Consider the following 52,931-nt stretch of genomic DNA (forward strand, 5'->3'; position numbering starts at 1 on the left):
GCACAGCAGAAGATCCCGAAGAAATTCCTCGAGCAGATCCTTCTCGACCTCAAGCACCAGGGCATCGTCGTCAGCCGCCGCGGCAAGGCAGGCGGCTATCTGCTGCTGAAGCCCGCCGACATGATCACCTTCGGCGAGATCCTGCGCATCATCGACGGCCCCATCGCGCCGCTTCCCTGCCTGTCGATCACCGCCTACCGCAAATGCGATGACTGCGACGGCGAACAGAACTGCGAAATCCGCCACGTCTTCGCCAAGGTCGCCGACGCCACCCGCAAGGTGCTGTTCTCGACGACGATCGCCGACGCCGTCGCCCCCGCCAAGGGCGCTGTCGTGACGCGGATGCTGGCCTAGCCTGCCACTTCTTCCTTCTCGATCGCCCGCCGCGCCCGGATGGCTGCGGCGATGAAGACGCGCGACAGGCCGTGATAGAGCGGCTCGCGCGACAGGATGCGCGACGTCACGTAGCCGATCATCGAGACGGCCATGATCGGGATGACGGCCTGGTGGTCTCCGGTCATTTCCAGAATGATGACGAAGGCGGTCATCGGCGCCTGCACCACGCCGGAGAAATAACCGGCCATGCCGAGGATGGCGGCGAGCGCGGCACTGGTGCCGAGCAGCGAGCCGACCGTGCTGCCGAACCCGGCACCGACGGCAAGCGATGGCGCGAAGATGCCGCCCGGAATGCCTGAAATCATCGACAGGAAGCTGGCGGCCAGTTTTTCGACGAAGAACATGAGCGGCAGTGCGTGACCTTCCACGGCGCCGCGCGCCTGCTCATAGCCGGTGCCGAAGGTCGTGCCGCCGGAGAGGATGCCGATCACGGCTATGGCGAGACCGCAGATGCCGGCGAGCGCCAGCATGCGCCTCAGCGGCTGCGGTTGGGCCCAGCGGCGGATCTTCTGGCCGAAATGCAGGGCAAAGCCGCTGAAGGCAGCGCCGAGCGCCCCGCCGCCGATGCCGCAGACGAGAACGAGGCCCCAGTCTCGCAATTGCGTCGGGGCCGCGGCGGCTTCGCCGAAATAGTTGTAGCTTCCCGCAAGCCCGAGCGCCGCAAGGCCGGAGAGGATGACGGCGGTGAGCACCAGCCCGTTCGCCCGTGACTCATAGGTGCGGCTCATCTCCTCGATGGCAAAGACGATACCGGCGAGCGGCGTGTTGAAGGCCGCCGCGATACCCGCTGCCGATCCCGCCAGGATCAGACCGCGCGCCTGCGCCATACCGCCGAAGCGGGCGACCGCCAGCATGATCGACGCGCCGACCTGCACCGTCGGCCCCTCGCGGCCGATCGAGGCGCCGGAAAACAGCCCGAGCACCGTCAGCACGATCTTGCCGAAGGCGATCCGGAGCGACAGAAGCCGCGTCCGGTCCTCCTCATCGCGCAGATGCCGGGCAGCGATCGCCTGCGGAATGCCGCTGCCCTGCGAATTCGGAAACAGCGTCGCTGCCAGATAGGCCGACAGCATGAAGACGAAGGGTGTCAGGACGAGCGGCAGCAGGAAGGCCCATTCGCCAGAGGATGTCAGTCCGGTAAAGGCCTTCTGCGCCAGATCGGCGAGCTTGGCAAAGCCGACGCTGATCACCCCGATCGCCAGCGCCCCGCACCAGAAGACCAGCCGCGGCCGCCAGAGCGAGAAGGAGCCCCAGATGACGCGGGAACGGCGGAGCAGCTTGGAATTGCGATAGGAGGAGAGCATGGAGAACTCTGGCACGTGATGGGGGCATCCCCTTCTAGTCCCAATCGCCGGCAAAGATCACCCCTTGTTTCAACATTTGGTGAAATACCTTCCCAAGCATGCCCACCGCGCCACTTGCCCCTTGCCGGAACAGGGTAGGGAGGCATGACATGCGCATATCCATGATCAGGAAATCGATCGCCGCCGCAGCACTCGCCGCAGTCTTCGCAACAGGCGCCGCAGCCCATCACGGCTGGTCTTGGGCGGAGGCCGAGCAGATGGAGCTGACGGGCACGATCCAGCAGATTTCGATGGGCGGCCCGCATCCGTCGCTCGACGTTGCCGCGGCCGATGGCGTCTGGCGGGTCGAGCTCGGCAATCCGCGCCAGACGGAACGCTCGGGCTTCATCGAGGGCTCGGCGAAGAATGGTGACGCCATCGTCGCCCTCGGCAACCGCTCGCAGGACGCTGGCGAGAAGCGCATGAAGGCCGTGCGCATCACCGTCTCAGGCAAGCGTTACGACATATATCCCGAACGCATCCAGACGAACTGACGGATGACCGCAGACCTCTTCGAATGGATCGCCGCCGCGCCGCCGGCCGTCGCCCTCCGGCGCTCGGCGCTTCTCTACATTTTCGTCAACGCCGCCCACATCCTGTCGATCGGCCTGCTGATCGGCGCCATCCTGCCGCTCGATCTCAGGCTCATGGGCTGGTTCCAGTCCGTCCCGCTCGCCGTCATCGGCCCCTTCCTCTCCACCGCCGCCGCCACCGGCCTCGTCCTCGCCATCCTTACCGGCGCACTCCTCTTCAGCGTCCGCCCGGCCGAATATGCGGAGAACCCTGCCTTCCTCGCCAAACTCTCCCTCATCGCCCTCGGCATCTTGAACGCCATCCTCGTTCACGCAGGAAAGGGCTGGCGCCACACGCTTGCCAACGAACTCGCGCCACCCCGCATCCGATACGCCGCCGGTATCTCCTTCTGCGCCTGGATTGCGAGTCTCTTGGCGGGACGATGGATTGGTTTCCTCTAGTTGATTCTGAACTTGAAGTTCGGCATGGAATTTTCCGTATCGGCGGAGTATGATATACATATCTGATATCATCAGGGTCCGAGTATGCGCGCATTGATCGATATCGGCGAGGCCGAGCTTAAGGCACTGGATGAGATCGCCCGGGAAGAGAAAGTCTCGCGTGCATCGCTGATCCGCGAGGCCGTCGATGATTTCCTGAAACGCCGCGACCGGCTGAAGGATGAGGAAGCCTTCGGCCTTTGGGGCGATCAGGCCGTAGATGGCCTGGCCTATCAGGAAAAGCTCCGCAGCGAATGGTGAAGGCGCTCTTCGACACCAATATCCTGATCGACTATCTGAACGCCGTGCCCGAGGCGCGCGATGAACTGCTGCGCTACGAGCGGCGCTCGATCAGCATCATCACCTGGATGGAAGTGCTGATCGGCGCCAGACCGGAGCACGCCGCCGCCACCCGCGGCTTCCTCAACGGCTTCGATGTCATCGCGCTCGACGGCAGTATCGCCGAAAGCGCCTTACGTCTCAGGCAGGAACATCGCATCAAGCTGCCCGACGCGATCATCTGGGCCTCCGCCGAGGTTCACGCAATGCTGCTCGTCACCCGCAACACCAAGGATTTTCCGGCGGGGGATCCCGGCATACGGATACCCTATCGGCGCTAGCGCCGGACTTGCCAGGGAATCACTTTGAGAGCATCATGCATCGCAATTGCAACGCATGGAGCGCCCCATGAAAACCGCAACCCTGCCGTCCCTCCGTGTCGATCCCGAATTGCGCGCTGCCGCCGAAAGTGTGCTGAAGGAAGGGGAGACCCTGTCGGCGCTGATGGAAGACTCGCTGCGGCGTCAGGTTCACTATCGCAAGACGCAGGCGGAATTTATCGCGCGGGGGCTGGCGTCGCTGGCGGAAGCCGAGCGGACGGGTGTCTATCACAGTGCTGAAGACGTGATGGCCATGTTGAAGGCCAAGCTTGATGCCGCCAAGGCAAAGCGTGCGGCCGGGCAGGAATGAGCTATCAGCTTCGCTTCACCGACGAGGCACTGGAAGACCTCGACCGCCTCTACGATTATCTCATTGCCTACGACCTCGACCTCGCAGACCGCGCCTATGATGCCATCATGAAGGCGCTGGTCGTGCTTGAGGAATTCCCATTCTCATGCCGCAAGGCGAGCGCCGAGAATACGCTGATGCGCGAATTGCTGGTGCCCTTTGGCTCCTCGGGATATGTGGTTCTCTTTCACATCGACGGAAGCCAGGCCGTCACCATTGCCGCCATCCGCCACCAACGCGAAGACGACTACCACTAGCCCCTTTACCGGTCGCTCACCGCCCAGCGCGGGTTCACCCACGGCTCCTGGTTCGACCGCGGCAGCGGCTGCTTGCCGAGGATATGATCCGCAGCCTTCTCCCCGGTCATGATCGACGGGCCGTTGAGGTTGCCGTAGGTCACATGCGGGAAGATCGAGCTATCGGCGACGCGCAGGTTGTCGATGCCGATGACGCGGGTTTCCGGGTCGACGACGGCCATCGGGTCGTTGCTAGCGCCCATCTTGCAGGTGCCGCAGGGGTGGTAGGCGCTTTCCAGGTGCTCGCGCAGGAAGGCGTCGATCTCGTCGTCGCTCTGCACCTTCTCGCCCGGCTGGATCTCCGGTCCGCGATACTGGTCGAAGGCCTGCTGGCCGAAGATCTCGCGGGTGAGCCGCACGCAATGGCGGAACTTCTCCCAATCCTCCGGATGGCTCATATAGTTGAAGCGGATGACCGGATCGGCCTTCGGGTCGGACGAGCGCAGCGTGACATTGCCGCGCGACTTCGAGAGATTGTAGCCGACATGCACTTGGAAGCCATGGCTCTTGGCCGCCGCCTTGCCGTCATAGCTGATGGCGACCGGCAGGAAGTGATACTGGATATCCGGCTGCTTGATCCCAGGCGCCGAGCGCAGGAAGGCGCAGGCCTCGAACTGGTTCGAGGTGCCCAGGCCCGACTTGGTGAACATCCACTGCGCACCGGCGACCCCCTGCCAGAACCACGGCAGCCAGGAATAGAGCGATACCGGCTTGGTCGAGACCTGCTGGAAATAGAATTCCATATGGTCCTGCAGGTTGGCGCCGACGCCTGGCCGGTCGGCCTTTACCTCGATGCCCATCTCCTGCAGATGCGCGCCCGGGCCGATGCCCGAGAGCATCAAGAGCTTCGGCGAATTGAAGGAGGATGCAGAGACGATCACCTCGCGGTTCGCCTTGATGACCTCGACGCTGTTGCCGCGCTCGATCTCGACGCCAATGGCCCGGCCGTTCTCGATGACCACCTTGCGGGCGAGGCCATAGACGATCGAGACATTCGGCCGCTTCAGCGCCGGCTTCAGATAGGCCGATGCCGCAGACCAGCGGCGGCCGCCGAAGATCGTCTGCTCCATCAGCCCGAAACCTTCCTGCTTCGAGCCGTTGTAATCCTCCGTCGTCTCGAAGCCAGCCTGCTTGCCGGCCTCGACGAAGGCCTGGAACAGCGGGTTGCGGAAGACGCCACGCTGCACATGCAGCGGCCCGTCGGTGCCGCGCCAGCCCTCTTCGCCGCCATGGCTGTGTTCCATGCGCTTGAAATAGGGCAACACGTCGGAATAGGCCCAGCCCTGCGCGCCGAGCTCTTCCCAGCGGTTATAGTCTTCGGCATGGCCGCGCACATAGACCATGCCGTTGATCGACGACGATCCGCCGATCACCTTGCCGCGCGGCGCGGTGATCTGCCGGTTGTTGAGATTGGGCTCGGGCTCGGAGAGATAGCCCCAGTTATAGCGCTTCATGCTCATCGGCCAGGCAAGTGCTGCCGGCATCTGGATAAACGGCCCGAAATCCGATCCACCGGCCTCGATGACGATGACGGTATTCTTGCCGTCTTCGGAGAGACGGTAGGCAAGGGCGGAGCCCGCCGAGCCGGAGCCGATGATGACGAAATCTGCTTGCTGCATGGTGGATCTCGATGGGTTTCAGCGTGTGGTTTCAAGACCCCGCCCCAAACCCCTCCCCACAAGGGGGAGGGGCTTAATTCGCTGCGCTGTTTCAGCCCGCTTCAGGGCAGACCGGTTGCTGCAAGCTAGCCCCTCCCCCTTGTGGGGAGGGGTTGGGGAGGGGTCTCTTTTAATTTCAGCGTCTCAATAAGGCGCCTGCACCGGCCCCATGCCGACATAGACGGTCTTCAGTTCGGAATAGTGCTCCAGCGCCGCTGCCGAGTTTTCGCGGCCGAAGCCGGATTGCTTGGAGCCGCCGAAGGGGATTTCGACCGGGCAGAGATTGTAGGTGTTGATCCACAACGTGCCGGCTTCCAGCAGATCGACGACGCGGTGGGCGCGGGTCATGTCGGCGGTGAACACGCCGCCCGAGAGCCCGAATTCGGTGGCGTTGGCCCGGCCGATAACCTCGGCCTCGTCGTCGAAATCGAGCACGCACATGACAGGACCGAAGATCTCTTCGCGGGCGATGGTCATCTCGTCGGTCACATCGGCAAACACGGTCGGCTGCACGTAGTAGCCTTCACCCGCCACATTGTTCGGAATGCCGCCGCCGGTCAGCAGCGTCGCGCCCTCGGCCTTGCCCTTCTCGATATACTCGAGAACCTTCTGGCGCTGCGCCCAGGAAACCATCGGGCCGATCTGCGTTGCCTCGTCCATCGGATCGCCGATCACCATCGCCTCGGTGCGACTCTTCAGCCGCTTCAGGAATTCGCCCTTGATCTTCTTCTGCACGAAGACGCGCGTGCCGTTCGAGCAGACTTGTCCCGTCGAGTAGAAATTGCCGAGCATCGCGCCGCCGATGGCGCTGTCGATGTCGGCGTCGTCGAAGACGATCAGCGGCGACTTGCCGCCGAGCTCCATCGTCACATGCTTCAGGTGGCTGGCGGCCGCAGCCGCAACGCGGCGGCCCGTCGGCACCGATCCCGTCAGCGAAACCTTGGCGACGTCAGGATGATTGACGAGCAGCGGCCCGGTCTCGCGATCGCCCTGGATGACGTTGTAGAGCCCCTTCGGCAGGCCGGCCTCATGCAGGATCTCGGCGATGGCAAGCGCGCCGAGCGGCGTGTTTTCAGACGGTTTGAAGACCATGGCGTTGCCGGCGATCAGCGCAGGTGCGCCCTTCCAGCAGGCGATCTGCTGCGGATAGTTCCAGGCGCCGATGCCGACGCAGACGCCGAGCGGCACCCGCTTGGTATAGGCAAAGTCGCCGCCGAGCGGGATGTAGGAGCCGTTCAGCGCCGTCGCCGCGATGCCGCCGAAGAATTCGAAGCTGTCGGCGCCCGAGGTCGGGTCGGCGACGATGGTCTCCTGGATCGGCTTGCCGGTATCCAGCGTCTCGAGTTCGGAGAGTTCGCGGTTGCGCTCGCGCATGATTTCGGCCGCCCGCTTGAGGATGCGGCCGCGCGCCGTCGGGCTCATCGCCGCCCATTCCGGCTGGGCGCGCTTGGCCGCCGCGATCGCCCTCTCGACGATCGCGGGCGTTGCCGCATGCAGCCGGGCGATCACTTCGCCGGTTGCCGGATAGATGCTCTCGATCACGCTGCCCGCGTCATCCTCGACATACTCGCCGTCGATGAAATGCGATGCTTTCGGCTGGGCTTTCATGGTCAATTATCCTTGGATGGCTTGTGTTCGTCGTCCCTTCTCCCCTCGGGAAGAAGGTGGCCCATAGGGCCGGATGAGGGGGCGGCACGGGTGGCGGTCGCCAGAAGCGCGTTCACATAATCCTCCGTCAGCCCGATCGAAGCCTCGATGCTGATCGGTGCCGATTTCAGACTTTGGCGGATATAGAGCCCGTCGATCATCGCCGCAGCGCCCTCGGCGATGCGTTCTGCGGCATCGGCGGGGCAAAGCGCTTTCAGGTTGGCGAGCAGGTTGGAGCGCAGGCGGCGTGCGTAGATGACGAGGAAGCGGCGGGTCTCTTCCGAGCTCTGCGCCTCAGCATAAAACGCCAGCCAGGCGGCGATCGTCTCGGGCGCGAACTGGTCGGCCTGGAAGCTGACGCGGATGACGGCCGAAAGCTTTTCGCGCGGCGTAGGCGCCGCCTTCAGCGCTGTCACCGCGTCGTCGCGCAACTGGCGTAGAAGCGAGCGTACAGTCTCGATCAGCAGCTGTTCCTTGCTGCCGAAATAGTGGTGCGCGAGCGCGGGGGACACACCGGCCTTGCGGGCAATTTCGGACATGGTGACAGTCAGCGAGCCGTGATCGCCGATCACCCGCAGCGCAGCATCCACAAGCGCCTTGCGGCGCACCGGCTCCATTCCGACCTTCGGCATGACGTTCAACTTTCTCGAAGTTGAGGTCACCTTATTTTTGATTGACTGACCAATCAATAAAAATCTTGCGAAGGCTTGATAAAGGTCAAGTCTTTCCGGATGGGGATCGTGCAACATATCTCCCGCTCACAGGAGGTGTGTCATGGCAAGCGTCTTGGGAATGCCGTCTTCGTCCCTGCATTCGAAATGGATCTGGTTCGCCGGTCTCGGCGTGCTGCTGATGATCTGCGGCGTCATCGCCTTCGCAAACATCTTCGTCGCCACCGTCGCGTCGGTCTATTATGTCGGCATGCTGATGCTGGCGGGCGGCATCGTCTATCTCGCCCATGCCTTTCAGGTGCGGGGCTGGGATCACATCCTCTTCTGGGTGCTGAGCGGCCTTCTCTATGTCTTGGCTGGGCTCTTCGCCTTCATGAACCCGATCCTGGCGTCCGCGGCGCTGACGCTGTTTCTCGCCGTGGCGCTCGTCATCGCCGGCGTCTTCCGCGTCTGGGTCGGCCGGCGCATGAAGCCGGCCAGGGGCTGGGGCTGGATCGTCGCGAGTGGCGTGGTCACCGCGCTCGCAGGTTTCGTCATCGCGCTCGGCTGGCCGGTCAACAGCCTCTGGATCCTCGGGCTCTTCCTCGCCGCAGACCTCCTGCTGCAGGGGTCCACCATGCTCGCTTTCGGCCTCGCGCTACGCCGCAGTTTATGACCGTAATCCACAGGCCCGATCACGGATTATTTCTTTTTTTGACAAGCATATGACGTGAGACTAAAATTCAGCAATACCAAGGCACCGGCGATGGACCGCCGGACAAAACGCCAAGAATGGTCATGCGTCCCCCGTTGGGCAGGTTCTGCCCGGCAAAACGAAGGGAGGAATTTCATGCCGATGGTCACAGTCTCGATCTCACCGGTACAAGCAGCAGGCATTCGCGATGCCGTCGATAGCGGCGGTTATGCATCGAGCAGCGAAGTGGTCCGCGAGGCGCTCCGCCTCTGGGATGCCGCCCGCAAGCTCGGCGAATACAAGGACGACATTCTCGATGGCGAAAGCCATGCCAGGAGCGGCCGCTGCGTGGCCGACATGTTCGCCGATCATGAAGCGGTGCGCCGCCGCTCGGCCTAGTCAAGCGCTTGATAAAATAAGAAAAATCTGAATTGCCCTGCGGGCGCCAGAAGCGCCTGCAGCTTTCACAAAAGTTTCACATTGGGGAAAGGGTTCGTTGACCCTTCTCCTCCATCTTCGCTGCGAAATAGAAGACTTCACAGTGGAGAATGGCATGTCTCTGACTGCCGCCGTCGCGCCCGGCGTCGTTCGTCGCTATGCCAGCGATCAGATCGTGACGCTTGCTAAGCTCGTCGTAGAAAACGCCTTCCAGCCAATCGTCGAGGCCGGAACCGGAACGGTATTCGGCTATGAATCGCTCATGCGCGGGCAGGAGCGGATCGGCTTCGATTCCCCGGTCGAAATCCTCGACGAGGCCTATCGCTCCAACCAGCTTCTGCCGCTCGAGCAGATGGTTGCCAGCCGCGCGCTGGCCAAGTTCGCGACGCTCGGCAATTACGCGACATCGACGCTCTTCCTCAATCTCGACGTTCGCCTGATCCCGCATGGCGACCGGCTGATCGAAAACCTGCTGCAGCAGCTGAAGGCCGCCAACCTGCCGCCGTCCTCGGTCTGCTTCGAATTCTCCGAGCGCTTCGATAACACCAGCGTGCCGGAATTCGAGGCGCTGGTCTCCAAGCTTCGCCGCACCGGCTTCAAGCTGGCGATCGATGATTTCGGCGTCGGCCATGGCGAGATGAAGCTGCTCTGCGACTATGCGGTCGACTATCTGAAGATCGACCGGCACTTCGTCGCCGATATCGATACCAAGCCGCGCAAGCGCCATCTGCTGAAGAACATCGTCAACATCGCCCATGTTCTCGGCACCCGTGTCATCGCCGAGGGCATCGAGACCGAGGCCGAGTTCCTGGCCTGCCGCGAATATGGCGTCGATCTCGTCCAGGGCTGGTTCATTGCCCGCCCGACCACGCATATCTCCGAGCTCGTCCCGGCCTTTCCGCATCTGCAGGAACTCGGGCAGAACAAGCGCAACACCCAGTCGCTGGACGAAATCCTGATCCGCAAGCAGATCGAGCTGCTGCCGACGGTGTTCGAGAACGACAGCATCGATACGGTGTTCGAGCTCTTCCGCCGCAATCCGCGCCAGGGCTTCTTCCCGGTGCTGAACGCCAATGGCGAACCGCGTGGCATCATCCACGAACATCATCTGAAGCAGTACATCTACCACCCCTTCGGTCGCGATCTGCTGAAGAACAAGATCTACGAGCGGCCGATCTCCGAATTCGTCGAGATCGCCCCGATCGTCAGCCTCGACAGCGATGCCGAGCGGTTGATGTCGATCTTCGCCAATATGGAAGGCAGCAACTGCCTGATCCTGACGGATAACATGCGCTATGCTGGCGTCGTCTCCGCCGCAGCGCTGATCAAGGTCATCAACGAAAAGCAGCTGAAGATCGCCCAGGACCAGAACCCGCTGACGGGCCTGCCGGGCAATCACGCGATCCGCGATTTCATGCGCCAGTCCGGCCGCGACGGCGATGGCGTGCGCCACTTCTGCTATTGCGACTTCGACAATTTCAAGCCGTTTAACGATGCCTATGGCTTCCATCTCGGCGACCATGCAATCTCGCTGTTTGCCGCGCTGATGCGCCGCTATTTCTTCGCCGAGCGGCATTTCCTCGGCCATGTCGGCGGTGACGATTTCTTCATCGGCGTCGTCGGGTGGACGCAGGCGGAACTGCGCGAGATCCTCGACCGGCTGATCAGCGATTTCCACGAGGATGTGCTCGATCTCTATTCCGAGCACGACCGCGCCAAGGGCAGTATCCGCGGCCATGACCGTTCCGGCGCCGAAGCGCTGTTCCCGCTGATGCGCTGCTCGATCGGCGTTCTGGAACTGCCGGATGGCCTCGTCATCGACGACATCAACCGCGTCGGCGCCGAGATCGCCCAGGTCAAGGCGCATGCCAAGGAAAGCGCCGACGGCCTGGTGTTCAACGCGCTGGGCGAGACGAATTGACGCCTCTGCCACTTCTCGCCTTTTCAAGCATCGGGTGCTGAATTATCTCCTGTGCTTTCGGAATGAGGAGACCGGATATGCCCCTGCCGTCGACCATGCGTTTCGTCGATCTGCCACGCTTCGGCGCGCCCGATGCGATGACGATCGCCAGCGGACCGCTGCCGGTTCCGGGCGAGGGGCAGATCCTGGTGAAGACCGAGGCCGTCGGCGTCAACCGCCCCGACGTCGCGCAGCGCCAGGGCGCCTATCCGCCGCCGAAGGACGCCAGCCCCATTCTCGGCCTCGAACTCTCCGGCGAAGTCGTCGCGATCGGCCCCGGCGTCACCGGCTACGCGATCGGTGACAAGGTCTGCGGCCTCGCCAATGGCGGCGCCTATGCCGAATATTGCCTGCTGCCGGCAGGCCAGGCGCTGCCTTTCCCGAAGGGCTACGATGCCGTCAAGGCTGCCGCGCTGCCGGAAACCTTCTTCACTGTCTGGGCCAATCTCTTCCAGATGGCCGGATTGACCGAAGGCGAAAGCGTGCTGATCCACGGCGGCTCCAGCGGCATCGGCACCACGGCGATCCAGCTCGCCAAGGCTTTTGGCGCTACCGTTTACGCGACCGCCGGTTCGGCCGACAAATGCGACGCCTGCGTCAAGCTCGGCGCGGCGAAAGCGATCAACTACAGGACGGAGGACTTCGCCGAGGTCATCAAGGCGGAAACCGCGGGGCAGGGCGTCGATGTCGTGCTCGACATGATCGGTGCGGCCTATTTCGAGAAGAACATCGCCTCGCTCGCCAAGGACGGCTGCCTGTCGATCATCGCCTTCCTCGGCGGCTCGATGGCCGAAAAGGTCAATCTGACGCCGATCATGGTCAAGCGGCTGACGGTGACCGGCTCGACCATGCGCCCGCGCACCGCCGAAGAAAAGCGCGCCATCCGCGACGATCTCCTCTCGCAGGTCTGGCCGCTGCTTGAGGCGGGAAGCGTCTCACCCGTCATCGACAAGGTCTACGCCTTCGAAGACGTCGTCGAAGCCCACCGCCGCATGGAAACCAGTGCCCATATCGGCAAGATCATGCTGAAGCTCTAGGCTTCACCCACTCACCCACCGCCGTCATGCTCGGGCCTGTCCCGAGCATCTGCAACGGTCGACGTTGGGGCTTCAAACCCTCTTGTCCCTCAGCGACAGCGCCGCAACCACCGTGACGATCCCCGGCAGGGCCATGGCCGCATAGAGCCAGTGCGCCGCCGAAATGTTGCCATCGACCCCGCCCGGATGCACCAGTCCGGTGCTGTTGGCGATGACGCCGGCGATTGCCGCGCCGAAGGCGCTGCCGAGCGACTGCACGGTGGAGATCGCCGCGGACGCCTTGTCCTGCTCGGAATTCTGCACCAGCTGCAGCACCTTGGTGACGAGATGCGCCCATCCGAGCCCGACGCCGAAGCCCATCATCAGCATGGCGAAGGCCGCCGGTGCGAGGATCAGGATATCGGCCGTATGGTTTTCCCGCGCCAGAAGCAGTGCGAGCGCCGCCGTCGACAGCGCCTCGATCACGCATCCGGCGACGATCGCCTTGATGGCCGCAGGTCCGCGCAGGTTGCCGCTGAAGAAGGCGGCGAAGGTCCAGCCGAGCGCCACCAGCGCCGTCAAGTAACCGGAGATCAGTGGCGTCACGCCATGCAGGACCTGCAGGAAATAGGGAATGTAGATATCGCTGGTCAGCACCACGAGCAGCGTGAACATGGTGAGATAGACGCGGGCGACCGGCTTGACGAGCGTCACCGCCCCCGTCGGCAGCAGCCGCGTTCTGCCCTGCCGCTCGATCATCAGCATCAGCGCGATCGCAATCACCGAGAGTGCCACGAGCAGCGCCTTGGCGCCCGTCTGCTCCAGCGTTCCGGCGATGCTGACGAGAAGCACCGCGCCGATCAGCAGCATGATCTGCAGGAAGGGGATTTTGCTCTCCGCCCGGTCATCCAGGGCCTTCGGCAGCAGCCAGGGCGCAAGCACGGCCATCAGCACGCCGAGCGGCACGAGAATGATGAAGGCATGGCGCCAGTTGCTGCCATCGGCAAACAGCCCGCCGGCGCTGGGGCCAAGCAGCGTCGCAATCCCCCAGATCGCCGCATAGAGCGTCGAGGCTTTCGGCCAGAGATGTTCGGGAAAGGCAAAGCGCACGAAGGCATAGGCCAGCGCCGCCAGAATGCCGGCGCCGAAACCCTGCACGGCGCGTCCCGCAAGCACCACTTCCATGGCGGGCGCCGCCGCGCAGATCAGGCTGCCGCCGCCGAAGAGCACGGCGCCGAACACATAGGCGATCCGAAGACCCATGCCCCGCGGCCGCATCGCAACCGAGATCGAACCGAGAACCGCAGCCGCCACATAGAGCGTCGTCACCCAGGAGAGCAGCGGCAATCCGCCGATATCGCGCACGATCGACGGCGCGATCGTCGCCATGATGTAGCTCTCGACGGCATAGAGCGTCACGCCGCCGCCGAGCATCAGCGTTGCCGGAAGCAGGCCTGGAGTGAAGAGCTGGAAGACGGAGGATTTCGGGGCGGCGCCCTGGTCGATGCTGGTCATGCCTGTATGCCTTGATGTTTTCCCTGGCGGACATTATTTTCCAATTTATAATTTGGAAAATTGCATGCTTGTGTTATTAAAACAAGTGTGAACTTGGAAAAATAAATGCGCCAATCGCCTGCCAACCGTATCCTGCTTCTGCTGAAGACCGAAGGCCCGCAACTGGGCGCCGATGTCGGCGGCCATCTCGGCATCTCTGCGGAGGCTGCCCGCCAGCAGCTGACGAAGCTCGCCGAAGAGGGGCTTGCCGAACCGGTAACGGAGCAGGGCGCCGGCCGCGGCCGCCCGAAGCAGCTCTGGCAACTGACCGCCGCCGGCCACCAGACCTTCCCCGACGGCCATGCTGAACTCACAGCCGGTCTACTCTCGATCATCACCGCCGAGCTCGGCCCCGCCGCCCTCGACGCCGTCATCTCCGCCCGCGAGACGGAAACCCTTGCCCGCTACCGGCAGGACGTCTCGGCCTCCACCCTTTCCGAACGCGTCAGACAGCTCGCCGCCATCAGAAGCAGCGAGGGCTATATGGCCGATTGCTGGCAGGAGGAGGACGGCTCCTTCATGCTCGTCGAAAACCATTGCCCGATCTGCGCCGCCGCCAGCGTCTGCGCCGGCTTTTGCCGCTCGGAGATCGAGACCTTCCGCAGCGTGCTCGGCGCTGATGTCGAGCGCTCTGAACACATCCTGCTCGGCGCCCGCCGCTGCGCCTACCGGATCAGCGCCTAAGCCGCGCTCAGCTGCCGCTTGCTGCTTTCGAGGAACAGCAGGAAGCCGATTGCGCCCAGACCGGCGAAGGCTGCGATCTGCGCCGTTCCCGAATAATCCGTCAGCGTCGTACCGATCGCAAAGATCGTCGCCGCCACGCCGTTGCTGATGAAGACGCTGACCGAGATCAGCGAACTGCCGAGCCCCGGCCGGTCGGCGATCAGGTCCTGCAGATAGGTGATGGGAACGCTGAGGATCGCCGCCGCCCCGCAGGCATTGATCCCCACCAGCGCATAGATGTGCCAGGGCGCCGAGGCAAAGCCCGCAAGCGTCAGGTAGAGGCAATAGATCAGGCTGCCCGCGGCGAGGATATGCACATTGCGGAAGCGCTTCTGCAGCGTCCCCCACATCATCATGAACGGCATTTCCAGAAAGGCCGTCAGCCCGGCCATGAAGCCGACATCGACGACGGTGCCTCCTGCCGGATGGGTGATGATCAGCGGTGACAGCATGGTGTTCAGCCGCTGCAATCCCAGCAGCAGCGACATGGCGATGATGCGCTTCAGGATATAGGGCTGCAGGATGCGCTTCAGCGACGGCAGGAAACCCGGCGCATCCGAGAGCGGCCCGGAAAATTTCGGCGTTTTCCCGGCAAAGAAGAAGTAGAGAAGGAAGCAGGTGAGGCTCGCCGCCCCGGCAATCCCGTAGGCCGGCGTCATCGACTGCGCGGTCGCGAGATAAAGCCCGATCACCCCCGGCGCCAGCGCCCAGGATCCCGAATACAGCGCCCGCACCGTTGACGAGATCGACCCCGCCAAACCCCGGTCCATCCGGTTGGTTGTGGCGCGGATGCTGGCAAACAGGATCGAGTAGGTCGAGTTGCTCATCGGGATCAGCAGGAGCACGCAGAGAACGAAGACCGGCGCCGTGTGAAAGATGAAGACCGAGCCGAAGCCCACCATGCCGCAGACCGAGAGCATCAGCACCAGCGGCCGCCTGTCGGCCATCCGGTCCGACCAGATCCCCAGCGTCAGGCTGGTCGCCACATTCGCAAGCGCCGAGAAGAACACCAGCGCCGAATAGGCACCGTCGCTCATGCCGAGCTCGTTGATGCCGATGATCGACTGATAGGGCAGCGTCGAGGCATAGGTGAAGGCGAGCGCAACCAGCGTGATCGCCGGAATGCGGATTTTCGGTTCGCGGATGATGACGGAGAAGGCAGATGGCATGGATGTGATTCCCGATGCGCTACCTGTAGTCCCGCGAGGCGCGATCGGAAAACGATAGTTTGTGATGGGGATGTCAATTCGTGTGATGCAGTGCGACGGCGCGTGATTGCATCCGGTCATTCGAAAAAGATCAAATAATTGAATGACAGCGATCTGCATGGTGCGATTGGCCGGGCCGCAACGCTCTGATAGGACGCGTGCATGTCCAGCATATCGAAAACCCCCGCGCTCTTTGCCCTGATCGCCAGCGGTACCGTCCTCGGTATTGCCGGTACGGACCTGGTTCTGCCTGCTGTGCCCAGCCTGCCGGTGGCGCTCGGCGGGACGGTCGAGCTCGCTCAGCTTGTGCTTGCGGCCTATGCTTTCGGTACCTTGATCGGCCTTCTGACCTTCGGCGAGCTCGGCGCGAGGCATGATCCGCGTCTTCTGCTGATGATATCGCTCGCGCTGTTCGGCCTGGCCTCCCTTGCTGCCGCCGCCGCACCTGATATCGAGTGGCTGATCCTGTTGCGCTTCGCGCAAGGCGCTTTCGGGTCAGGACCTGCCGTCTTTGCGCCGGGCTTCATCCAGGGGCTCTATTCGAAGGACAAGGCGCCCGCCGCCATGGGCAGGCTCGGTTCGGTGGAATCTCTGGCTCCCGCCCTGGCGCCGATTGCCGGCGCCTATCTTCTGCAGCTCGGCGGTTGGAAACTGTCCTTCCTGCTGTTGGCGTTGCTCTCGGTGCTTGTCGGCGCCACCACCTTCGCGCTGCGGGCCGGGCTGCCGCGCCAGGAAAAGCTGCCGCATGAGCACAGCAGCTATCTGGCGATCCTCCGGAATTTCGAATTCCTCTGCTACGCGTCCAGTCAGGCGCTTTCGCTCGGCGCCCTGCTGGTTTTCGTCTTCGGCGCGCCGGCTGTCCTGACCGGGCCGCTCGGCAAGGGGATCGAGTATTTCGTGGCGCTGCAGGTCTGCGGCATCGCGGCCTTCATCGTCGCCGCCAATTCATCGGCGTGGCTTGCCGTAAGGTTCGGTACCGGCAGGGTCATTCGCACCGGCACGGCGATCATGCCGGTCGCCTTTCTGGCCATTCTTGCATATGCGCTTGCCGGCGGCACCAGCCTCTATGTGATCATCCCGCTCAGCATCGTCATGAACCTCGGCTTCGGCATCCGCGGGCCGATAGGATTTCATCGGGCCATCACCACTGCGCGTGGCGATCACTCGCGGGGAGCAGCGATCGTCGTGGCGGCGATCCTGGGGATCGCGGCGCTCGGGACGACGGCGGTCGCACCCTATATTTCGATAGGCCTGTGGCCGCTCGCGCTGGCTGGAGCCGTGCTCTCGGCATTGGCTCTCGCGGCCCTGGCGCCGCTCCGGGCCGCAGCCTAGACAATCGCCTCGTGCAGAACCCAGCCGTGACGCTGCACTGAGATCAAATCCCCACCCGCCCGAATGCCGGGATCTTCACGCCCGGATTGGCGATATCCACGCCCGCGACCAGCCCCATGAAATGCACCTCGAAGCCGCTGCGCGCCCCCGCCGCAAAGCCGATCAGGCCGTAGAGCGTCGCATGCATGTCGCGTCCATCGGGGTCGATCTCGAAGAAGCGGCCATCGGTGAGGAAATCGCGCCCGACGGCATCGGGCGGCAGCACGGCGCCGACTTCAGGGACGGTTCGCAGCACATGGGCGACGAAGCTGTTGGAGTTCGGTCCCGGATAGATGCGGTAGTCACCCGTCGCCGCATAGGGATAGGACTGGATCGCCGCCTCGACCCTGGGGATCAGCGCCTGCGCCTCCAGGCCCTTCAGCGCCCGCACGATATGCGGCGTATTCGAATACCAGTAGGCATCCGGCTGATAGTTGTTGCGGCGGATCGGCGAGCCCCAGCCGACCTTGTCATAGCGGTTATAGGCAGTGTCTCCCGCACCCTTGGTAACGATCCAGGAATGGCTGGCAACCGCGCCTTTCATGCCGCCCGTCGAGGCGGAGAGAATGTAGATCGCCGCCTCGCCATCGGCATCCGGCTTCGGCAAAACACCCGCCGATGTCCACTTCGCCTCACGCCAGCTCTGCGGCCGCTCCTTCAGCGCCCACCACCCCGCAGCCGCGATCGCCGGCAGCAGATAGATGACCGCGATTGCCAGAAACAGCCTCTTGAAAAACCGCATGAACGACAAAGCCCCTCAACCAGCGCCGATAGGATGATATTCCCGACCATGATGGCGCAATTGCGCCGGAGGCGGGGCCGAAAGTCGTTGCTTTCTCGGCCAGCGGCGCTATGGCTTTGACCATCTCATCCAACATTCCGGATTTTCCCCATGTCCAATCCCGTCACCGTCGAAGTCACCCGTGGTTCGCTCGTCGAAAGCCGTCATCGCGGCATGGTGGTCGCCGTCGATGGGGACGGCAAGGTGGTCTTTTCGCTGGGTGATGCCGATGCGGCGGTGTTTCCGCGCTCGGCCTGCAAGGCGATGCAGGCGCTGCCGCTGGTGGAGAGCGGCGCGGCCGATGCCTATGGCTTCGGCAACAGCGAATTGTCGCTCGCCTGCTCCTCGCATTACGGCGAGGATGCGCATGTCGAGCTCGCCGCCTCGATGCTGGCGCGCGCCGGGCGTGACGAGAGCGCGCTCGAATGCGGCACGCACTGGTCGGGAAACCAGGCAGTGCTGATCCATCAGGCCCGCACCATCGACAAGCCGAACGCGCTTCACAACAATTGCTCCGGCAAGCATTCCGGCTTCGTCTGCACCTGCGTCCATCAGGGCATCGATACCAAGGGCTATGTCGGCTACGACCATCCGCTGCAGCGCGAAATCCGCGGCACGATGGAAAGCCTGACGGGCGCCGTTCTCGCCCATGACAATTGCGGGGTCGACGGCTGCGCCATCCCGACCTATGCCGTACCGCTGAAGCGCCTGGCGCATGGCTTTGCCAGGATGACGACCGGCAAAGGCCTCGAGCCACTGCGCGCCCGCGCCTCAAAGCGGTTGATGGAAGCCTGTATGGCCGAGCCCTTCTATGTCTCCGGCACCGGCGGCACCTGCACGGCGCTGATGCAGATCGCCCCCGGCAAGATCTTTGCCAAGACCGGTGCCGAAGGCGTCTTCTGCGCCACGCTTCCGGAGCAGGGGATTGCCGTCGCACTGAAATGCGAAGACGGCACGACGCGCGCCGCCGAAGCCATGGTTGCCGCCACGCTCGCCCGCTTTTTCGAAAGGGGCGGCGAAACGCATGCGGCATTGATGGCGCTCGCCACCCGTCCGATCCACAATCGCAATGGCGCAGTGGTGGGCGAGGTGCGCGCCACGGCTGCGTTTTCCTAACGACCCGTGCCGTTGCGGCACATAAGCTTTACAAAAATCAGCAAACACTAATATGGATTAAACCAATTCCGGCGGCTGCGCGTGCGGCCGCCGGAATTTGTCCTACAATGGCGCGAGGTTCCACTCCTTCCATGCCATGAGGGCAGGATATGTTTGCAGGCCGCTATCTCTGGTGGATGCTGATCGCAGTCGCGGTCTTCCTGTTCTTTTCGATGTGTTTCGATTACGTCACCTGGGCGATCGTCGCCATGTCCGGCTGCGCCGAAGTGGCCGGGTCCTGCGGGCCGATCGTGCTCACCATGTCGGGCGCGATGAAGCCGGCCGGCATGGGGCTCGCGAGCCTGATCATGGTGGTCTGCACCGTGGCGCGGCTGCGCTATCTCAAGGCCGGATGGGCCTGGGCTGCGGTGGCGCTGCTCTGGTTCTATGCCTCGGCGGGTTTCCCGGGCATCCTCGCGGCCGGCTGGACCGGCATGTTGCGGCCGGAAATGGTCGCCGAAAGTCTGCCTGCGGCGTTCCTGTTCATCAATGTCCTCTGCGCCTATCTGGCAATCCCGTTCGAGGAAGGGCGCACCGTGCCTTTCGGCGAATGGCTCTGGCTCAAGGGGCTGCTCTGGTTCTGCGCCGCCTATGGCGCGCTGACGGCGCTGGCGCAAACGCCGGGCTTCGCCGCCGCACCCGCCCGCCTGATCGGCATGCCCTGGATCGCATCCTCGATCGCCGGACTGCAGGCACCGCTGGAAAATGCCCTCGATCTCGGAACCGGCAGCATGATGCCCGCCTATGCGGTGCTCGGCCTCTTCGCCGCCGGCCTGGCCGCAACGCTGCTGCCGCAGGATCTGGCGCTGCTGCGGGAACGGCTGCTCGAACCCTTCATGCCACGAGGATCGCGCCGTTGAGCACCCGGTAGGGAGAAAGCCGCGCCTCCGCAATCCCCTCCGGCACGATCAGCCCGGAAACCTCACTGACGCCGAGAACCGGGCAGGGCGAGGCGAGATCGAGCTTCTCCTCCGTTAGCAGCACATAGGTCTCGACCGAACAGCGGGCGATATGCCGCTTGATCGCCGCCTCCTCGAAATCCCCCGTCGACAACCCGTGAACCGGGTGCGCGGCGGTGACGCCGAGGAAGAAGATGTCGGGCCTCAGCTGCGAGATCGCGCCCATCGCGGCCGCACCCGTCGCCACCATCGAATGCTTGTATAGCCGCCCGCCGGTCAGGATCACCTCGGCGGTCGGATGATGCTCCAGTTCGGCCGCGATCGTCGGGCTGTGGGTGGCGACGGTGAAAGCGATGTCGCGCGGCAGCCGCCGGGCAATCTCGGCCGTCGTCGTGCCGCCGTCGAGAAAGATCAGCTGCCCCGCCTTCACCATCCCGGCCGCCAGCGCGCCCAGCCGCTGCTTGGCATCTGATGCGACGGTGCGCCGCGCGGAAAAATCCGGCAGATCCGGCGAGAGCGGAAGCGCCCCGCCATGCACACGCTTCAGCAAGCCCTCGGCCGCCATCTCCCGAAGGTCGCGGCGGATCGTATCCTCCGACAGCGAGAAATCCTCGGCAACGCGCTTGGCCACCACCTGGCCGTCGCGGCGCAGGATGTCGAGGATCAGGGATTTGCGTTGTGTGGTCAGCATGGTCCTGCACGGAAATTTACGATGCTTCACGATATTGCCCGAAATGACTCGACAAGCAAGTAATTTCGCGCATTATCGTGAAATCCCGTGCATGAGGCCGGGAGTTGTGGAGTTTTGATCATGTTGATTTTGATTGCCGGTCCCTACCGGTCTGGCACGGGTGACGACCCGGCAAAGATGGCTGCCAACCTGAAGCGGCTGGAAGAGCCGTCCTACACGCTGTTCCGGGCAGGCCATGTGCCGATGATCGGCGAATGGGTGGCGCTGCCGGTCTGGAATGCCGCGGGCGGTGAGACGATCGGCGACGCCCTGCACGAGGAAATCTTCTACCCCGTCGCCCACCGCCTGCTGGAACTCTGCGAGGGCGTGCTGCGCCTGCCCGGCGACTCCAAGGGCGCCGACAACGACGTCCGCATCGCCCGTGAACGCGGCATCCCGGTCTGGCACCGGCTTGAGGATGTGCCGGGGTGTGCGGTGGCGGCGTAAGGGCTCGGCAGCTCCCTCATCTCTGTGCCCTTAGGGCTATGCCCACGGGATGTTACAAAGATGAGGGAGGGTCGGGGCTGCGTCCGATTTCCTCATGGCAGCCGCTCCGCCGCCACGCTATACATCTCCCCAAAACAGGGAGACGATCATGCTGACATTGTATTTCGCCCAGGGAACATGCGCGCTCGCGAGCCTGATCGCGCTGGAGGAAGCGGGTCTCGCCTATGAGCCGAAGAAGCTCAGCATCAAGGACAACGAGCAGCGTGCGGCCGACTATCTGGCGATCAATCCGAAGGGCCGCGTCCCGGCGCTGGTCACCGATCGCGGTGTGCTGACGGAAACGATCGCCATCCTCGCCTATATCGCACAGACCGTGCCGCAGGCAAAGCTCGCGCCGCTCGACGATCCCTTCGAATTCGCCCGCCTGCAGGCCTTCAACAGCTACCTCTCCTCCACCGTCCATGTGAACCACGCCCATAGCCGCCGCGGCGCCCGCTGGGCCAATGATCCCGCCGCGATCGCCGACATGAGCGCCAAGGTGCCGCAGACCATGGGCGAGAGTTTTGAGATGATCGAGAACAAGATGTTCGCCGGCCCCTGGGCCATGGGTGAGCAGTATACCGTGGCTGACGGCTACCTCTTCACCATGACCAAGTGGCTCCCCGGCGACGGCGTCGACATGGCCCGCTTCCCGAAGGTTTCCGCCCACTACGCCCGCATGCTGGAACGCCCGGCCGTCAATGCGGCATTGGCCAAAGACCAGGCCTAAGCCCGATAGGTCGCCGCCAGCTTTTTCGGCGCCCGGAACAGCCAGGCATTGACGAGCCGCCCGCGCAGCTCGTCATCGCCGATCGCCGCCGCCCTGACCGGCAGCGACGGCCAGCCCTTGTAGTGGTCCGTCTGGAAATAGATCTCCGGCGCCATCTCGATCAGATGCTCCTTGTCGGGAATGGCGATCGACAGCACCAGCGTCTCGTTGTTCTTCACCGAAACAAACGCCTTGCCGCCGACCTTCAGCGCCGGATTGCCATAGGTCGTGCTCTGCTCGACGCCGGGCAGCCCGGCTTCCTCGGCAAGCCGGATCAGGCGGGTGAAGATGCTGTCCATTGTTTCGGGCATGGCGTTGTTCTCCCTCATTTCGGCGTGGGAGAGTCTATCACGGTGAATGCATCTCGCGGACCGATAACTTGGCGACCGCGGCCCCCTCATCCGACCCTTCGGGCCACCTTCTCCCCACTGGGGAGAAGGGAACTCGAGAGCGCCGCTCGCGCCAACATCCCTCTCCCCCGCGCGGGGGGGCCGAAGGACGGGTCGAGACCGTCGGCTCGACCCCGGTGGGTAGGGCGAGGGGGCTCCGGGCGATGTGCTCAATAATGTAGTCTCACGCGCACCGCGCCAGCCGCGCCACCTCGAACCGCGTCGGCTTCGGCTTCGGAAAACCCAGCGGCAAATCGGCGATCTCCCGTTGCGACATCGCCGCGATCTCGCAATGCGCCAGCGGATCATCAGGCACCACGGGAGCCGAAACCAGTTCATTCCAGAAAAACTTCAGAAGCGACATGGCAATCCTCGCTTTCCTCGCAAAACGGAACGGCAGCGCGGCAACGTTCAAAGCTGCGCATAAAGTTGGTTCCGATCGATTTTGATGCCTGAAATATCGCGCTCCCCACACTCGTTTTCAATTGAGATTACGCGGCGCCCACTATAGAAAACCTATATGCGAAACCTGAACTCCGTCCATCTGAACGGCCTGCGGGCGCTGGAAGCGGTTGGCCGTCTCGGCTCGCTGCAGCTGGCGGCCGATGAGCTCGGTGTCTCGGTCGGCGCCGTCAGCCAGCAGGTCATAAAGGCCGAGGCGCAGCTGGAGCGGGCGATCTTCGAGCGTACGCCGAAGGGCATGGTGGTCACCGAAGCCGGGGCGGCGGTTCTGGCGACGCTGAGCGAGGGCATGGCGCGTCTCTCGGAAGCCGTGTCTATGGCGCAGAAGAAGGACGAGACGACGCTGACGATTTCGGTGGCGCCGGTCTTTGCGGCGCGCTGGCTGGTCTACCGGCTCGATCGCTTTGCCGAGCATTTCCCCGATATCAATCTGCGCATCGATGCGACGACAAGGCTCGTCAATCCGGCGGCCTCCGATGTCGATCTCGGCATCCGCGTCGGCAGCGGCCAGTGGCCGGGCGTCAGGGCGGAGCTGCTGTTGCAGCAGGAGGTCTTTCCGGTCTGCGCGCCGCGCGTCGCCGAAGGTCTCCGGGAGCCGCGCGATATCCTCAAACTCCCCGCCATCATCGATGGCAAGGCGATGTTCTCATGGGAAGTCTGGATGCGCGAGGCCGGTCTCTCCGGCTCGACGCTGACGACGCGGCATGTGTTCAACGACGCCTCGCTCTGCCTCGATGCGGCGATCGCCGGGCAGGGGGTGATGCTCGCCTGGCAGACGCTTGCGGGTTATTCGCTGCAGGCCGGCCAGCTCGTGGCGCCCTTCGGCATCCGCGCCAGAACCGGCTTCGGCCATTATTTCATCACCGCGGAAGGCACGCGCGAGCCGAAGAAGGTCCGCGCGTTCAAGGAGTGGATCCGTTTCGAGATGAAGGAAACGGAAGCGCTGTTTGCCTGATCAGCTGGGCTCGGCGGCGCGGCCGGCTTGCATCTTCAGGTAAGCCGGGCGCGACTGGCAGCGCTTGATCCAGGCGTCGATATGCGGCCGTGCCGTAAACAGCGCTTCTTCCGTTTGCGCGTAACGCAGCACTTCCGCGATGTTGAGGTCGGCGGCGGTGAAGCGGTCGGTGGCAACCCATTCATTCCTGGACAGATGCTGCTCCAGCACGTCGAGCGGCCGCTTCAGCTGGCGGGTGGCAACAGCGATCACCGACTTGCCGCCCTCGGTATTCTCAAGCCCATTGTCATAGGTCTTGACGATCTGGATCGTCTGCACCTCGACTTCCGATGTCGCCCAGACCGACCACATGCTGATCAGCGCTTCTTCCTGCAGCGTCCTCGGCGCCAGCGCCCCGCCATGCTTTTTGGCGAGATACTGGGTGATCGCCAGCGACTCATGCATGACGAAGCCGTCGTCTTCGATGCTCGGGATCATCGCCATCGGATTGACGTCGAGGAACTCGGGCGAGCGCGTGTGGAGCGGCGTGCCGGCCGCAGCCGGATCGGCGATCCGGAAGACCTGCAGAACCGGGACATATTCGAACGGAATGCCGAGCTCCTCGGCCATCCAGTAGACGCGCGAGGCGCGGGAGCGGTAAACGCCGTAGATCTTCAGCATGTCGGTATCCCCTCTGGTTTCGCGCGGACCCTATAAACGCCGCTGCCTGCGGAAAAGTGGCTGTGGCTGATGGACCGATGAAAGCTTTTGATATGTCGTCAGATGATGCGGTTTCGCTCGATCTGCAGATGCGGAAAGGCCTCGGCGCCCGCCTTCGCGAGATCGCTTGTCTGCCTCTTCTCCCAAGCATAGCCGAAGACCGCGCCGTCCTTCATCGCCTCGAAGACATTGTCTGCAATGATCGCCGTTCCCGCCCCGTCGGCAACCGAAACGGCGCAGCCGACGGCCGATTGCCGGATGACGTTTCCTGTCACCACCAGATTGCGGAGATAGGGACCCCAGCCGAGCTGCAGCGCCCAGTAAGGCGCGCCTTCTATGACATTGCCGGAGATCACCGTATCGGCTTCCGCGGCAATGCCGGTGCCGAAGGCGACGTCGGGCTTGTAGGGGCCGTCGAGCTTCAGATTGCGCACGACATTGCCGGTGATGCTGACGAGACGGCCGCCCTCGTTGAAATTGGCGATCGAGATGCCGTTGGCCGCGCCATCGACGAGATTGCCCGACACCACAGCGCCCTGAAACGCAAATTCGACATAGATCGCCGTCTCGCCGGAGCGCAGGCATTGATTGGCGCTGATCTGCACGTTGTCGCCGGAATTGGCGCGGATGGCGGTGAAGGCGCAGTCCGAAATGTGGTTGTTGGCAACCATCACGCCGCCGGCGCGGAACACGTTGATGCCATTGCCATTTTCGCCGGTCCCGCCGTCATCGGCGCGAATGCGGGTGATGCGGTTTCCGATGACGACGCTGTTGTCCTCGCCCTTGTCCCAGCGGTGGATCAGGATGCCGCCATTGCCGCAGTCGCTCACGGTGTTGCCGTCGATCGTCAGCCCCGCCGAATTGACGGCGAAGATGCCCGCCTGGCCTGAGCCGGAAAAGCGCGAGCGCTCCACCCGCCCGGCGCAGCGTTCCAGCCGCAGGCCATGCTTAGTGCCGCCGCGGATTTCGCAATTGTCGATCGAGAGTGCGCCGATCCCCGTCAGTTGCAGAAGCCCGCCGTTCAGATCCTCCGCCGTGCCGCCGCCACTTTCGATCGTGATGCCAGAAAGCTCGATCCGCCGTGCCCCTTCGGCGGAATTCAGCGGCCCGGTATGGACGATGCGCGACGCGCCGGGAACGCCGGTGATCCTGATACGGTCGGGCAGCACGAGATTGGTCGCCTTGTAGGTTCCGGGCGGCAGGTAAAGCGGCGTATCGCTGCCGGCCGCCGTGTCGATCATCGCCTGCAGGTCGCTCTTCTTCATGCTGGAGGCATCGAGCGCGCCGCGCAGCGCCGGCGGCTTGCTGGCAGAATGGGCAGGGCGCGCAAAGGGGAGTGCCGCCGCCGTAGCAAGCAGTGCAAGTATAGCCCGGCGTTCAACCATGCGGCATCCTCTGGTTGCTATGGAACACATAGCTATTTCGGAACAAATGGATGTTTGTTTTTGGCACGAAAACCTTGCCTGTCAGTAACCGCAGGGCGCAAACGCAAACTCTTGTAGATGATTATTTGGCACCCTTTCACCTTTCCATTTAAGCAAGCCGAAGGGAATGCGCATTAGCCTATTCACAATTTCTATTGTCACTTTTACAGCGTACGGCCTGGGCCGGTTGGGAGCGTCGTCATGAACGAAATGAGTGCCAAACAATGGCAGTCTGACGGCGATCTTGCAGAAGAAACCAAGCGTCTCGTTGTCGCCACCGAAGCGATGATGGCCGCCAACGCCCATCAGTCCGACGGCATCGAGAACGTCCGCCTCAAGGCGATCGTGCACGAACTTCCCGATTTCCTCTACGTCAAGGATCGTGACAGCCGCTTCGTCTTCGCCAATGCCGTCGTCGCCCGCAGCCACAATTTCGAGAATGCCGCCGATATTGCCGGCAAGCGCGATTTCGATCTCTTCGAATTCGAGATGGCGCGGCGCTATTTCGATATCGAGCAGGAGATCATGTCGACGGGCGTTCCGGCGCTCGACATGGAAGAGATTATCCCGGTGCCCGGCCGCAAGCCGATGTGCCGGCTGACCTCGAAGATCCCGCTGCGCAACGATCGCGGCGAGGTGGTCGGCCTCATCGGCGTCTCCAGAGACATTACCGAGCGCAAGCGCCAGGAAGACCTGCGCCGCGGCCAGTCGGCCCTCCTCGAAATGATCGCCCGCAACGAGCCGCTGGAAATGATCCTCGAGGCGCTCGTTCTGCTCATCGAGGCCGAGCTCGATGGCGTCACCGGTTCCGTCCTGCTGCTCGACCGCGACGGCACCCGCCTTCATCATGGCGCGGCCCCGAACATGCCGAGCGCCTATAGCCGCATGATCGATGGCATCCCGATCGGCCCCAAGGTCGGCTCATGCGGCACCGCCGCCTGGCGCGGCAAGACCGTCATCGTCTCGGATGTGCTCTCCGACCCGCTCTGGGAAGATTTCCGCGGCGTCGCCGCCGAATTCGGCTTCCGCTCCTGCTGGTCGGCGCCGGTCCTGACCTCGCAGAACAACGTGCTCGGCACCTTCGCGCTCTATTCCGATACGGTGCGCGAACCCAGTGAGCACGAGCGCGAAATGGTCGCCGTCGCCACCCATATCGCCGGCATCGCCATCGAGCGCAAACGCGTCGATGACCGCATCTATTTCATGGCCCATCACGACGACCTGACGGGCCTGCCGAACCGCGCCTTCCTGAAGGAGCGCATGGCAAAAACCCTGTTTCAGGCAGGCCGCAACAACCGCAAGGTCACCGTCGCCTATATCGACCTCGACAATTTCAAGGACATCAACGACAGCCACGGCCATGCCGCGGGCGACGAGGTCCTGAAGGAGATCGCCGCGCGCATGGTCAATTGCGTGCGCGCTTCCGACATGGTCGTCCGTCTCGGCGGCGATGAGTTCCTCGTCGTCCTCGTCCATCAGTCCAGCCACGATGCCGGCATCCAGCGCCGCCTTCGCGAGCTGCAGAAGGCGCTGACCCGGCCGGTTATCCTCGATGGGACGGAATTCCCGGTCACCAGCAGCATCGGCGTTGCCGCCTTCCCCGCGGGCGGCAACACGCCGGAAGAGCTGATCGCCAATGCCGATCAGGCCATGTACCGGGCCAAGGAACTCGGCCGCAACAGGCTGCAATATCACAATCGCCAGCGCGACTACTGCGTCGATATCCCGCTGACCGAGGAAGAGGAACTGCGCCAGGCGATCGTCGCCGATCACCTCTGCCTGCATTACCAGCCGCAGGTCGCCGTCGTCTCCGGCCGCCTGACCGGCCTGGAGGCGCTGGTGCGCTGGAACCATCCGCAACGCGGCATGGTCCCGCCTAGCAATTTCATCCCGCTTGCGGAGGAAAGTGGCCTCATCATCCCGCTCGGTCTCTGGGTGCTGAACGAAGCCTGCCGCCAGGCGCGCGAATGGCAGGATCGCGGCCTGAAGCCCGTGACCGTCGCCGTCAATGTGTCCGCCAAGCAATTCGCCGACCCGGATTTCGCCGGCCACGTCCACGAAGCGCTGGAACGCCACCGCCTCGATCCGCGCTGGCTGGAGCTGGAGCTCACCGAAAGCACCGTCATGCAGGACGTCGACAAGGCGATCGGCATCATGGGCCGCCTGCACCGGCTCGGCGTGCGCCTGTCGATCGACGATTTCGGCGCCGGCTATTCCAGCCTCGCGGCGCTGAAGACCTTCCCCTTCGACCGGCTGAAGATGGACCGCTCGCTGGTCGAGGCGCTCCCCGGCGACAAGACCGCCGTCGCCATCGCCTCGGCCGTCATCTCGCTCGCCCAGACCCTGCAGCTGACCGTCGTCGCCGAAGGCGTCGAGAGCGACGCCCAGCTGGAATTCCTGCGCTGGGCAAAATGCGAGGAGGCCCAGGGCTTCCGCTTTGCCAAGCCGCTGCCACCGGGCGACGTGGTGCGCATGTTCAAGTAGCCGGGCGGCGCAATTTCCGCCCGCTACTGGCGCTTCGCAGCGATGCCGCTATCTTCCCTCGGATGATGCGACCCGACGCCCTGCTTTATCCTGCCCCCGAAGGGCTTTTCTGCCCGGAGGGCGGGTTCTATATCGATCCTGTCAGGCCGGTCGACCGGGCGCTCGTCACCCACGGACATTCCGATCATGCGCGCCCCGGCCATCGCCATGTGCTGGCAACGCGCCAGACGCTCGACATCATGCGGCTGCGCTACGGCGCGGATTTTGCCGGCAGCGAACAGGCCGCCGCCTTCGGCGAGGAAATCTCCGTCAACGGCGTCAAGGTGAGCTTCCATCCAGCCGGCCACGTCCTCGGCTCGGCACAGATCGCGGTCGAGAAGAACGGCACCCGCATCGTCGCTTCCGGCGATTACAAGCGGCGGCGGGACCCGACATGCGCTGCCTACGAGCCCGTCCCCTGCGACGTCTTCATCACCGAGGCGACCTTCGGTTTGCCGGTCTTCCATCACCCGGACCCGATGGACGAGATCGGCAAGGTCTTCGCGTCGCTGCGCCAGTTTCCCGAGCGCACCCACCTGATCGGCGCCTATGCGCTCGGCAAGGCCCAGCGCGTCATCCGCCTGCTGCGCGATGCCGGTTACGACGAGCCGATCTATATCCACGGCGCCATGGAGCGGCTCTGCGATTACTATCAGGGGCAGGGGATCGATCTCGGAGAGTTGCTGCCCGCCACTGTCGAAGGCCGCGACAAATCCGTCTTCAAGGGCGCCATCGTCGTCGGCCCGTCATCCGCCTTTGCCGACCGCTGGGCGCGCCGCTTCAACGAACCGCTCCCCGCCTTCGCCTCCGGCTGGATGATGGTGCGCCAGCGCGCCAAACAGAACGGCGTCGAACTGCCGCTCGTCATTTCCGACCATTGCGACTGGCCGGAACTGACCGAAACGATCACCGAACTGCACCCGGCGGAAGTCTGGGTCACCCACGGCCGCGAGGAGGCGCTGGTGCGCTGGTGCGAGCTGCAGGGCGTGAAGGCCAGGCCGCTGCATCTCGTGGGCTATGAGGATGAGGGGGATTGATGGAGCTCATGTCCGTCGGCCATCGTGCCCCGCCAGCCCCCCTCTGCCCTGCCGGGCATCTCCCCCACAGGTGGGGAGATTGGCTGGGCGCACCCGCTCGCTCCAACTTTAGTTGTTTGGCGATGTCATGGCCGCGAGTCGATCTCCCCCCTTGTGGGGGAGATGTCCGGCAGGACAGAGGGGGGTACCCCACCCAGAGTTCCGGCGGCCCCCACCCATGAAGCCCTTCGCCGACCTCCTCGACCGTCTCGTCCTCACCCCCTCGCGAAACGGCAAGCTTAAGCTCCTCACCGACTATTTCCGCGACACGCCGGATCCCGACCGCGGCTACGGCCTTGCCGCCATCGCCGGAACGCTCGAAGTCCGCAACGTCAAGCCCGCCATGCTGCGCGAGCTGGTGCTGGAGCGCATGGACGAGGTGCTGTTCCGCTATTCCTACGACTATGTCGGCGATCTCGCCGAGACCATCTCGCTGGTATGGGACAACGAGAAGGACATCGAGCGCTCCGCACTCGCGCAGCCCCGCCTCGGCGAAGTCGTCACCCGCATGAATGCGCTGGGGCGCACCGAAGTTCGCAGCTATGTCCGCGATCTCCTCGACCGGCTCGATGCCTCCGGTCGCTTCGCGTTCATCAAGCTCGCCACCGGGGCACTGCGCATCGGCGTCTCGGCCCGCCTCGCCAAGCAGGCGCTCGCCGATCTCGGGGCGAAGGATGTCACCGAGATCGAGACGCTCTGGCACGGTCTCGAGCCGCCCTACGAATCGCTGTTCGAATGGCTGGAAGGAAAGGGCGGCAAGCCGGTGCTGGCGACGCCGGCGATCTTCCACTCCGTCATGCTCGCCAATCCCGTCGAGGAGGGCGACCTCACCAATCTCGACCCGAAAGACTATGCCGCCGAGTGGAAATGGGACGGCATCCGCGTCCAGCTCTCCCTCTCCGGCGACACGCGAAAGATCTATTCCCGCTCCGGCGACGACATCTCCGGCGCTTTCCCCGATGTCCTCGATGCCATCAGCTTCAACGGCGTCGTCGACGGCGAGCTGCTGGTCGGCGGCACTGCCCGCTCCAACAGCCCGACCCGCACCTTCTCCGACCTGCAACAGCGCCTGAACCGAAAGACGGTGACCGGCAAGATGCTGGAGGAATACCCCGCCTTCATCCGCGCCTACGACCTGCTCTTCGACGGTGAGGAGGATGTGCGTGGCACTGTCTACACCGAGCGCCGCGACCGCCTCTCGGAGATCATCGAACAGGCGCCGCACGACCGCTTCGACCTCTCGCCGCTCGTCGATTTCTCCACCTGGGAAGAGCTCGACGGGCTGCGCTCCACGCCCCCCGATCCGGTCATCGAAGGCGTGATGATCAAGCGGAAAGACAGCGTCTACCAGGCGGGCCGCATGAAGGGGCCGTGGTTCAAGTGGAAGCGTAACCCCTATAATGTCGATGCCGTGCTGATGTATGCGCAGCGCGGCCACGGCAAGCGCTCCAGCTACTATTCCGATTTCACCTTCGGCGTCTGGGCCGAGATGCCGGATGGTGAGCAGCTGGTACCCGTCGGCAAGGCCTATTTCGGCTTCACCGATCAGGAGCTCGAAGTGCTCGACAAGTTCGTGCGCAACAACACCACCGAGCGTTTCGGCCCGGTCCGCGCCGTCAGGGCGGACAAGGAGTTCGGCTTCGTCGTCGAGGTTGCCTTCGAGGGGATCAACCGCTCGACCCGGCATAAATCCGGGGTGGCGATGCGCTTCCCGCGCATCTCGCGTCTCAGGCCCGACAAGCCGAGCTACGAGGCCGACCGGCTGGAAACGCTGGTCGCCATGATCGACGCCAGGGCGGCGGAATGACGCGCCTGCGCAAAATGCCGCAGGGTCACATTTTCAACACAAAGTGTATTGGTTGTCATTGCATTTGCAGGCACATTTTAGCGGCCGGGTACATAGAGTGCTGAACAATGACCGATGACCAGAATGCCTTCTTCCGTCAGCGCCGCTCGGTTCTTGCGGGCATTGCCGGAAGCCTGCTGCTGCCGGGCATGGCCCGCGCTTTCGACGTTCCCGCAAAGCCCAAGCTGATCTCCCACGACTACGCCAAGGTCCGCAGCCATTTCCGCACCAAGCTGCTGCAGAAAGGCCCGGCGCCGGACAAGTACGAAACCCTCGTGGCACCCGCCGATGGCGACCAGATCTTCTACCGCTCGGGGGCGGGGAGCGAGCTGGAACTGCGCGCCTGGGTCAGCAAATATACCCGCACCCGCCAGCCCAAACCCGCCGTCCTCTTCCTGCATGGCGGCAATGCCATGGGCATGGGCCATTGGGTGCTGATGAAGCCCTATATGGATGCCGGTTTCGTGGTGATGATGCCGTCGCTGCGCGGCGAAAACGGCCAGATGGGCAATTTCTCCGGCTTCTACGACGAAGTCGACGACGTGCTCTCCGCCGCCGACCGCATGGCGCATCTGCCTGGTGTCGACCAGAATCGCCTGTTCATCGCCGGCCACAGCATCGGCGGCACGCTGACCATGCTGGCGGCGATGTCGACCCACAAGTTCCGCGCCGCCGCCCCGATCTCCGGCAATCCGGACGCCTTCCGCTTCTTCAACCGCTACCCGCAGGATATCCGCTTCGACGACAGCAACGAGCGGGAATTCGAGGTCCGTACCGCGCTTTGCTACGCCGAAAGCTTCAAATGCCCGGTCCGAGTCGTCCACGGTACGGAAGAGGAGCATTTCAACGACCGCGCCGACCTGCTCGCGCGCCGCGCGCGGCGCGCCAACATCCGCATCGAAACCGATACGGTCGCGGGCAACCACACCTCGGCACTCCCCGCCGAGATCGCCCAGAGCATCCACTTCTTCCAGGGCGTGGCGGCGTAAAAACCGCCCCCGACACCAGCTTCACGCCAGCCGCAAATGCCATCCTTCCGGCAGATATGTTTCTCTGCCGATTTCGATAAGGGTGGATCTATGACTTTCTTGCGCCGGGTGCTGCCTCTTGCCGGGCTTGCTGTTGCTGCCTTGTCTCTTGCCGGCTGCAACGTGCTGATCCCCGATACCGGCGCCACCGATCCCGCCCGTTTCGTGCAGGAGACTGCGCCGGTCTTCTATCAGCCGGGCACCAATCCCAATCGTGTCCGCCCGATCGATGCGCCGGTGCCGCAGCGGCCCGGCGTTCCGGCGACGATCTACAATCAGAGCTACGGCATTCCCGGCCGCACCTTGGGCGCCACCGATCCGGGTGTCACCTACGGCATCCCGAGTGCGGCATCCAGCCGGACCTACGGCCTGCCGGTCAGCAATCCGGTCAGTGTCGCCATGTATGCCGAAAAGCAGGATGGCGATTTCCGGCTGCCGGCCATTCCCGTCAGCCGCGTCAGTTCCGAGTACCTGCGCCAGGAAGTCGACTATCCGAGCAACGAAAAGCCCGGCACGATCGTTGTGGATACCCGGACCAAACACCTCTATCTCATCGAGCCCAATGGCAAGGCGATGCGCTACGGCGTCGGTCTCGGCCGCGAGGGCTATGCCTGGTCGGGCCGTGGCGTGATCCAGTGGAAGCAGAAATGGCCGCGCTGGACGCCGCCCGACGAAATGGTCCAGCGCCAGCCCGACGTGCGCTCCTTCTCCGCCGAGAACGGCGGCATGAATCCTGGCCTCGGCAATCCGCTCGGCGCCCGCGCCATGTATATTTTCCATGACGGCAAGGACACGCTCTACCGCATCCACGGCACGCCCGAATGGCAGTCGATCGGCAAGGCGACCTCGTCCGGCTGTGTACGCATGCTGAACCAGGATGTCGTCGATCTCTACGACCGGGTTTCCGCCAAGGCTGAGATCGTGGTGATGTAGCGGCGCAACAGCGCCGCCGATATCGTGCGCTCACTGCTGGACAAGACTTCGTGAAGCTATGGTTTATTTAGCTGGGGCCGATAGATTTCAAAGAGACGTTCATTGCGTCGAATGAATCAAACGGGGACCGGCCTGCCGTTACGGGCCGGTTCCGCGTCAGAAGGAAGTCCCTCCCAGGCCATGAGCTTCGAAAAACCTCTTTCCCGCCGCAGCTTTCTGTCTTTCTCGGCATTGACCGCGGCCTCCGCGCTCGCCGGCTGCGCTTCCACATCCAGTGCCCCGGGCGTCCAGCCCGTAGCCTTCCGCGTTCCGCGGCTCTTCCAGACGACGCCGGCCCCCACCGATGCCGAACTGGAAGTCATGTATGGCCCGATCGAAGACGGCGGCTTCCTGATCCCCGCCGTTCCCTATCAGCAGATCGATCCGCGCTTCTACCGCCAGCAGGTCATCGACCCCACCGGCCAGGCGCCGGGGACAATCGTCGTCGATACGCCTTCGCGCTTCCTCTATCTCGTCCAGCCGGGCGGTACGGCGATGCGCTACGGCGTCGGCATCGGCCGCGAAGGCTTTGCCTGGTCCGGCAATGGCGTGATCCAGTGGAAGCAGAAATGGCCGCGCTGGAAGCCGCCGAATGAGATGGTCGCCCGCCAGCCGGAGCTCACCAAGTATTCGATCGCCAATGGCGGCATGGAGCCGGGCCTGAAAAACCCGCTGGGCGCGCGCGCGCTCTACATCTTCTCCAATGGCGAAGACACGCTCTACCGCCTGCACGGCAATCCGGAATGGCGCTCGATCGGCAAGGCCGTCTCCAGCGGCTGCGTCCGCCTGCTGAACCAGGACATCATCGACCTCTACGACCGCGTGCCGCAGAAGACCCCGATCGTCGTCTGGCAGTAAGCAACTGCTGTCGCGTCAGCGGCGGCGAACGCCGCAAGCGCAAGCGCAGGGCAGGCCACATAAGAAAGCACTCCAAGCCCGCTTGGGGTGCTTTTCATTTATATCCTCAAGCGCCCAGCTGCGCCTCGATCGCCGCCTTGTCAATCACCGACCAGACCGCGCACACCAGCCCACCCTCGAAGCGGTAGAACACATTCTCCGCAAAGACGATGCGCCTGCCATTCACCGGCAGTCCCATGAACTCCCCCACCGGGGCGCAATCGAAGGCAAGCCGCGCCGCGATATGCGGCGGGTCGGAGATCAGGAGGTCGATGGTGAAGCGCAGGTCGGGGATTTCCCGGTAATCCTTCTCCAACATGGCGCGATAGCCGGAAAGCCCGAGCGGCCGGCCGTTATGCGCTGCGTCGGGATGGACGAAGCGCCCGAGCTGCGCCCAGTCCTGCGCGTTCAGGCAATCGATATAGCCGCGGTAGAGAGCCGCCAGCTGTTCTTTCGTCTCGCTCACGCTTTTCTCCTCAGGACTGTGCCGATCTCCAGGGGTTAATCCGAAAGAAGTATCGAGGTTCCCATCTTCTTCGGCAAAGCTTGGCGAATGCAGCCAGCAGAGAAGGTTGCAAGTCGATCCATCGTCCCGTCATGGTTATATTTGGTTTCAAAAAGTATAGCCATTTTCCTATCAACAAAGAAATGCCGCATTGCAGCACAATCTTGCTCGCGCTGCTCAATACTTGCCGCCCTGGCAAGCTCTCGTCCGCGACTGACTGAAGAACACTCTGGTCTTCCGAAAGAAAAGGATAGTTGAATGCACGGCATGTCTGTCTCCTCGTCGAATGATCTTGAAGCCGTCGCCCGCAAGGGTGGCAAGCTGCGCCGCATGGCGGTGCGCATCCCCACCTATCTCGCCGATATCAGGGAAAACCCGGCCTGGCTGCCGATGTTTCTTTTGGCGCGCACCATTCCCGGCCGCCGCGCCCATTGGCTGACGGCCAGGCGCGTCAACGACGGACCGCAGGTGCTGCCGTCGCTGTTTGCAGGCGTCGAGGTGGATGATGTCGTGGATAGCCTTAAGGGAGAGGGGCTGTTTTCGGGGCTCGTCCTGCCCGGCCATATCCACCGCGAGATCGCCGGTTTTGCCGCGGAGACGCCGTGCTTCGGCAATTTCGACCGCCGCCTGGAGTTCCGCGCATCGGAGCATCGCGATGCCGAGAAGCGCTTCGGCCGCGCGCTCCTGAGCGGCCATCATTTCGAGCGCGCGCTGGATTGCGATGCCGTGCTCGCCGTGCAGAAGGATCCGCTGCTATCTGCGGTCGCCCGGCGTTATCTCGGCGCGCAGGCGCAGCTCATCACCACCCGCATCTGGTGGAGCTTCCCGACCGAAGCCAGCGAAGCAGACCGCAGCCTTGCCTCGCTCGACAAGTATCACTTCGATCTCGACGACTGGCGGATGCTGAAATTCTTCTTCTATCTCGTCGATGTCGACGAGGGCACCGGCCCGCATATCTATGTCAGGGGCAGCCACAAACGGCGCCGGATGAAGCACCAGCTGACATTGCTCGTCGGCCACCCGGCCGATGAGATCCTCGATTATTACGGCAGTGACAGCGCGGTAACGCTGACCGGCAAGGCCGGACAGGGCTTCGTCGAAGATCCGTTCGGTTTCCACATGGGCACGGTGCCGAAAACAGCGCCGCGGCTGATGATGGAAGTCGGCTTCGGCGTCTCGAAGCCGTCCCGGCGCCGTTTCCACGGCGAGCCGGTGATCCGCTGAAAAGCCTTGCTGGCGCTCAGGCGAGCGCCTGCATGTAGCGCATGCCGGTGACCGGGCGCGCCGTGAAATCCATGTACTGGTAGAAGCGGTGCGCCTGGATATTGCCGGTCGCGGCGCTGACCGAGAGGTAGTCGCAGCCGGCGGTCTTCGCCGTCTCGCGGGCGCGGTTGACGAGATGCTGGCCGATGCCATGGCCGCGATGGCCGTCACGCACGAAGAGATGGTGCAGATCCATGCCCCGCTTGCCTTCCTGGGCGCGGTAGAGCGGGCAGAGAATGGCGTAGCCGATCAAGCCCTCGTCGGTCTCGGCCACCAGCGCGGTGATCCACGGAACCGGGCCGAAGAGGTCGCGCTCCAGCTGCTCCGGCGTCGATCCTGCGGCATCGCCGTGATGCAGCGCAAGCAGACTGATCATCTCGTTGAGTTCGGGCAGATCGCGCGGCTTTGCCGTGCGGATCGTCACCACGGGCGCCCGTATCAATGAGATTTCGCTGTCTTCGATTTCAATCATGGCCTTCGCGTCCTTTTCTATTTCTGCCGTCAGGACGCTGCCGATACAACAAAGCCGCCTGACGGCGGCTTGTTGACAATATGATCTGTCGAGCCGCCCCTTACAGGTACAGCCAAAAATACGTGCTGGTGATGTGCGCGTTCTTGATCATGAAGCGATAGATTCTCCAGATCGCGGATTTTGTCAATGGCACTTTCGGTGCATGGCGGTACGGCCTTTATTCCTTTGGCCGCCGGACAGGTGAATTTTTCCTATTCGATCAACCGTTGCCGCTTCCATCGCTTACTGTCACGATATGGATATGAAGAATATCCTGATCGTTGACGGTGCTCGAAATGCCACTTTCAGTGTGTTCCAAGCCAATGAGCGGGAATACGCCATCATCTTTCCGAGCGGGCAAGACATGGAGCTGATCGAAGATCTGATCGCACGGATCGGTGATGATGAAGCCGGCCGGCTGCTGGCGCCGATTTGGAAGCGGCCTATCCTCAAGCGAGAGGCAATGGGAATCCATGGGACGCTGTTCTTCGACAATGAGACCACCCAGCGAATAATGCCGGCATCAAAGCGCGAGGTTGATTGGGACGATGCTTCGATCAACCAGGCGCAAAGGCTTCTATTCTCTCAACACCGCTGAGCGCGCCAAGCAGCTTTGAGCCGCGTTTCGACATGCTATTCGTCCTAACAAAACACATAGATCAGCCCGGCGATCGCTGCGATGCAGATGAGGGCGAGTGTGCCGCGTTCGATCCGGCCGCTCATCGCGGCCACCATGCCGCAAGCGACGAGAGGCTGAAAATCAGGGCGACGGCGAGGGTGATTGCGCACCAGCCGAGCGCCCGGCGCACGGATTGCGGCAGGCGCCGCAGCGCCGGTTCGATTTGTGCCGGAGCGGCGGATGCCACCGCTTCGGCCTTTACTTCCTGCTGTTCATCCCCGGAATTCTCCATCGGGAGACCTCGCATCGCCGCTCGGTGTCAGCCGTTGCATCCCCATGAAACGCGCCGGTAGGGATGGTACACTGCCGGTGCCGGTCTGGCTTTTGCATTTGACATGTCGGCGTTGGAAATCGGCGTCAACGTTCGGACACTTCACAGCGCCCATCCGCGCAGCCATCGCCGCCGCCCGCGCTCTCGCCCGCATCCTTCACCGGCGCCGCCAGCGCCATGGCGATCCGGGCGCCGACGGCCATGTCGTCTTCGACGCCGAAGGCGTGGTGCAGGATGGTGCCGTCGCGGCCGATGAGGACGGAGGAAGGGGTGCCGCGCAGGCCGTAGCGGCGCATGGTGACAGGAATTTCCGACTGGCCGTCGGTCTGATCGACGCCGATCGGCGAGGTCAGCCGGTATTCGTGGATGAAGGCCTTCAGCGTCACCGGCGTCATCGCCTCGTGATGCTCGAAGACGGTGTGGAGGCCGATGACCTGCAGGTCGGTATGGCCGAACAGCCGCTCGATGCGGCGCACCTGCGGCAGGCTTTCGGATACGCAGCCTGGGCAGAGAAGCTGGAAGCTGTGGAGATAGATCACCCGTCCGCGCAAGCCTTCGAGGGTCAGTGGCGCCCTGGTGTTGAACCATTGGCTGACGGCGAGTTCTGGCGCGGTAATGGCGGTTTCGTTCGGCATTGCTGAAATCCTTTCGTGAGCCGGCCCGCCCCGGCGCAGTTGCAAACGGCGCATGCGGGGGAGTAAGTCTGGGCGGCTTTCTCTTTTCCATTTGCCTGGAGAGAGGAACATGCCGGTCCGCCGATGGCAGTTGGCGGACCGGCGCCTTCCTTACTTGGCGGGCATGACCTTGCCGGGCAGGCTGAGATTGCCCGAGGCGACCTTGAAGACATTGTCGATGCAAAGCAGCGGCGAGTGCAGGTTGCCGTTGATCTTCAGCCCGGCCGTCACGCCATCATAGGACGCGCCCTTGATGCCGCCGATCAGCGACAGCGGGATGGTGACGTCGACGGTATCGCCCTTCAGCGCCGTCGGATATTCCGGGCTGTCGATCAGAAGCGGCACGCCCGGCCAGGTGGCCGGCAGCTTCGGCTTGCTGCCTTCGGGGATATCGCTGACCTTCAGCCCGCCGGCGCAGGCCTTGTCCTCGTTCAGCACGACCCAGTGCGGATGCCAGACGGAGCGGTTCTTCTTGCCATAGGCCGCATCGTCGAAATCCGGATGGAAGGTAACGGCGAGCGCGACGATCCCCTTGTCCTTCTCGAAGCCGATGTCGCCGCTGTTGAGCGAGGTCGGCCAGACATAGGCATAGACGCCGGATCCCTCGAATTTGCCTGTCGCCGCGGGCTTTTCGCTGCCGGCCTCGCCGCGCACGCGGATCGAGAAGGTCGCGCTGTCCCTGGTTGTGGTGATTCGCGTCTCGATGATGTCGAACGCCGCCTTCACCTTGTCGTCCGGCTTGGCTTCGACGGAGTGGGCAGCAGTGAAATTCGGCGCGAGCGCCAGCGTTCCGGCGATCAGCGCGCCGGTCAGTATAGGCCTGAACATGGTCGGTTCCTTTCCTGTTCCTGTTTGCCTGGAGAGCCTGCCTATCCCCGTTGAAAGGCGTCCCAGGTGGCAGCCCGGGTTGCCGGATCGGCAGTTTCATGTTCGCGGCAATCGACGCGGAAATCGCGTTGGCCGAAGGCCGCATTCACGAAGTCGCAATGATGCGGCCTGGCCGCGTCATCGTGCTGGTAGGGCCGGAAATAGCGGCAGGTGGCGCACATGCGCTGCACCGGTATCGCCTCGGCCTCCTGGAGATGCCGGATCATCTTGACGATCGACATCAGCAAATCTTCCTGTTCACCGGCGGGAAGCGCCCGCGCCGCCGCTGCCGCCGATCCCTCGGCCGCGCTCGCCTCGGCCAGGATCGCCCGTCCCGCAGCGCTCACCACCACGGCCGCCGCGCGCTTGTCGCCCGCTGCCGCTGCCTTCGCCGCATAGCCCTTGCGCTCCAGCGCTGCGATCGAATCCGTCGCCGTCGGCTGCGAGACGCCGAGATGGACGGCGATCTCCTTGACCCGTACCGGCCGGTCGCGCCCGGCGAGGTAATCGAGGATCGCAAGCTGCGTCGGTTTCAGGCCGGTCGCTTCGGCGCGCGTCCAGTCGTCGCTGCGCATGGCGGCTGCCAGACGCGCCAGGCCTTCGCTGATGCGGTGTGAGATCGGGGTCGGGTCAGATGGCGTTTCCATGATGCTTATATATAGGACTCCTATATAAATTCAAGATAGATCTGCGGCAGCTTGGCTCTTTCGTAAAGGTGCATCTCCGTGATAGGGTACCCCCCTATATTAAATCGAGAGCAGACATGTCCCACACCCAACATCAGAAAAAGAAGCTGATCGCCCGCATCAGCCGCCTCAAGGGCCAGCTCGAGGCCGTCGAGCGCGCGCTGGAGGCCGAACGCCCCTGCGGCGATATCCTGCAGCTTCTGGCCTCGATCCGCGGCGCGCTGAACGGGCTGACCGGCGAGGTGCTGGACGACCACCTGCATGAACACGTGCTGCACGCCGCCGACGAGAAGGCGCGGGCCGAGGCGGTGGAAGAGATTTCCGAAGTACTGCGGACCTATATCCGCTGACGAGTTGAGGACTGCGCAATGACTGCGAACACGCTTGAACATGAACACGTCTTCCTGGGCGCCGATCACGACCGCAACGAACGCCGCATCTGGCTGGTGATCGCGCTGACGGCGGCAATGATGGTCGTCGAGATCGGGGCAGGGACCTATTACGGCTCCATGGCGCTGGTCGCCGATGGTTGGCACATGTCCACCCATGCAAGCGCGTTGCTGATCTCCGCCTGCGCGTATCTCTATGCCCGCAAGCAGGCCCATAACCCGCGCTTCACCTTCGGCACCGGCAAGCTCGGCGATCTCGCCGGTTTCGCGAGCGCCATCATCCTGGCGCTGATCGCGCTGCTGATGGCTTGGGAGAGCTTCCTGCGCATCACCCATCCCGTGCCGATCAGCTTTGCCCAGGCGATCGGCGTTGCCGTCGCCGGTCTTGCCGTCAATCTCGTAAGCGCCTGGCTGCTGCGCGGCGAGGGTCATCATCACGGCCACAGCCATGGCCACGACCACGGTCACCACCACCGCGGGGATCACGCCCATCACGGCCCCGGAAATCACGGCCATGGCGCCGACAACAACATGCGCGCCGCCTATATCCATGTCATCGCCGATGCGCTGACCTCGGTGCTCGCTATTGCCGCACTTGCCTTCGGCAGCGTCTATGGCTGGCTGTGGCTCGATCCGCTGATGGGCATCGTCGGCGGCGTCATCATCGCCCAGTGGTCCTACGGCTTGATGAAATCCTCCGGCCGCGTGCTGCTCGATGCGATGGAAGAGAACGAGGATCTGCCCGGCGAAATCCGCCAGGCGATCGAAACCGGCGGCGACCGCATCACCGACCTGCACGTCTGGCAGGTCGGCCCCGGCCACCACGCGGCGATCGTCGCCGTCGTCAGCGCCGATCCGCAGGCGCCGGAGGTTTACAAGGCGAAGCTCGAGGCCCTCGGCGAATTGTCGCATGTGACCGTAGAGGTCAGCCGCGCAAGGGCTGCAGCCTGATATCTTTTTTGACGCGGCGACATCGCGCCACAATCGCTCCTTAATTCTGTCCTCCGGTGATTCTGCCGGAGGATTTCATGCCCATTGCCCTGACCCGCCGGAGCCTGCTGATAGGCTCTGCGCTTCTCTATCCCGCCGTCATGCTGGTGCCGGGAGCGCGGGCCGATGACGATGATGTCGACCAGCAGCTGGCGGCACTCGAAAAGCGCACGGGCGGCCGATTGGGCGTCTCGGTCATGGATACCGGCACCAATGTCAGCTTCTCCAATCGCGAGACCGAGCGCTTCCCGCTGCTCAGCACCTTCAAGGTCCTGGCCTCCGGCATGGTGCTCGCCCGGGTTGACAAGGGCGAGGAAAATCTCGAACGCCGCGTCACCTACGATCAGGACAAGATCGTCACCTATTCGCCGGAAACCGAAAAGCATGTTGGAGCCGAAGGCATGACCGTCGGCGAGCTCTGCAAGGCGGCGATTACGCTCAGCGACAACACCGCCGGCAACCTGCTGCTCGAAAGCCTGGGCGGTCCGGAAGCGCTGACCAAATGGCTGCGCTCGATCGGCGACACCTCGACCCGCCTCGACCGCATCGAGACCGCGCTCAACGAGGGCAAGAAGGACGACCCGCGCGACACGACGACGCCGGATGCGATGCTGGATACGCTCGGCAATCTGACCATTGGCTCGGTGCTGTCGGAGCCCTCGCGCACGCAGCTGATCGACTGGATGGTGGCAAATACCACGGGCGCCGCCCGCCTGCGCGCTGGGCTGCCGGAGGAGTGGAAGATCGGCGACAAGACCGGCACCGGCAATAACGGCTCGGCCGCCGATATCGCCGTCCTCTGGCCGGAGGAGAGCGGCTCGCCGATCCTCGTCGCCACCTATATCGCTGAGGCGACGGCGCCGGTTTCCGAGCTCAACGAAGTCTTTGCCGAAGTCGCCAAGATCGCCGCCGGCATGCTGCAATAATCAATTCCGTCAAAGCGATACGGCGGAGATGTGAATCTCCGCCGTATCGACTTGAATCGGATTATGAAGGGGCGCCGGACTATGCAGATCGGCCCCGGACCGGTCAGCCGGAAGTGGTCTGATTGTCGGATGCTGTCTGCGGCACGTCTGCCGTCGCCTGGCTGCCCTTGCCGTCGTCGTCGATGCCGGTAAGCTGCTTCTTGATCGCATCGGCGATCTGCTTTTCGATCGCCGCCCGGGCGTCCGGATCCATCGCCTTGAGGCTCTCTTCGCTGAGGCCCATCTGGTCGAGAATGCTTTTGCGGATCTTCTCCGCCGGCGTCATGTTGGCGTAGTCCTGGAATTCCTGAAGCAGCGCATCGTGCTTCTGCTTGGCCTCGACATCGGCGTCCGTCTCTTGCGCGATCGTCGTATCCGATGCCGTCTGCATCGACCACATCACGCTGGAGATCGAAGGCGCCGTATAGCTCGGCGCCATCCCGCCGCCGACTTCACGCGCACTGCTCTCCGTCTGCATCGGCGCGTTCTGCTGCTGTTGCTTGGCGCGCTGGTCGCTGGAAAGATTGTAGGGATTGAAAAGGCTTAGAACACTGCCGTTGATTTCCATGAAAAGGACTCCCTCAAAGATTGCGCAGACCATCGGCCGCAAAACCTGCGCGAAGCTGGATTTGCTTATTTCAGGTTGTGCTGAAAGGATAGCTGGGTAGGTTTGCTGACAGCGGGTGAGGGGTGTGGTATATCCCTTTTACGGAAAGGATATCCCGTGGCTCTCTACGTCAAGGATGAGGAAGTCGGACGGCTTGTCGAACGGCTGGCAAAGGCTCGGCGGCAGACCAAGACCGAACTGTTGCGGCAGGTCCTGCAGAAGGAAATCGAGCGGGAAGGCATCGAGCCGTCGCTTGTCGAAAAGGGTATGGACTTCGCCCGCAAGCTCAGAGCGAAAGGCGACCCCGCAGCCGGCCAGCCTGCCGACAAGGCCTTCATCGATAGCCTCTACGAGGACTAGGGATGTTCGTCGACGCATCGGCCCTGACCGCCATTCTGACATCCGAGGAGGATGGCCCCGACTTGCTCGCCCGCCTGCAATCAGGTACTCGCCGCATCACCTCGCCGCTCGCGGTCTGGGAAACGGCAATCGCCGTCGCCCGCATCCTCGGCCTCGATGTGGCGGGCGCCCACCAGGCGGTCGAAGACTTCCTGTTGCTCGCCGCAATCGAGGTCATCGCCGTTCCGGCAGAAACCCGCCACGCCGCCATCGCCGCCTATGCTCGCTACGGCAAATCACGCCACCCGGCCGCCCTCAACTTCGGCGACTGCTTCGCCTACGCCTGCGCCCGTGAACAGCGCGTGCCGCTGCTTTACAAGGGTGATGATTTTTCGCAGACGGATATTGAGGCTGTGCTTTGACTGGGTGAAATCAGCGCCCGGAGCCCCCTCATCCGCCCGTTGGGCACCTTCTCCCCGCTGGGGAGAAGGGAATGCCGTCGATGCCTCTTGTGCCAACTTCCCCTCTCCCCTTGGGGAGAGGGTAGGGTGAGGGGGCTCCGGGTGAGACGGACCTTCTACTGACGAGAACCCTCCATCAAGGCAACGTATACCCAATCACATAATCCCCCGGCTTGGTCCCCACCGACCCATGCCCGCCGGCAACCATCACCACATACTGCTTGTTGTCAGAGGTCGTGTAGGTCATCGGCGTCGCCTGCCCACCGGCCGGAAGCCTGGCCTGCCAGAGTTGCGCCCCGCTGGTCACGTCATAGGCGCGCAGATAGTTGTCGACGGCGGCACCCAGGAAGGCCACGCCGCCCTTGGTCATCATCGGGCCGCCGATGCCGGGGACGCCGACCTTGAAGGGCAGGGGCAGCGGCGTCATGTCGTGGACCGTGCCGTTCTTGTGCATATAGGCGATCTTGCCGGTACGCAGGTCGACGCCGGCGACATAGCCCCATGGCGGCGCCTGGCAGGGAATGCCGAGCGGTCCGAGGAATGGTCCCATGAACACGCCATAGGGCGCGCCGTCATTGCGGTTCAGGCCCTGTTCGCTGCCCTTCTCGTCCTGCCCCTTCGGCGGGATATCGGCGGCCGGAACGAGCCTTGAGGTGAACGCGAGGTAGGTCGGCATGCCGAACATGATCTGCCGTTCGGGATCGACGGCGACGGAACCCCAGTTGAAGGTGCCGAAATTGCCGGGATAGACGATCGTGCCCTGAAGAGACGGCGGCGTGTATCGGCCCTCGTATTTGTAGCGGTGGAACTCGATGCGGCAGGCGAGCTGATCGAACAGCGAGACGCCCCACATGTTCTTTTCCTGCAGCGGATCGGGCGAGAAGGTGAGATCCGAGATCGGCTGCGTCGGCGCCGTCTTGTCCTCCGGAATGGCGCCTGATGGAGCCGGGATTTCCTTGAAGGGAATGATCGCCTCGCCGGTGCGCCGGTCGAGCACATAGATATCGCCCTGCTTGGTGGGCGCCACCAGCGCCGGCACGACGGAGCCGTCAGGCTTGGTCATGTCGAAGAGCACCGGCTGGGCCGGAACGTCCATGTCCCAGAGATCGTGGTGGACGAACTGCTGCACCCATTTCAGTTGACCGGTGTTGATGTCGAGTGCTGCGACAGAGGAGGAGAACTTCTCGACATTGGCGCTGCGGTTCATCCCGAGCTGGTCGGGCACCTGGTTGCCGAGCGGGATATAGACCATGCCGAGGCCTTCATCGACCGAAAGCACCGACCAGCTGTTCGGCGAGTTGGTCGTGTAGGTCTGCCCCTGCGGCAGCGGCGTCGTCACATCCGGATTGCCGGAATCCCAGTTCCAGAGCAGCGCGCCGGTATTGATGTCGAAGGCGCGGATGACGCCGGACTGTTCCTGCGTCGAGTAATTGTCGTTGACGGCCCCGCCGATGATCAGCTTGCCCGCAACGGCAACCGGCGGCGAGGTCGAATAGTAGTAACCGGCCGGATTGTATTTCATGCCGGTCTCGAGATGCAGCGTGCCCTTGTCGGCAAAGTTCTCGCAGACCTTCCCGTCCGCCGCATCGAGCGCGATCAGCCGGGCATCGGAGGTCGGCAGGTAGACGCGGTCGACGCAGGGCTGGCCGGCCGCCGTCGCCGTGTCGTGGTAATAGGTGACGCCGCGGCAGGTCTGGTGCTGCCGGTCCGGGTTCATGCCGGAATTGGCGTCGAACTTCCATTTCTCCTTGCCGGTCTTGGCATCGAGTGCGATCGCCCAGTTATGCGGCGTGCAGAGATAGAGCGTGTCGTTCACCTTCAGCGGCGTCACCTGATAGGTGGTCTCGCCGACATCGTCGGGCCGCTTGACGTCGCCGGTCTGGTAGCGCCAGACTTCCTTGAGATCCTTGACGTTTGTGGCATTGATCTGGTCGAGCGGCGAGTAGCGCTGGCCGAAAGGGGTGCGCCCATATTGATGCCATTCGCCATCCGGCACATCGCCGCCGAAGGGCGGGGCGGCCGCCACCACATCCTTCGGCAGATCGCCGGCTAGATCATGCGGATCCGTCGTCATCGAGTAACCGGCAACCAGGATGGCGATGATGACGGGAACGCCGAGCGGCCAGGGATTGGCGCTGTAGACCGCGCCGGTCGGGCTCGCAAAACCGAGCGGCCGGCGGATCCACGGTGTCAGCAGCCAGAGCCCGAGCAGAATGATGAGGCCGCCGCGCGGCCCGAGCTGCCACCAGTCGAAGCCGACTTCCCAGACGGCCCAGATCAGCGCCGCGACGACGAGCGCCGCATAGACCCAGAGGGCGACGGCCTTGCGCATCAAGAGCAGCACGGCGGTGATGATGAACATCAACCCGGCGAACAGATAGAAGATGCTGCCGCCGAGCAGCACGAGCCAGAGCCCGCCGCCGCCAAGCGCCAGTCCGATGAGGATAAAAAGGATGGAGGTTATGGCAATCGCCATGAAAGGATCTCCCGCTGAAACCCGCTTCCGGGGGCGGAGCGCGGGCAGGGTTTCCCGGGGGCCGGGATCGAATTGCGAAAAGGCCCGCGGCAAGGGCTGGAGGCTGCCACCGCAAGCATTCTCAAGCACATAGAGCGAGACTTCTGCCTTTCAACCGCCACAATTGCCGCAACCTGCGCAGGGCAGCCATGTGCCGAACGGGCGCCGGCTATCTGCCGTCCAGGCGCGCTACAGGCAGCTGACCTGACCGGCCGACATATAGGCGGCAAGCTGACAGGCGATCCAACCGAGGGTGAAAATCGTCACATGGCAGGAAGCGGCGAAATATCTACTTTGACGGAAGCTCGTCAGAAACGCGGCAGCCGGAACGACGATCAGACCAAAGCCCGCAAGCGCTATCAGCAGCCATCCCAAGGGCGCAATGTAGATCGGAATGAGCTGCCAGCAATTGGCAAATTTATAAGGGCCTGCAGTGAGGTAGGCCGCGATCGCCAGAGCCACCCACAGTAAAATGTGAACCGACCACAGGAGCCGCACCCGCAACTGTCGCATCGTCGCTCCTTGGTGGCCACATCGACCATGGTTTCGCTTAGCGCAGTCAGGTCACGAAATGCAACCAAAAATGGAGAATTCGGACGAGTGCTCCGATATCTTGAGGCCTAGCGGGAGCATCGCTACTGCCGGGGCAGCGTGAGTAGGCGGCAATGTCGCATTGCGGTTTCCGGCGAGCAACGTTATCAGGGCTACGCCTTCAGGGCAGGGGTCATATGAAATATCTTGGTCGCAGATTCGAGCAGTGGGCGGTGCGCATTCTATGCGCCATCGCGCTCGTCTCCGTCGGCTTTGCCCATCAGCTGCCGGTCGCGGCGGCCGAGCTTTCCGGCCCCGCCGATTATTCCGCCTATGCCCTGCCGGACGGAACCCTGCCGACGCTCTGCGTTACCGTCACCGACGATAGCGGCAAGAGCCAGCATGGCGCCGATCACAATCACGGCTGCGAAGCCTGCCGCATCGGCGCCACTGCAATGCTGCCGTCTCCGGCCGATGTGTCGGGTGCGCCGCTCGGCTATGCCGTTGCCGAAGCCGCGCCGTTGCGCGCCGCCGTCTTCCACCGCGATCCCTTCCCGCCGAATACAGGGCCGCGCGCCCCACCCGCAGATCCGCTGACTGCCTGAACCCGCGCCCCGGTCATCCGGCCCGGCGGCGTGCTTCGCTTTCGGCTGCGTCTCGGGCGCTGCCATGGATCTGGAAATTCTCTCATGTCTTCAATCACCTCCACCGAGCCGGTGGAGAGCGCCGCTTCGGGCGTCTCGCTCTACCGCGCTATCTGGCGCTGGCACTTCTTCGCCGGCCTGCTTGCCGTGCCCTTCATGCTCAATCTGGCGATCACCGGCTCGCTCTATCTCTTCAAGGACGAGATCAACAACAGCCTCTTCGCCTATCGCTATGATGTCGCCCCGGCCGGCCAACCGCTGGCGCCGCAGGCCATCGCCGATATCGCCACTTCGGCCATCCCAGGCTCCGTCGCCACCACCTACAGGGACCCGGCGACGCCGGAGCGTTCGGCGATCGTCACGGTCTCAGGCGAGGGCGGCCCGACGCTGGTTTTCGTCAATCCCTATGACGGCAAGGTGCTCGACACGGTCGCCTCGGCAGACGAGTTCAACACCGTCGTCAAGCACATCCACAGCCTTGCCTATTTCGGCGATTTCGCCAACCGCCTGGTGGAGATCGCCGGCGGCTTTGCCATGGTGCTTGTCGTCACCGGCATCTATCTCTGGTGGCCGCGCCGCCAGACGGGTGGTGTCGTCAGCGTCCGCGACACGCCTGACAGACGCGTCTTCTGGCGCGACCTGCATGCCGTCACCGGCGCCTTTGCGGGTCTTCTCATCCTGTTCCTGGCGGTCACCGGCATGCCCTGGTCGGGCTATTGGGGCGCCAATGTGCAATCCTTCCTCGGCAGCCACGGCATGGGCTATCCGGCGCAGCTCTGGGACGACGTGCCGAAATCGGCGAAGGTGACGGAAGATATCCTGCCGAAGGTCGGCTGGACCGTCGAGAAGGCGCCGGTGCCGCTCTCCGATATCGCCGCCGCCCAGTCGAAACAGCCGATCGGGCTCGACAAGGCCGTCGAGATCGCCAAGGCGGCGGGCGTCACCCCGGGCTTCGACATGGCGATCCCGTCAACCGCATCAGGCGTCTATACCGCGGCGATCTTCCCCGACGATCTCTCCCGCGAGCGCACGCTGCATATCGACCAATATTCCGGCAAGCCGCTGGTCGATATCAGCTTCGGCGCCTATCCCTTCCTCGGCAAGGCGATCGAATGGGGCATCAATGTCCATCAGGGGCAGGAATGGGGGCGGTTCAACCAGTTCCTGATGCTGGCGACCTGCCTCGCGATCATTCTCTCCTGCGTCACCGCCGTCGTCATGTGGTGGAAGCGCCGCCCGCTCGGGCGCGTCGGCGTGCCGCCGCTGCCGCCGCAGCGCTCGGTCTATATCGGCCTCTGGGTGATCGCGCTCGCCTTCTCGCTGGCTTTCCCGCTGACCGGCCTCGCGATCCTTGCGATGATCGCCTTCGACCAGCTCGTCATCCGCTTCGTGCCGCCGCTGCGGCGCGCGTTCTCGTAAGGGAGACGACGATGAAAACCGTCCCGATCCTGATCGCCGCCTTGCTGGCCGCGCCGATCACCGCCCATGCCGAGACGATGCAGATGCCCGACGGCACGACGATGGACATGCCGATGGACCAACCGCCCTCCGGCGATCCGCAGCAGCTGATTTCGGATGTGCTGAAGACGATGTTCGAAACCCCGGCCAAGCCGCTCGCCATCGGTCCGGTCACGGTCCAGGGCGGCTGGGCGATCGCCGGCTGGCAACAGGACGGCCGCGGCGGCCGCATCCTGCTGCAGAACGGGGAACACGGCTGGCGTCCGCTGCTCTGCAGCGGCGATGCGATCAGGGAAGGGGACGCGCTCACCAAAGCCGGTGTCCCCGCCACCGATGCGACCGCGCTGGCCGCTGCTCTCAGGGATGCCGAAGCCACAGCCGATCCAAAGGCCCTGCAAGCCTTCGCCAGCTTCGAGGGCACGGTGACGCTCGGTGCCGCGACCACCTCAGCCGCCCATTCGGGTCACGAAGGTCACGGCAAATAGGGCCGGTCGGTGGGCGACTTCCCTTCTCCCCAACGGGGAGAAGGTGCCCGATAGGGCGGATGAGGGGGCCGCATGCCGCAGCAATCACCCCTTCAAACTCAAGTCCCGCAAAACGTCTGCAAAACCCGCTCTTCCAGCTTCGGCGGATCCATATAGGCCGCAAATGCCGGCTGATCCTGATAGGGATTGGCCAGCACCTTCACCAGCGCCTCAAACAGCGAGAAATCGCCGTCTTCCATGGCGGCGTTGATCGCCTGCTCGATCCGGTGATTGCGCGGAATGAAGGCCGGGTTGACCGCAAGCATTGCCGCACTCCGCTCCACCCGCGTCTGCGAATCGCGGACGATCCGCTCGCGCCAGCGCACCAGCCAGCCCATCGCCTCGCCGATGCCATCGAATGTCGAGAGAAATTCGCCCTCGGCCGCATCGTCACCCGCGAGCTTCGAAAGCCGCCGGAAGGCCAGCGTGAAATCCGCCTGTCCGGCCTGCATGGCCGCCAGCAGCGCCTGGATCAGGTCGAGATCGCCATCCTCTTCGGACGCAAGCCCGATCTTCCTGCGCATGCCGTCAAGCCAATGGGCCTGGAAGCGCTCGCCATAGCCCTTGATGACCGTATTGGCGAGATCGACCGCCTTGTCCTGATCCTCGTCGAAGAGCGGGATCAGCGTCTCGCCGAGCCGCGCCAGGTTCCACTGGCCGATGCCGGGCTGGTTGGCATAGGCATAGCGCCCCTGCTGGTCGATCGAGGAGAATACGGTGCCGGGATCATAGGCATCCATGAAGGCGCAGGGGCCGAAATCGATCGTCTCGCCGGAGATCGTCATATTGTCGGTGTTCATCACGCCATGAATGAAGCCGATATGCAGCCAGCGGGCAATCAGCGCCGCCTGCCGCTCGGCAATGGCTTCGTAGAGCGCGAGATAGCGGTTTTCGGCGCCCGAAATCTCCGGATAATGCCGCTCGATTACGTGATCGGCGAGCGCCCTGACGCCATCGGTATCACCGCGCGCCGCAAAGAACTGGAAGGTGCCGACGCGGATATGGCTGGCCGCCACGCGGGTAAACACCGCCCCCGGCAGCACCCGCTCGCGATAGACGGGTTCGCCGGTCGAGACGGCCGCGAGCGCCCGTGTCGCGGGAATGCCGAGCGCATACATCGCCTCGCTGACGATATATTCGCGTAGCACCGGCCCAAGTGCGGCGCGCCCGTCACCCCGCCTGGAAAACGGCGTCTGTCCGGCGCCCTTCAGCTGGATGTCGCGGCGCCTGCCGTTCCGGTCGATCACCTCGCCAAGCAGGATCGCCCGCCCGTCGCCGAGCTGCGGGTTGAACTGGCCGAACTGATGTCCGGAATAGGCCATCGCCAGCGGATCGGCGCCGTCAGGCACGAGATTGCCCGAAAACATCGCCGCGCCATCAAGCTTCAGCCGCTCGACATCGAGCCCGAGCTCGGCTGCGAGCTCCTCGTTCAGCTTGATCACCCAGGGCTCCGCCACCTGCGACGGCGTCTGGCGCGCGAAGAAATGCGCCGGCAGCCGGGCATAGCTGTTGTCGAACGGAAATACGGCGGCGCGAGGCGCGTTCTGTGACGGTGCTGAGCTCATGCCTCAATAGGTAGGGCCGGGGTGGAGGCGGCGCAAGCCGCTTCCGCCGCTACGCCGGCACATAAGTCAGCCGCACGACATCGCCGACGATCCGCTCATGGGCGGCGAGCCTCAGCGGCGGGCGCGGCCCGGCAAAGAACGGCCGCCCGTGCCCAAGCACGACCGGATGCGTATAGAGCCGGTATTCGTCGATCAGCCCGCTATCGGCCAGGCTATGCGCCAGCACCGGCCCGGCAACCGTGATCTCCCCCTCACGCTCCGCCTTCAGCCCGGCAATCACTGCCTCGACATTGTCGCGGACAAGCACCGCATTCGGCCCGACCTCCGTCAGCGACCGCGACACCACCCATTTCGGCAGCTTGCGCCAGGCCTCCGCAAAGGCCCGGTGCTCATCACCCCAGCCCTCCTGATCCTCGTCCCAATAGCGCATCAGCCCATACATCGTCCGTCCATAGACGGTGGCGCTCAGCTCCTGCGTCCGCTTCACCCAATGGCCGAACAAGGGCTCCGGCGACATCCGGTCATGATCCACATAACCGTCGATCGACTGGTTCATCTCAAACACAAGCTTCGCCATGCAAGAAAACCTCCACCAGGGGTTGGAGTGTAGCGGGAAACGGCGATGGGGGGAATGCGCGGGGCGTCGGGTGGCTTGCAGCTTTTTGTGCTATATCTCAGCTTGCAGCGACGTTGGGGAACGCAGATGAAGACGCTCAGCGTGACTTTACCCGCAGAGATGATCGATGCGATCAAGGCGCGCGTCGATGCAGGCACTTACGTTTCGCCGAGCGCGGTCGTCGAAGAGGCAATACATGCGCTGCTTCGCGGAGAGGCGGAGCACGAGGAGGCCATGGAATCCATCCGCGCCCGCGTCAGGGCTTCATTGGAGGACCCGCGCCCGGATTTGACCAGCGAAGAGATGTGGAAGGAACTCGAAGGCCTCTTCGAAAAGTATCGCTGAGACACGCGCCCGCCGAGGGTGCAGTTCCACCCACCCAAGTAGCCATTCGGTTACATCATGCCAGCATTTCCTAAAATGCATGCCTTTGCCACATTTGCGGGCGTATACACGTCGTTATCCCCCGTGTGGCATCATGCCATTTCACATCTGCGGCCCTGTCGTCATCAATGGCTTCGCCGCGTCATTGCGAGTGATCCCTGCTGATGCCGGATCAGATATTCCACCCCGTTCGCACCGAGCGGGCCGCCCCGAATTTTCGCACGATCGCGCTGATCGTGGCGAGCGCCATGCTGATGGAAAACGTTGACGCCACGGTGCTGGCGACGGCGTTGCCGACCATGGCTCGCGATTTCGGCGTCGATGCGCCGTCGATGAGTATCGCGCTCACGTCCTACCTGCTGAGCCTCGCGATCTTCATCCCCGCAAGCGGCCGCATGGCGGATCGCTTCGGCTCGCGCACCGTGTTCCGTTCGGCGATCGCCGTCTTCGTCGCCGGGTCGATCGCCTGTGCGCTGGCGCCGAACCTCTTCCTGCTGGTCGTCGCCCGGCTGATCCAGGGCGTCGGCGGCGCCATGATGATGCCGGTCGGCCGTCTGGTGCTGATGCGCAGCGTCGCCCGAAAGGACATGGTCAATGCCATGTCCTGGCTGCTGATCCCGGCGCTGATCGGCCCGATCATCGGCCCGCCGCTCGGCGGCTTCATCGTCACCTATCTCGACTGGCGCTGGATCTTCTATATCAACGTGCCGATCGGCATCGTCGGTTTCATCCTCGTGTCGATCTTCATCGACGAGGTGAAGGGCAAGGCGATCGGTCCCTTCGATACCGTCGGCTTCATCTTTTCCGGCATTTCGCTGGGATCGCTGCTGTTCGGCTTCGAAATGTCGAGCCGAGAGGGCGAGGCCTCGGCCGCCGTCTTCCTGATCGCCATCGGCCTGCTGTTCGGCATCTGTTATCTGCGCCATGCCCGCAAGCATCCGGCGCCGATCATGGATTTCTCGCTGATGAAGGTGCCGACCTTCGGCACCTCGGTCATCGCCGGTTCGCTGACGCGCATCACCCAGGGCGCCCAGCCCTTCCTGCTGCCGCTGCTCTTCCAGGTCGGCTTCGGCATGTCGGCGGCAACCGCCGGCCAGATCGTCATCGCCACCGCCATCGGCTCGATGGCGATGAAGCCGCTCTCCGGCCCGGTGTTCCGGCGTCTCGGCTTCCGCAACAGCCTGATCATCAACGGCCTGCTCGGCACGCTCGGCTACGGCCTCTGTGCCGCCTTCAGCCCGGAATGGCCGGTCAGCGTGATGTTCGCCGTACTGACGCTGAGCGCCTTCTTCCTGTCGTTCCAGTTCATGGCCTACAACACCATCGCCTACGACGAGATCAGCCACGAGCGCATGAGCTCGGCCACCAGCTTCTACACCACCTTCCAGCAGCTGATGCTGTCGCTCGGCATCTGCATCGGC

The 52,931-nt window shown here is 63.6% G+C and carries 61 protein-coding genes (2 of these 61 cut by a window edge); 37 read left to right on the forward strand and 24 right to left on the reverse strand.

Annotated features, from left to right (window positions below; all coding sequences use genetic code 11):
* Nucleotides 1-354: the 3' portion of an RrF2 family transcriptional regulator gene (locus ACEN84_RS13560; RefSeq protein ID WP_112712759.1), read on the forward strand. 93 nt of this gene lie to the left of the window's left edge; 354 of the gene's 447 nt are visible here — the last part of the coding sequence; the start codon falls outside the window, past its left edge; it ends in the stop codon at nt 352-354.
* Here the strand turns inward: ACEN84_RS13560 and ACEN84_RS13565 are convergent.
* Complete coding sequence (locus ACEN84_RS13565; RefSeq protein ID WP_413711305.1) at nt 351-1,700, reverse strand: chloride channel protein; 1,350 nt, start codon at nt 1,698-1,700, stop codon at nt 351-353. The two genes, ACEN84_RS13560 and ACEN84_RS13565, sit on opposite strands and share 4 nt — an antisense overlap.
* A 149-nt stretch (nt 1,701-1,849) precedes the next feature.
* Between ACEN84_RS13565 and ACEN84_RS13570 the strand changes: the two genes are divergently transcribed.
* The 6 genes from ACEN84_RS13570 to ACEN84_RS13595 all read left to right on the forward strand — a co-directional run bounded on the left by ACEN84_RS13570 (nt 1,850) and on the right by ACEN84_RS13595 (nt 4,017).
* Nucleotides 1,850-2,233, forward strand: coding sequence for a DUF6152 family protein (locus tag ACEN84_RS13570; protein WP_130278836.1), 384 nt, complete (start codon nt 1,850-1,852; stop codon nt 2,231-2,233).
* A gap of 3 nt (nt 2,234-2,236) precedes the next feature.
* Nucleotides 2,237-2,713: a DUF6644 family protein gene (locus tag ACEN84_RS13575; protein WP_413711136.1), complete on the forward strand. Its 477-nt coding sequence runs from the start codon at nt 2,237-2,239 to the stop codon at nt 2,711-2,713.
* Nucleotides 2,714-2,797: 84 nt separating this feature from the next.
* Nucleotides 2,798-3,013, forward strand: a complete 216-nt coding sequence (locus ACEN84_RS13580) for a CopG family transcriptional regulator (RefSeq protein ID WP_112712749.1) — start codon at nt 2,798-2,800, stop codon at nt 3,011-3,013.
* Nucleotides 3,007-3,372, forward strand: a complete 366-nt coding sequence (locus tag ACEN84_RS13585) for a type II toxin-antitoxin system VapC family toxin (RefSeq protein WP_413711137.1) — start codon at nt 3,007-3,009, stop codon at nt 3,370-3,372. The genes ACEN84_RS13580 and ACEN84_RS13585 overlap by 7 nt, the downstream gene beginning before the upstream one ends.
* Before the next feature lie 67 nt (nt 3,373-3,439).
* Nucleotides 3,440-3,721, forward strand: coding sequence for a YlcI/YnfO family protein (locus ACEN84_RS13590; protein WP_130278833.1), 282 nt, complete (start codon nt 3,440-3,442; stop codon nt 3,719-3,721).
* Nucleotides 3,718-4,017 carry a type II toxin-antitoxin system RelE/ParE family toxin gene (locus ACEN84_RS13595; RefSeq protein WP_112712743.1) on the forward strand — a complete coding sequence of 100 codons (300 nt, stop codon included), beginning with the start codon at nt 3,718-3,720 and terminating at the stop codon, nt 4,015-4,017. Before ACEN84_RS13590 ends, ACEN84_RS13595 begins: the two co-directional genes overlap by 4 nt.
* A gap of 5 nt (nt 4,018-4,022) precedes the next feature.
* Here the strand turns inward: ACEN84_RS13595 and betA are convergent, their stop codons facing one another.
* From betA to betI, 3 genes are all read right to left on the reverse strand, one after another.
* Entirely contained in the window at nt 4,023-5,675 is a 1,653-nt protein-coding gene (gene betA / locus ACEN84_RS13600) for a choline dehydrogenase (protein WP_413711138.1), read from the reverse strand.
* A gap of 183 nt (nt 5,676-5,858) precedes the next feature.
* A complete protein-coding gene (gene betB / locus ACEN84_RS13605; RefSeq protein WP_413711139.1) occupies nt 5,859-7,322 on the reverse strand; it encodes a betaine-aldehyde dehydrogenase in 1,464 nt (487 codons plus the stop codon).
* A 2-nt stretch (nt 7,323-7,324) separates the two neighbouring features.
* The gene (gene betI, locus ACEN84_RS13610) at nt 7,325-7,993 is read right to left on the reverse strand and encodes a transcriptional regulator BetI (protein WP_413711140.1); all 669 of its coding nucleotides are present in this window, start codon (nt 7,991-7,993) and stop codon (nt 7,325-7,327) included.
* Between the two features lie 142 nt (nt 7,994-8,135).
* On the opposite strand from betI, the gene ACEN84_RS13615 reads away from it, so the two are divergent.
* From ACEN84_RS13615 to ACEN84_RS13630, 4 genes are all read left to right on the forward strand, one after another.
* Nucleotides 8,136-8,687: an HdeD family acid-resistance protein gene (locus ACEN84_RS13615; RefSeq protein WP_413711141.1), complete on the forward strand. Its 552-nt coding sequence runs from the start codon at nt 8,136-8,138 to the stop codon at nt 8,685-8,687.
* A 174-nt stretch (nt 8,688-8,861) separates the two neighbouring features.
* A complete protein-coding gene (locus ACEN84_RS13620) occupies nt 8,862-9,104 on the forward strand; it encodes a type II toxin-antitoxin system ParD family antitoxin (RefSeq protein WP_112719257.1) in 243 nt (80 codons plus the stop codon).
* Between the two features lie 154 nt (nt 9,105-9,258).
* Entirely contained in the window at nt 9,259-11,064 is a 1,806-nt protein-coding gene (locus ACEN84_RS13625) for a GGDEF domain-containing protein (RefSeq protein ID WP_413711142.1), read from the forward strand.
* A gap of 77 nt (nt 11,065-11,141) precedes the next feature.
* Nucleotides 11,142-12,140: an NAD(P)H-quinone oxidoreductase gene (locus ACEN84_RS13630; protein WP_413711143.1), complete on the forward strand. Its 999-nt coding sequence runs from the start codon at nt 11,142-11,144 to the stop codon at nt 12,138-12,140.
* A gap of 72 nt (nt 12,141-12,212) precedes the next feature.
* Here ACEN84_RS13630 and ACEN84_RS13635 read toward each other — a convergent pair whose 3' ends face one another.
* Entirely contained in the window at nt 12,213-13,634 is a 1,422-nt protein-coding gene (locus ACEN84_RS13635; RefSeq protein ID WP_413711144.1) for an MFS transporter, read from the reverse strand.
* Between the two features lie 105 nt (nt 13,635-13,739).
* On the opposite strand from ACEN84_RS13635, the gene ACEN84_RS13640 reads away from it, so the two are divergent.
* Nucleotides 13,740-14,357 (forward strand): helix-turn-helix transcriptional regulator, encoded by a 618-nt coding sequence (locus ACEN84_RS13640; RefSeq protein WP_413711145.1) that lies wholly within the window; start codon nt 13,740-13,742, stop codon nt 14,355-14,357.
* Here ACEN84_RS13640 and ACEN84_RS13645 read toward each other — a convergent pair.
* Entirely contained in the window at nt 14,354-15,565 is a 1,212-nt protein-coding gene (locus tag ACEN84_RS13645) for an MFS transporter (protein ID WP_413711146.1), read from the reverse strand. The two genes, ACEN84_RS13640 and ACEN84_RS13645, sit on opposite strands and share 4 nt — an antisense overlap.
* A gap of 201 nt (nt 15,566-15,766) precedes the next feature.
* Between ACEN84_RS13645 and ACEN84_RS13650 the strand changes: the two genes are divergently transcribed.
* A complete protein-coding gene (locus ACEN84_RS13650; RefSeq protein WP_413711147.1) occupies nt 15,767-16,936 on the forward strand; it encodes an MFS transporter in 1,170 nt (389 codons plus the stop codon).
* 43 nt (nt 16,937-16,979) lie between these two features.
* On the opposite strand, the gene ACEN84_RS13655 is transcribed toward ACEN84_RS13650, so the two are convergent.
* Nucleotides 16,980-17,717 (reverse strand): DUF3750 domain-containing protein, encoded by a 738-nt coding sequence (locus tag ACEN84_RS13655; protein WP_413711148.1) that lies wholly within the window; start codon nt 17,715-17,717, stop codon nt 16,980-16,982.
* A 150-nt stretch (nt 17,718-17,867) separates the two neighbouring features.
* On the opposite strand from ACEN84_RS13655, the gene ACEN84_RS13660 reads away from it, so the two are divergent.
* Entirely contained in the window at nt 17,868-18,872 is a 1,005-nt protein-coding gene (locus ACEN84_RS13660; protein WP_112719248.1) for an asparaginase, read from the forward strand.
* A 149-nt stretch (nt 18,873-19,021) separates the two neighbouring features.
* Nucleotides 19,022-19,771: a hypothetical protein gene (locus ACEN84_RS13665; protein WP_413711149.1), complete on the forward strand. Its 750-nt coding sequence runs from the start codon at nt 19,022-19,024 to the stop codon at nt 19,769-19,771.
* On the opposite strand, the gene ACEN84_RS13670 is transcribed toward ACEN84_RS13665, so the two are convergent.
* A complete protein-coding gene (locus tag ACEN84_RS13670; protein ID WP_413711150.1) occupies nt 19,746-20,501 on the reverse strand; it encodes a DeoR/GlpR family DNA-binding transcription regulator in 756 nt (251 codons plus the stop codon). The two genes, ACEN84_RS13665 and ACEN84_RS13670, sit on opposite strands and share 26 nt — an antisense overlap.
* Nucleotides 20,502-20,621: 120 nt before the next feature.
* Between ACEN84_RS13670 and ACEN84_RS13675 the strand changes: the two genes are divergently transcribed.
* Together ACEN84_RS13675 and ACEN84_RS13680 are read left to right on the forward strand one after the other, a co-directional pair.
* On the forward strand, nt 20,622-20,987 hold the full coding sequence (locus tag ACEN84_RS13675; protein WP_199626405.1) for a DUF4406 domain-containing protein: 366 nt from the start codon (nt 20,622-20,624) through the stop codon (nt 20,985-20,987).
* A 148-nt stretch (nt 20,988-21,135) separates the two neighbouring features.
* Nucleotides 21,136-21,756 (forward strand): glutathione S-transferase family protein, encoded by a 621-nt coding sequence (locus ACEN84_RS13680; RefSeq protein ID WP_413711151.1) that lies wholly within the window; start codon nt 21,136-21,138, stop codon nt 21,754-21,756.
* Here ACEN84_RS13680 and ACEN84_RS13685 read toward each other — a convergent pair.
* Both ACEN84_RS13685 and ACEN84_RS13690 read right to left on the reverse strand, forming a co-directional pair.
* The gene (locus tag ACEN84_RS13685) at nt 21,753-22,106 is read right to left on the reverse strand and encodes an MmcQ/YjbR family DNA-binding protein (protein WP_413711152.1); all 354 of its coding nucleotides are present in this window, start codon (nt 22,104-22,106) and stop codon (nt 21,753-21,755) included. The two genes, ACEN84_RS13680 and ACEN84_RS13685, sit on opposite strands and share 4 nt — an antisense overlap.
* A 262-nt stretch (nt 22,107-22,368) precedes the next feature.
* Complete coding sequence (locus ACEN84_RS13690; RefSeq protein ID WP_413711153.1) at nt 22,369-22,548, reverse strand: hypothetical protein; 180 nt, start codon at nt 22,546-22,548, stop codon at nt 22,369-22,371.
* Between the two features lie 156 nt (nt 22,549-22,704).
* Between ACEN84_RS13690 and ACEN84_RS13695 the strand changes: the two genes are divergently transcribed.
* Nucleotides 22,705-23,601: a LysR substrate-binding domain-containing protein gene (locus ACEN84_RS13695; RefSeq protein ID WP_413711154.1), complete on the forward strand. Its 897-nt coding sequence runs from the start codon at nt 22,705-22,707 to the stop codon at nt 23,599-23,601.
* Here the strand turns inward: ACEN84_RS13695 and ACEN84_RS13700 are convergent, their stop codons facing one another.
* Nucleotides 23,602-24,261, reverse strand: coding sequence for a glutathione S-transferase family protein (locus ACEN84_RS13700; RefSeq protein WP_413711155.1), 660 nt, complete (start codon nt 24,259-24,261; stop codon nt 23,602-23,604). It abuts the gene before it with no gap.
* 98 nt (nt 24,262-24,359) lie between these two features.
* Nucleotides 24,360-25,685: a TIGR03808 family TAT-translocated repetitive protein gene (locus ACEN84_RS13705; protein ID WP_413711156.1), complete on the reverse strand. Its 1,326-nt coding sequence runs from the start codon at nt 25,683-25,685 to the stop codon at nt 24,360-24,362.
* Between the two features lie 240 nt (nt 25,686-25,925).
* On the opposite strand from ACEN84_RS13705, the gene ACEN84_RS13710 reads away from it, so the two are divergent.
* From ACEN84_RS13710 to ACEN84_RS13735, 6 genes are all read left to right on the forward strand, one after another.
* On the forward strand, nt 25,926-28,208 hold the full coding sequence (locus ACEN84_RS13710; RefSeq protein WP_413711157.1) for an EAL domain-containing protein: 2,283 nt from the start codon (nt 25,926-25,928) through the stop codon (nt 28,206-28,208).
* A gap of 65 nt (nt 28,209-28,273) precedes the next feature.
* A complete protein-coding gene (locus ACEN84_RS13715) occupies nt 28,274-29,284 on the forward strand; it encodes a ligase-associated DNA damage response exonuclease (protein ID WP_413711158.1) in 1,011 nt (336 codons plus the stop codon).
* A 217-nt stretch (nt 29,285-29,501) separates the two neighbouring features.
* Nucleotides 29,502-31,130 carry a cisplatin damage response ATP-dependent DNA ligase gene (locus ACEN84_RS13720; RefSeq protein ID WP_413711159.1) on the forward strand — a complete coding sequence of 543 codons (1,629 nt, stop codon included), beginning with the start codon at nt 29,502-29,504 and terminating at the stop codon, nt 31,128-31,130.
* A gap of 107 nt (nt 31,131-31,237) precedes the next feature.
* Nucleotides 31,238-32,158 carry an alpha/beta hydrolase family protein gene (locus ACEN84_RS13725; protein WP_130278808.1) on the forward strand — a complete coding sequence of 307 codons (921 nt, stop codon included), beginning with the start codon at nt 31,238-31,240 and terminating at the stop codon, nt 32,156-32,158.
* A 90-nt stretch (nt 32,159-32,248) separates the two neighbouring features.
* Entirely contained in the window at nt 32,249-33,130 is an 882-nt protein-coding gene (locus tag ACEN84_RS13730) for a L,D-transpeptidase (RefSeq protein ID WP_413711160.1), read from the forward strand.
* Nucleotides 33,131-33,310: 180 nt separating this feature from the next.
* Entirely contained in the window at nt 33,311-34,027 is a 717-nt protein-coding gene (locus ACEN84_RS13735; protein WP_112719234.1) for a L,D-transpeptidase, read from the forward strand.
* A gap of 106 nt (nt 34,028-34,133) precedes the next feature.
* On the opposite strand, the gene ACEN84_RS13740 is transcribed toward ACEN84_RS13735, so the two are convergent.
* Together ACEN84_RS13740 and ACEN84_RS13745 are read right to left on the reverse strand one after the other, a co-directional pair.
* Entirely contained in the window at nt 34,134-34,532 is a 399-nt protein-coding gene (locus ACEN84_RS13740) for an ester cyclase (protein ID WP_413711161.1), read from the reverse strand.
* Between the two features lie 35 nt (nt 34,533-34,567).
* A complete protein-coding gene (locus tag ACEN84_RS13745; RefSeq protein ID WP_413711162.1) occupies nt 34,568-34,840 on the reverse strand; it encodes a hypothetical protein in 273 nt (90 codons plus the stop codon).
* Here ACEN84_RS13745 and ACEN84_RS13750 point away from each other — a divergent pair.
* Nucleotides 34,830-35,795 carry a phytanoyl-CoA dioxygenase family protein gene (locus tag ACEN84_RS13750; protein WP_413711163.1) on the forward strand — a complete coding sequence of 322 codons (966 nt, stop codon included), beginning with the start codon at nt 34,830-34,832 and terminating at the stop codon, nt 35,793-35,795. The genes ACEN84_RS13745 and ACEN84_RS13750 overlap by 11 nt on opposite strands.
* Nucleotides 35,796-35,811: 16 nt before the next feature.
* On the opposite strand, the gene ACEN84_RS13755 is transcribed toward ACEN84_RS13750, so the two are convergent.
* Nucleotides 35,812-36,306: a GNAT family N-acetyltransferase gene (locus ACEN84_RS13755; protein WP_199626418.1), complete on the reverse strand. Its 495-nt coding sequence runs from the start codon at nt 36,304-36,306 to the stop codon at nt 35,812-35,814.
* A 186-nt stretch (nt 36,307-36,492) separates the two neighbouring features.
* Here ACEN84_RS13755 and ACEN84_RS13760 point away from each other — a divergent pair, with 186 nt between their 5' ends.
* Together ACEN84_RS13760 and ACEN84_RS13765 are read left to right on the forward strand one after the other, a co-directional pair.
* Complete coding sequence (locus ACEN84_RS13760) at nt 36,493-36,630, forward strand: hypothetical protein (protein ID WP_413711164.1); 138 nt, start codon at nt 36,493-36,495, stop codon at nt 36,628-36,630.
* Entirely contained in the window at nt 36,608-36,943 is a 336-nt protein-coding gene (locus ACEN84_RS13765) for a hypothetical protein (protein ID WP_413711165.1), read from the forward strand. Before ACEN84_RS13760 ends, ACEN84_RS13765 begins: the two co-directional genes overlap by 23 nt.
* Before the next feature lie 121 nt (nt 36,944-37,064).
* On the opposite strand, the gene ACEN84_RS13770 is transcribed toward ACEN84_RS13765, so the two are convergent.
* The 4 genes from ACEN84_RS13770 to ACEN84_RS13785 all read right to left on the reverse strand — a co-directional run bounded on the left by ACEN84_RS13770 (nt 37,065) and on the right by ACEN84_RS13785 (nt 39,483).
* Nucleotides 37,065-37,256, reverse strand: a complete 192-nt coding sequence (locus ACEN84_RS13770; protein ID WP_199626420.1) for a hypothetical protein — start codon at nt 37,254-37,256, stop codon at nt 37,065-37,067.
* 125 nt (nt 37,257-37,381) lie between these two features.
* Entirely contained in the window at nt 37,382-37,930 is a 549-nt protein-coding gene (locus ACEN84_RS13775; RefSeq protein WP_413711166.1) for a redoxin family protein, read from the reverse strand.
* 150 nt (nt 37,931-38,080) lie between these two features.
* The gene (locus ACEN84_RS13780) at nt 38,081-38,797 is read right to left on the reverse strand and encodes a hypothetical protein (protein ID WP_413711167.1); all 717 of its coding nucleotides are present in this window, start codon (nt 38,795-38,797) and stop codon (nt 38,081-38,083) included.
* A 41-nt stretch (nt 38,798-38,838) separates the two neighbouring features.
* Nucleotides 38,839-39,483, reverse strand: coding sequence for a MarR family transcriptional regulator (locus ACEN84_RS13785; protein WP_413711168.1), 645 nt, complete (start codon nt 39,481-39,483; stop codon nt 38,839-38,841).
* Between the two features lie 116 nt (nt 39,484-39,599).
* Here ACEN84_RS13785 and dmeR point away from each other — a divergent pair, with 116 nt between their 5' ends.
* The 3 genes from dmeR to bla all read left to right on the forward strand — a co-directional run bounded on the left by dmeR (nt 39,600) and on the right by bla (nt 41,827).
* A complete protein-coding gene (gene dmeR, locus ACEN84_RS13790; protein ID WP_112719225.1) occupies nt 39,600-39,872 on the forward strand; it encodes a Ni(II)/Co(II)-sensing transcriptional repressor DmeR in 273 nt (90 codons plus the stop codon).
* 18 nt (nt 39,873-39,890) lie between these two features.
* Nucleotides 39,891-40,862, forward strand: a complete 972-nt coding sequence (gene dmeF, locus ACEN84_RS13795; protein WP_413711169.1) for a CDF family Co(II)/Ni(II) efflux transporter DmeF — start codon at nt 39,891-39,893, stop codon at nt 40,860-40,862.
* A 77-nt stretch (nt 40,863-40,939) separates the two neighbouring features.
* Nucleotides 40,940-41,827, forward strand: coding sequence for a class A beta-lactamase (bla, locus tag ACEN84_RS13800; RefSeq protein ID WP_413711170.1), 888 nt, complete (start codon nt 40,940-40,942; stop codon nt 41,825-41,827).
* A 103-nt stretch (nt 41,828-41,930) separates the two neighbouring features.
* Here the strand turns inward: bla and ACEN84_RS13805 are convergent, their stop codons facing one another.
* Nucleotides 41,931-42,434 carry a hypothetical protein gene (locus ACEN84_RS13805; protein WP_203429376.1) on the reverse strand — a complete coding sequence of 168 codons (504 nt, stop codon included), beginning with the start codon at nt 42,432-42,434 and terminating at the stop codon, nt 41,931-41,933.
* 156 nt (nt 42,435-42,590) lie between these two features.
* On the opposite strand from ACEN84_RS13805, the gene ACEN84_RS13810 reads away from it, so the two are divergent.
* Both ACEN84_RS13810 and ACEN84_RS13815 read left to right on the forward strand, forming a co-directional pair.
* Nucleotides 42,591-42,833: a type II toxin-antitoxin system VapB family antitoxin gene (locus ACEN84_RS13810; protein WP_413711171.1), complete on the forward strand. Its 243-nt coding sequence runs from the start codon at nt 42,591-42,593 to the stop codon at nt 42,831-42,833.
* A gap of 2 nt (nt 42,834-42,835) precedes the next feature.
* Nucleotides 42,836-43,234, forward strand: a complete 399-nt coding sequence (locus ACEN84_RS13815) for a type II toxin-antitoxin system VapC family toxin (RefSeq protein WP_413711172.1) — start codon at nt 42,836-42,838, stop codon at nt 43,232-43,234.
* A 175-nt stretch (nt 43,235-43,409) separates the two neighbouring features.
* Here ACEN84_RS13815 and ACEN84_RS13820 read toward each other — a convergent pair whose 3' ends face one another.
* Together ACEN84_RS13820 and ACEN84_RS13825 are read right to left on the reverse strand one after the other, a co-directional pair.
* Nucleotides 43,410-45,749 carry a glucose/quinate/shikimate family membrane-bound PQQ-dependent dehydrogenase gene (locus tag ACEN84_RS13820; protein ID WP_413711173.1) on the reverse strand — a complete coding sequence of 780 codons (2,340 nt, stop codon included), beginning with the start codon at nt 45,747-45,749 and terminating at the stop codon, nt 43,410-43,412.
* Between the two features lie 228 nt (nt 45,750-45,977).
* Entirely contained in the window at nt 45,978-46,301 is a 324-nt protein-coding gene (locus tag ACEN84_RS13825; RefSeq protein WP_413711174.1) for a hypothetical protein, read from the reverse strand.
* A 215-nt stretch (nt 46,302-46,516) separates the two neighbouring features.
* On the opposite strand from ACEN84_RS13825, the gene ACEN84_RS13830 reads away from it, so the two are divergent.
* The 3 genes from ACEN84_RS13830 (at nt 46,517) to ACEN84_RS13840 (ending at nt 48,906) form a co-directional block, all read left to right on the forward strand.
* Nucleotides 46,517-46,924 carry a hypothetical protein gene (locus tag ACEN84_RS13830; RefSeq protein ID WP_413711175.1) on the forward strand — a complete coding sequence of 136 codons (408 nt, stop codon included), beginning with the start codon at nt 46,517-46,519 and terminating at the stop codon, nt 46,922-46,924.
* Nucleotides 46,925-47,008: 84 nt separating this feature from the next.
* Complete coding sequence (locus ACEN84_RS13835; protein ID WP_413711176.1) at nt 47,009-48,382, forward strand: PepSY-associated TM helix domain-containing protein; 1,374 nt, start codon at nt 47,009-47,011, stop codon at nt 48,380-48,382.
* 11 nt (nt 48,383-48,393) lie between these two features.
* Entirely contained in the window at nt 48,394-48,906 is a 513-nt protein-coding gene (locus ACEN84_RS13840) for a copper uptake system-associated protein (protein ID WP_413711177.1), read from the forward strand.
* Nucleotides 48,907-49,004: 98 nt separating this feature from the next.
* Here ACEN84_RS13840 and ACEN84_RS13845 read toward each other — a convergent pair whose 3' ends face one another.
* Together ACEN84_RS13845 and ACEN84_RS13850 are read right to left on the reverse strand one after the other, a co-directional pair.
* The gene (locus tag ACEN84_RS13845) at nt 49,005-50,510 is read right to left on the reverse strand and encodes a protein adenylyltransferase SelO (protein WP_413711178.1); all 1,506 of its coding nucleotides are present in this window, start codon (nt 50,508-50,510) and stop codon (nt 49,005-49,007) included.
* A gap of 49 nt (nt 50,511-50,559) precedes the next feature.
* Nucleotides 50,560-51,087, reverse strand: a complete 528-nt coding sequence (locus ACEN84_RS13850) for a dihydrofolate reductase family protein (protein ID WP_413711179.1) — start codon at nt 51,085-51,087, stop codon at nt 50,560-50,562.
* A 126-nt stretch (nt 51,088-51,213) separates the two neighbouring features.
* On the opposite strand from ACEN84_RS13850, the gene ACEN84_RS13855 reads away from it, so the two are divergent.
* The gene (locus ACEN84_RS13855) at nt 51,214-51,471 is read left to right on the forward strand and encodes a type II toxin-antitoxin system ParD family antitoxin (RefSeq protein WP_413711180.1); all 258 of its coding nucleotides are present in this window, start codon (nt 51,214-51,216) and stop codon (nt 51,469-51,471) included.
* A gap of 203 nt (nt 51,472-51,674) precedes the next feature.
* Nucleotides 51,675-52,931, forward strand: the 5' portion of a protein-coding gene (locus ACEN84_RS13860) for an MDR family MFS transporter (protein ID WP_413711181.1). Its footprint extends 198 nt past the window's final position; 1,257 of the gene's 1,455 nt are visible here — the first part of the coding sequence; its start codon is at nt 51,675-51,677; the stop codon falls past the right edge of the window.

This window comes from Rhizobium sp. Rhizsp82, assembly GCF_047325115.1.
Lineage (GTDB): Bacteria > Pseudomonadota > Alphaproteobacteria > Rhizobiales > Rhizobiaceae > Rhizobium.

Coding starts and splice junctions, on each gene's coding strand:
- ACEN84_RS13565 (WP_413711305.1), bottom strand. CDS start 1,700: ATGCTCTCCTCCTATCGCAATTCCAAGCTGCTCCGCCGTTCCCGCGTC.
- ACEN84_RS13570 (WP_130278836.1), top strand. CDS start 1,850: ATGCGCATATCCATGATCAGGAAATCGATCGCCGCCGCAGCACTCGCC.
- ACEN84_RS13575 (WP_413711136.1), top strand. CDS start 2,237: ATGACCGCAGACCTCTTCGAATGGATCGCCGCCGCGCCGCCGGCCGTC.
- ACEN84_RS13580 (WP_112712749.1), top strand. CDS start 2,798: ATGCGCGCATTGATCGATATCGGCGAGGCCGAGCTTAAGGCACTGGAT.
- ACEN84_RS13585 (WP_413711137.1), top strand. CDS start 3,007: ATGGTGAAGGCGCTCTTCGACACCAATATCCTGATCGACTATCTGAAC.
- ACEN84_RS13590 (WP_130278833.1), top strand. CDS start 3,440: ATGAAAACCGCAACCCTGCCGTCCCTCCGTGTCGATCCCGAATTGCGC.
- ACEN84_RS13595 (WP_112712743.1), top strand. CDS start 3,718: ATGAGCTATCAGCTTCGCTTCACCGACGAGGCACTGGAAGACCTCGAC.
- betA (WP_413711138.1), bottom strand. CDS start 5,675: ATGCAGCAAGCAGATTTCGTCATCATCGGCTCCGGCTCGGCGGGCTCC.
- betB (WP_413711139.1), bottom strand. CDS start 7,322: ATGAAAGCCCAGCCGAAAGCATCGCATTTCATCGACGGCGAGTATGTC.
- betI (WP_413711140.1), bottom strand. CDS start 7,993: ATGCCGAAGGTCGGAATGGAGCCGGTGCGCCGCAAGGCGCTTGTGGAT.
- ACEN84_RS13615 (WP_413711141.1), top strand. CDS start 8,136: ATGGCAAGCGTCTTGGGAATGCCGTCTTCGTCCCTGCATTCGAAATGG.
- ACEN84_RS13620 (WP_112719257.1), top strand. CDS start 8,862: ATGCCGATGGTCACAGTCTCGATCTCACCGGTACAAGCAGCAGGCATT.
- ACEN84_RS13625 (WP_413711142.1), top strand. CDS start 9,259: ATGTCTCTGACTGCCGCCGTCGCGCCCGGCGTCGTTCGTCGCTATGCC.
- ACEN84_RS13630 (WP_413711143.1), top strand. CDS start 11,142: ATGCCCCTGCCGTCGACCATGCGTTTCGTCGATCTGCCACGCTTCGGC.
- ACEN84_RS13635 (WP_413711144.1), bottom strand. CDS start 13,634: ATGACCAGCATCGACCAGGGCGCCGCCCCGAAATCCTCCGTCTTCCAG.
- ACEN84_RS13640 (WP_413711145.1), top strand. CDS start 13,740: ATGCGCCAATCGCCTGCCAACCGTATCCTGCTTCTGCTGAAGACCGAA.
- ACEN84_RS13645 (WP_413711146.1), bottom strand. CDS start 15,565: ATGCCATCTGCCTTCTCCGTCATCATCCGCGAACCGAAAATCCGCATT.
- ACEN84_RS13650 (WP_413711147.1), top strand. CDS start 15,767: ATGTCCAGCATATCGAAAACCCCCGCGCTCTTTGCCCTGATCGCCAGC.
- ACEN84_RS13655 (WP_413711148.1), bottom strand. CDS start 17,717: ATGCGGTTTTTCAAGAGGCTGTTTCTGGCAATCGCGGTCATCTATCTG.
- ACEN84_RS13660 (WP_112719248.1), top strand. CDS start 17,868: ATGTCCAATCCCGTCACCGTCGAAGTCACCCGTGGTTCGCTCGTCGAA.
- ACEN84_RS13665 (WP_413711149.1), top strand. CDS start 19,022: ATGTTTGCAGGCCGCTATCTCTGGTGGATGCTGATCGCAGTCGCGGTC.
- ACEN84_RS13670 (WP_413711150.1), bottom strand. CDS start 20,501: ATGCTGACCACACAACGCAAATCCCTGATCCTCGACATCCTGCGCCGC.
- ACEN84_RS13675 (WP_199626405.1), top strand. CDS start 20,622: ATGTTGATTTTGATTGCCGGTCCCTACCGGTCTGGCACGGGTGACGAC.
- ACEN84_RS13680 (WP_413711151.1), top strand. CDS start 21,136: ATGCTGACATTGTATTTCGCCCAGGGAACATGCGCGCTCGCGAGCCTG.
- ACEN84_RS13685 (WP_413711152.1), bottom strand. CDS start 22,106: ATGCCCGAAACAATGGACAGCATCTTCACCCGCCTGATCCGGCTTGCC.
- ACEN84_RS13690 (WP_413711153.1), bottom strand. CDS start 22,548: ATGTCGCTTCTGAAGTTTTTCTGGAATGAACTGGTTTCGGCTCCCGTG.
- ACEN84_RS13695 (WP_413711154.1), top strand. CDS start 22,705: ATGCGAAACCTGAACTCCGTCCATCTGAACGGCCTGCGGGCGCTGGAA.
- ACEN84_RS13700 (WP_413711155.1), bottom strand. CDS start 24,261: ATGCTGAAGATCTACGGCGTTTACCGCTCCCGCGCCTCGCGCGTCTAC.
- ACEN84_RS13705 (WP_413711156.1), bottom strand. CDS start 25,685: ATGGTTGAACGCCGGGCTATACTTGCACTGCTTGCTACGGCGGCGGCA.
- ACEN84_RS13710 (WP_413711157.1), top strand. CDS start 25,926: ATGAACGAAATGAGTGCCAAACAATGGCAGTCTGACGGCGATCTTGCA.
- ACEN84_RS13715 (WP_413711158.1), top strand. CDS start 28,274: ATGCGACCCGACGCCCTGCTTTATCCTGCCCCCGAAGGGCTTTTCTGC.
- ACEN84_RS13720 (WP_413711159.1), top strand. CDS start 29,502: ATGAAGCCCTTCGCCGACCTCCTCGACCGTCTCGTCCTCACCCCCTCG.
- ACEN84_RS13725 (WP_130278808.1), top strand. CDS start 31,238: ATGACCGATGACCAGAATGCCTTCTTCCGTCAGCGCCGCTCGGTTCTT.
- ACEN84_RS13730 (WP_413711160.1), top strand. CDS start 32,249: ATGACTTTCTTGCGCCGGGTGCTGCCTCTTGCCGGGCTTGCTGTTGCT.
- ACEN84_RS13735 (WP_112719234.1), top strand. CDS start 33,311: ATGAGCTTCGAAAAACCTCTTTCCCGCCGCAGCTTTCTGTCTTTCTCG.
- ACEN84_RS13750 (WP_413711163.1), top strand. CDS start 34,830: ATGCACGGCATGTCTGTCTCCTCGTCGAATGATCTTGAAGCCGTCGCC.
- ACEN84_RS13745 (WP_413711162.1), bottom strand. CDS start 34,840: ATGCCGTGCATTCAACTATCCTTTTCTTTCGGAAGACCAGAGTGTTCT.
- ACEN84_RS13755 (WP_199626418.1), bottom strand. CDS start 36,306: ATGATTGAAATCGAAGACAGCGAAATCTCATTGATACGGGCGCCCGTG.
- ACEN84_RS13760 (WP_413711164.1), top strand. CDS start 36,493: ATGGCACTTTCGGTGCATGGCGGTACGGCCTTTATTCCTTTGGCCGCC.
- ACEN84_RS13765 (WP_413711165.1), top strand. CDS start 36,608: ATGAAGAATATCCTGATCGTTGACGGTGCTCGAAATGCCACTTTCAGT.
- ACEN84_RS13770 (WP_199626420.1), bottom strand. CDS start 37,256: ATGGAGAATTCCGGGGATGAACAGCAGGAAGTAAAGGCCGAAGCGGTG.
- ACEN84_RS13775 (WP_413711166.1), bottom strand. CDS start 37,930: ATGCCGAACGAAACCGCCATTACCGCGCCAGAACTCGCCGTCAGCCAA.
- ACEN84_RS13780 (WP_413711167.1), bottom strand. CDS start 38,797: ATGTTCAGGCCTATACTGACCGGCGCGCTGATCGCCGGAACGCTGGCG.
- ACEN84_RS13785 (WP_413711168.1), bottom strand. CDS start 39,483: ATGGAAACGCCATCTGACCCGACCCCGATCTCACACCGCATCAGCGAA.
- dmeR (WP_112719225.1), top strand. CDS start 39,600: ATGTCCCACACCCAACATCAGAAAAAGAAGCTGATCGCCCGCATCAGC.
- dmeF (WP_413711169.1), top strand. CDS start 39,891: ATGACTGCGAACACGCTTGAACATGAACACGTCTTCCTGGGCGCCGAT.
- bla (WP_413711170.1), top strand. CDS start 40,940: ATGCCCATTGCCCTGACCCGCCGGAGCCTGCTGATAGGCTCTGCGCTT.
- ACEN84_RS13805 (WP_203429376.1), bottom strand. CDS start 42,434: ATGGAAATCAACGGCAGTGTTCTAAGCCTTTTCAATCCCTACAATCTT.
- ACEN84_RS13815 (WP_413711172.1), top strand. CDS start 42,836: ATGTTCGTCGACGCATCGGCCCTGACCGCCATTCTGACATCCGAGGAG.
- ACEN84_RS13820 (WP_413711173.1), bottom strand. CDS start 45,749: ATGGCGATTGCCATAACCTCCATCCTTTTTATCCTCATCGGACTGGCG.
- ACEN84_RS13825 (WP_413711174.1), bottom strand. CDS start 46,301: ATGCGACAGTTGCGGGTGCGGCTCCTGTGGTCGGTTCACATTTTACTG.
- ACEN84_RS13830 (WP_413711175.1), top strand. CDS start 46,517: ATGAAATATCTTGGTCGCAGATTCGAGCAGTGGGCGGTGCGCATTCTA.
- ACEN84_RS13835 (WP_413711176.1), top strand. CDS start 47,009: ATGTCTTCAATCACCTCCACCGAGCCGGTGGAGAGCGCCGCTTCGGGC.
- ACEN84_RS13840 (WP_413711177.1), top strand. CDS start 48,394: ATGAAAACCGTCCCGATCCTGATCGCCGCCTTGCTGGCCGCGCCGATC.
- ACEN84_RS13845 (WP_413711178.1), bottom strand. CDS start 50,510: ATGAGCTCAGCACCGTCACAGAACGCGCCTCGCGCCGCCGTATTTCCG.
- ACEN84_RS13850 (WP_413711179.1), bottom strand. CDS start 51,087: ATGGCGAAGCTTGTGTTTGAGATGAACCAGTCGATCGACGGTTATGTG.
- ACEN84_RS13855 (WP_413711180.1), top strand. CDS start 51,214: ATGAAGACGCTCAGCGTGACTTTACCCGCAGAGATGATCGATGCGATC.